Below are 46,305 nucleotides of genomic sequence, written 5' to 3'. Positions count from 1 at the left end.
CGATGACGGCAGATTTACAGTCTGCTCCCTTTGGCCGCTCGGGAACCCCACCAGGGGTAATTCAAATTTTGAGGTCAAGCTGAGAGATGGTGGTGGGGGAAGGATTATTCGTCGCTTCGCTCCTCACCCTTCGGGCCGTTGCCTGCGGCAACGTTGTCTCGCTTTCGCTCGACTCGAACCTTGGTCGAAGATTCTCACCCTTCCCGATAAGTGCAAACATCGTTTACGTTCATCGGTATTACCACAACAACGTGGTAAAGAATGGTGGTGGGGGAAGGATTCGAACCTTCGAAGTCGATGACGGCAGATTTACAGTCTGCTCCCTTTGGCCGCTCGGGAACCCCACCAGGGGTAATTCAAATTTTGAGGTCAAGCTGAGAGATGGTGGTGGGGGAAGGATTATTCGTCGCTTCGCTCCTCACCCTTCGGGCCGTTGCCTGCGGCAACGTTGTCTCGCTTTCGCTCGACTCGAACCTTGGTCGAAGATTCTCACCCTTCCCGATAAGTGCAAACATCGTTTACGTTCATCGGTATTACCACAACAACGTGGTAAAGAATGGTGGTGGGGGAAGGATTCGAACCTTCGAAGTCGATGACGGCAGATTTACAGTCTGCTCCCTTTGGCCGCTCGGGAACCCCACCACGGGGTAATGCTATTTACTGGCCTGCTTCCTGCTGGAAGCGGGGCGCATCATATCAAATGAGACGCCCCTGTAAAGCATTCCTTTAGGGAAATGAAGCTGTTTGCCTGCTTTTTATCCGTAAAGGTGCAAAGCTAATCAATTCATTTCCCTGAGATTAAAGAATAATCGTCCGGTTACCGTAAACAAATACCCGCTGAGCAAGAACCTGATACAGCGCGCGGCTCAGAACGTTTTTTTCGACGTCGCGGCCAGCGCGCATCATATCTTCCGCGGTGTAGGTATGATCGACGTGAATGACGTCCTGCATAATGATTGGGCCTTCATCCAGATTATCGTTCACGTAGTGTGCGGTGGCGCCAATAATCTTCACCCCGCGGTCATAGGCCTGGTGATACGGACGCGCGCCGATAAAAGCCGGCAGGAATGAGTGATGAATATTAATAATTTTATTCGGGAAACGAGAGACAAACTCTGGGGTCAACACCCGCATGTATTTCGCCAGCACAACGTAATCCGGCTCAAGGGCGGCGATCGCGTCGCCCATCTGTTTATCATGCTCTTCGCGAGTTAAACCCTCATGGCTCACCAGCTGGAAGGGGATATCAAACCGTTCAACCAGCGAGCGCAGCGTTTCGTGATTGCCGATGACGGCGGCGATTTCTACGTCCAGGCCGCCGTAGTTAGCTTTCATCAGCAGATCGCCGAGGCAGTGCGCCTCTTTGGTGACCAGAATGACGACCCTGCGGCGCCCTGCTGGATTGAGTTCACGAATTGAACCTTCCGGCAGCGCGCTGTCGAGGTCCGCCAGCAGGATTGAATCATTGAAAATACCCTCGAGCTCGGTGCGCATAAAGAAGCGGCCGGTTCGGTGGTCAACAAACTCATTGTTCTGCACGATATTCAGTTCGTGCTTGTAGCAGATATTAGTGATACGCGCGATGAGGCCTTTCTGATCAGGGCAAATAGTGCGCAGTACTTTACGTTGTTGTGAATGCATCGCGGGGAAAATCCTGTAGTGTTTGCTATTTCTGCTGCTGGCTTACTGACCGCAGCATTTTTTAAATTTTTTACCTGAACCGCAAGGGCAGGGATCGTTACGACCGATTAGCGGTCGCGTGCCGTCAATATAATACCACTGTCCGTTTTCTTTTAAGAATCGGGATCGTTCAATAATGGCTCCGGAGCGGTTATCGTCAGCGTAACGAGCGATAAAGCTGACAAAGCCTTCATCCGGGTTCTTGCCCGTCTCGGCGGCAAAGACGGTGAGACCCTGCCACTGTGTGCGGGTAAAACCGTTTTCCAGGTCTGCGCGAAACTGCTGCGCTTGACAGGAGGGGTGCCAGGTTTTAATCAGATAGTCGGCGTCTTTCATAACAAACGCGCTATAGCGGGAGCGCATCAGCTGTGACGGATCTGGCGCCAGCTGCGCGCCAGCCAGATAAGGCTGACAACATGAGCTATACTCCAGAGCGCTGCCACAGGGGCATAATGGCGACAAAACGGCCTCCACAGGAAAAAGAAAGACGGCGCTACGCCGCCAAAGCGCATTATGTTAACTGAGGTATGGCGATGATGCCATGCCCGGAGTGGAAGGATATGTTTCGGTACTCATGAGAAAGCTTAAAATTGGCCTGGCGTTAGGGGCTGGCGCCGCTCGCGGGTGGTCGCATATCGGCGTGATTAATGCCTTACGGCGGACGGGTATCGACGTCGATGTTATCGCAGGGTGCTCCATTGGCTCGCTGGTCGGAGCGGCGTACGCCTGCAATCGGCTTCCGGCCCTGGAGAAATGGGTATGCTCCTTTAGTAACTGGGACGTACTGAAGTTAATGGATCTCTCCTGGCAACGGGGTGGCCTGCTGCGGGGCGAGCGCGTGTTTAGTCAATACCGCAAACTCATGCCCGTCAGCGAGATCGAGCGCTGCGAACGTCCTTTCGCGGCGGTCACAACGAATTTAAGCACCGGTCGTGAACTGTGGTTTACGGAAGGGGATCTGCATCTGGCGATCCGTGCGTCCTGCAGTATGCCGGGTTTGATGGCGCCGGTGATGCATAATGGCTACTGGCTGGTGGATGGCGCGGTGGTTAACCCCGTGCCGGTGTCTCTGGCTCGCGCCATGGGCGCGGATATCGTCATTGCCGTTGATTTGCAGCACGATGCGCATCTGATGCAGCAGGATTTGCTGTCAATGGAGGTGCCTCGTCCGGAGAGCGAGGAAGATTTTTCGTGGCATTCACGGCTGCGCACGCGCCTGGCGCGTATGACGTCACGTCGGGCGACGAGGGCGCCAACGGCGATGGAAATCATGTCGACGTCAATTCAGGTTCTGGAAAATCGCCTCAAGCGAAATCGTATGGCGGGCGACCCGCCTGATATCCTGATTCAGCCCTTTTGCCCACAAATCTCCACGCTTGATTTCCACCGGGCCGGCGAAGCTATCGCCGCCGGACATCTGGCAGTGGAAAAGAAAATGGATGAACTATTACCTTTAGTGCGTACCCCCGTGGAGCGCATTTGATGCATACTTAAGTAAATTCTGACAGGCGGTAGCGTGAATATCATGCCACTATTAAATTATCGTCAGTCAGGGGAGAGATCATGACGCAGCCATTGGCGGGAAAACAGATTCTGATAGTTGAAGACGAACCCGTTTTCCGCTCTCTTATGCACACCTGGTTAGCTTCACTTGGTGCGACCATCGTACAGGCGGAAGATGGTATAGATGCACTGCAAAAAATGGCGGAGTCAAAACCCGATTTGATGATTTGCGATATCTCCATGCCGCGAATGAACGGCCTGCAGCTGGTAGAACATGTGCGTAACCAGGGCGAGCAGTTGCCGATTCTGATGATTTCAGCGACGGAAAACATGGCGGACATCGCCAAAGCGTTGCGCCTGGGCGTTCAGGATATCCTGCTCAAACCGGTTAAGGATTTCGATCGCCTGCGAGAAACCGTGTATGCCTGCCTCTATCCCAATATGTTTAATTCGCGTGTCGAAGAAGAAGAGCGCCTGTTTGAGGACTGGGATGCGCTGGTAAGCGATCCTAGCGCGGCGTCGAGGCTGCTTCAGGAGCTCCAGCCGCCGGTGCAGCAGGAGATGTCGCGTTGCCGTATTCACTATCGCCAGCTTGTCTCTGTCGATAAGCCAGGGCTCGTGCTCGATATTGCGCCGCTATCAGAAAACGATCTGGCGTTTTATTGTCTGGATGTCACACGAGCAGGTGATAATGGCGTTCTGGCGGCCCTATTGCTGCGTGCGCTGTTTAATGGGCTACTGCAAGAGCAGCTCGCTCATCAGGGGCAGCGTTTGCCGGAGATGGGTAGTCTGCTAAAACAGGTTAACCAATTGCTGCGGCAGGCAAACTTACCCGGGCAATTCCCATTATTGGTAGGGTATTACCACAGCGGCTTGAAGAATTTAATTTTAGTCTCCGCGGGTTTGAATGGCACCTTGAATACGGGAGAACATCAAATTCAGATTAGTAATGGCGTTCCGTTAGGCACTTTAGGTAATGCATACCTCAACCAAATTAGTCAACGCTGCGCATCATGGCAGTGCCAAATTTGGGGGGCTGGCGGACGTTTACGCCTGATGTTGACCACGGAGTGAACAATTGTGCTTATTTTTAGGCTCGTGGGATTACCACGCGATCTTTTGTGGTGGTACTATCGCCGGGTTTAATGCGTAAAATTCCTAATTCGAAGATATCTAATCCTTTTCGGAACAGCTTTGACTGAGCAGGCTGATATACTCGATACCATATTATTAACGAGAAGTTTAAAAAACGAACAGTCCAGGAGATTTCAATGGCTGCGCTTAATTCAAAAGTAAGAAAAGCTGTCATCCCGGTTGCGGGATTAGGCACCAGGATGTTGCCCGCTACTAAGGCTATTCCGAAAGAAATGCTGCCGCTGGTAGATAAGCCATTAATTCAATATGTTGTTAACGAATGTATTGCCGCCGGGATTACCGAAATTGTTCTGGTTACGCACTCTTCGAAAAACTCGATTGAAAACCATTTCGATACCAGTTTTGAACTGGAAGCGATGCTGGAAAAACGCGTAAAACGCCAGCTGCTGGAAGAAGTCCAATCTATTTGTCCGCCGCACGTGACTATTATGCAAGTCCGTCAGGGGCTGGCTAAAGGTCTGGGCCACGCTGTGCTTTGCGCGCACCCGGTAGTGGGTGATGAGCCGGTCGCGGTTATTTTACCGGACGTTATCCTTGATGAATATGAATCCGATCTGTCTCGCGACAACCTGGCCGAAATGATCGCTCGTTTCGATGAGACCGGCGCAAGCCAGATCATGGTTGAACCGGTTGCTGACGTTACCGCATACGGCGTTGTCGATTGCAAGGGCCTGGCCCTGCAGCCGGGTGAGAGCGTACCGATGGTTGGTGTCGTCGAGAAACCGAAAGCGGACGTAGCGCCTTCTAATCTGGCGGTTGTCGGTCGTTACGTGCTGAGCGCGGATATTTGGCCACTGCTGGCGAAAACCCCTCCGGGAGCCGGTGATGAGATTCAGCTGACCGACGCCATCGATATGCTGATCGAAAAAGAAACGGTAGAAGCCTATCATATGAAAGGCAAGAGCCACGACTGCGGTAATAAGCTGGGTTATATGCAGGCTTTTGTTGAATATGGCGTACGCCACAAGTCCCTGGGCGCTGAATTTAAAGCCTGGCTGGATAAAGCCGTAGCGAAGTAATCGTTCGCGGCAGAATGCGAAACCGGGAGCGAGATTCGTTTCCCGGTTTTTTTATGCCCGCCCGGAACCGGTCCCGAATAACGGATAAAAAAAATCCCGCCGCAGCGGGATTTTTAAACGAACAGGATGGCTTATTACAGCAGGAAATCGTCCAGGGATTTACCTTGCTCATCCATCGCTTTCTTGATCACTGCCGGAGTACGACCCTGACCAGTCCAGGTTTTAGTTTCGCCATTTTCGTCAACGTAGCTGTATTTAGCCGGACGTGCAGCGCGCTTGGTTTTAGTTCCCGCTTTAACTGCCGCCATGGTGCTCAGCAGTTCATTAGGATCAATACCGTCAGCGATCAGCATTTCACGGTATTGCTGCAGTTTACGAGTGCGTTCTTCAATTTCCGCAGCCGCAGCGCTTTCTTCTTCACGACGTTCGTTAACGACAACTTCTAATTTTTCCAGCATTTCTTCGAGCGTTTCAAGGGTGCATTCTCTTGCCTGCGCACGAAGAGTACGGATGTTGTTCAAAATTTTAAGTGCTTCGCTCATTGTAGTAATCTCAAACTTATATTGTGGGGTGGTTTGTTGGACTAATAATAGAGCGATAAATTCAGATGTGCAATAGGGGAGAATGTAAGGAAGTCAAAATAACTTGTTATTTGTCTCGGGAATTAATTCATTTAACTTAAATTTTATGTGCGGGTTCACATCTTTTTCGCTTATAGGATGATGGAGAGGATAAGCTAAAACCCTGAGATAGTATGCTTTTTCCGATGCGCAGTGGGAAAAATTATACTTTGCATGGATAAATATCATTGTGGGTATTAGCGCAGCAGCGACGATGATGTTTAATATAAAACACTTGTCCAGCGCGGTTATAGCTATCCGAAAATGGCTGATAAGCACAAAAGGGCAATAGTGACGTCTGCGTGGCCGCCTGGGTCGTACGAATAGCAGGCATTACCATTCAATTAACAGGCTTAATCTTTCAGGTCTCCGCCGAGTGAACGTTCCCGGCAATACCCACACGGCGAGGGCTGATAGCGTGTGAATATATGATACAATTTTACTGCTAAAAAACACATTGATTGGGGTTACGCGGCCGATGGCACAACTTTATTTCTACTATTCAGCAATGAACGCAGGCAAGTCCACCGCTCTGTTGCAGTCATCATACAATTACCAGGAGCGAGGGATGCGCACGGTGGTTTATACGGCAGAGATTGATGACCGCTTTGGTTCAGGGAAAGTGAGTTCGAGGATCGGTCTCTCATCGCCGGCGCGGTTGTATAATACCCAAACTGCGTTATTTACCGACATTGCAGACGAACATAAGCGTCAACCCATCCACTGCGTATTAGTTGATGAGAGCCAGTTCTTAACCCGGGAGCAGGTGCGCGAGCTGTCCGAGGTGGTGGACCAGCTCGATATTCCCGTATTGTGCTATGGATTGCGGACAGATTTTCGCGGCGAACTTTTTACGGGCAGTCAATATTTGCTCGCGTGGTCCGATAAGCTGGTTGAATTAAAAACTATCTGTTTCTGCGGCCGTAAGGCGAGTATGGTTTTGCGCCTCGATCAGGAAGGTAGGCCGTACAATGAGGGGGAACAGGTGGTGATTGGCGGCAATGAGCGCTATGTATCCGTATGCCGTAAACATTATAAAGAGGCGCTGAGCGAAGGCTCTCTGACCGCGGTGCAGAACAAACAGCGCAGCTGCTAATACCCACCCTTTAAATCGTCTCAGGCGCTTTTACAGCGCCTTTTTTCATTTACTAAGCCTTTGGCACATGATTATACGTTTCGGCTGTCTGAGGCGTTTTGCCGGCTGCTGAACGACAGAGACAAAAAAGCCCCATCAAAAGATGGGGCTCAGCGTTACTGACTTTACGGCTGTGGAATTAAGCGGATTTTTTCGCTTTCTTCTCAGCTTTAGCCGGCGCGGCTTCTTTTTTCTCTTCCACGCCGCCTTCAACGTAATTACGTCCGTAGAAGGTATCCAGCAGAATCTGCTTCAGCTCGGCGATCAGCGGGTAGCGCGGGTTAGCGCCGGTGCACTGGTCGTCAAATGCGTCTTCAGACAGCTTGTCAACATGGGCCAGGAAGTCGGCTTCCTGCACGCCAGCTTCGCGGATAGACTTAGGAATACCCAGCTCAGCTTTGATTTCGTCCAACCAGCCAAGCAGTTTTTCGATTTTCGCTGCGGTGCGGTCACCCGGTGCAGTCAGACCCAGATGGTCCGCGATTTCAGCGTAGCGACGACGTGCCTGCGGGCGGTCGTACTGGCTGAATGCTGTCTGTTTAGTCGGGTTGTCGTTCGCGTTATAGCGAATAACGTTGCTGATCAGCAGGGCGTTCGCCAGACCGTGAGGAATGTGGAACTGAGAGCCCAGCTTGTGCGCCATTGAGTGACATACCCCGAGGAAGGCGTTCGCAAACGCGATACCGGCGATGGTCGCAGCACTGTGCACACGCTCACGCGCTACCGGGTTCTTAGAACCTTCGTGGTAGGACGCTGGCAGGTTTTCTTTCAGCAGTTTCAGAGCCTGCAGCGCCTGGCCGTCAGAGAACTCGGAAGCCAGTACGGAAACGTAAGCTTCCAGGGCATGAGTCACCGCATCCAGACCACCGAAAGCACACAGTGACTTCGGCATTTCCATGACCAGGTTGGCATCAACAATCGCCATATCCGGAGTCAGGGCATAGTCTGCCAGCGGGTATTTCTGACCGGTTGCGTCATCAGTAACAACGGCGAACGGCGTAACTTCAGAACCGGTACCGGAAGTCGTGGTGATGGCGACCATCTTGGCTTTCACGCCCATTTTCGGGAACTTGTAGATACGTTTACGGATATCCATAAAGCGCAGCGCCAGTTCTTCGAAGTGGGTTTCCGGGTGCTCGTACATAACCCACATGATTTTCGCCGCATCCATCGGGGAACCGCCGCCCAGCGCGATAATCACGTCTGGTTTGAAGGAGTTCGCCAGCTCAGCGCCTTTACGGACGATGGTCAGCGTCGGGTCAGCTTCTACTTCAAAGAAAACTTCAGTTTCAACGCCAGCCGCTTTCAGCACAGAGGTGATCTGGTCAGCATAGCCGTTGTTGAACAGGAAGCGGTCGGTCACGATCAGCGCGCGTTTGTGACCATCAGTAATCACTTCATCCAGCGCGATTGGCAGTGAGCCACGACGGAAGTAGATAGATTTCGGAAGTTTGTGCCACAACATGTTTTCAGCTCGCTTAGCAACGGTTTTCTTGTTGATCAGGTGCTTAGGACCAACGTTTTCAGAGATGGAGTTACCACCCCATGAACCACAACCCAGAGTCAGGGAAGGTGCGAGTTTGAAGTTATACAGGTCACCGATACCACCCTGAGAAGCAGGGGTGTTGATCAGGATACGTGCGGTTTTCATCAGCTGACCGAAGTAAGCAACGCGTTCTGGCTGGTTGTCCTGGTCGGTATACAGGCAAGAGGTATGACCGATACCGCCCATTGCCACCAGTTTTTCAGCTTTATCAACCGCGTCTTCGAAGTTCTTCGCACGGTACATTGCCAGCGTCGGAGACAGTTTTTCGTGGGCAAATGGTTCGCTTTCATCAACGTCGGTGACTTCACCAATCAGAATTTTGGTGGAAACAGGGACGGTGAAGCCAGCCAGTTCAGCGATTTTATACGCCGGTTGACCTACGATCGCGGCGTTCAGGGCGCCGTTTTTCAGGATGATATTCTGAACAGCCTTCAGCTCCTGACCCTGCAGCAGATAGCCGCCGTGGCTGGAGAAACGTTCGCGAACGGCATCGTATACGGAATCCACAACCACAACGGATTGCTCAGAAGCACAGATAACGCCGTTATCGAAGGTTTTAGACATCAGGACGGAAGCAACGGCACGCTTGATATCAGCCGTTTCGTCGATAACAACAGGCGTGTTACCTGCGCCTACGCCGATGGCAGGTTTACCGGAGCTGTACGCCGCTTTAACCATGCCCGGACCGCCGGTCGCAAGGATCAGGTTGATATCCGGATGGTGCATCAGCGCATTTGACAGTTCAACGGAAGGCTGGTCAATCCAACCAATCAGATCTTTCGGCGCACCGGCTGCGATAGCTGCCTGCAGTACGATATCAGCCGCTTTGTTGGTCGCATCTTTAGCACGCGGATGCGGAGAGAAGATGATGGCGTTACGGGTCTTCAGGCTAATCAGAGATTTAAAGATAGCGGTTGAAGTTGGGTTAGTGGTCGGGACGATACCGCAGATAATACCAATCGGCTCAGCGATGGTGATGGTACCGAAGGTGTCATCTTCAGACAGGACACCGCAGGTCTTTTCATCTTTATAGGCGTTATAAATGTATTCGGAAGCAAAGTGGTTTTTGATCACTTTATCTTCGACGATGCCCATGCCGGATTCGGCAACGGCCATCTTGGCGAGAGGGATTCGAGCATCTGCAGCGGCCAGAGCGGCGGCGCGGAAGATTTTGTCTACTTGTTCTTGAGTGAAACTGGCATATTCACGCTGGGCTTTTTTTACGCGCTCGACGAGTGCGTTAAGTTCAGCGACATTAGTAACAGCCATAATGCTCTCCTGATAATGTTAAACTTTTTTAGTGAATCAGTAGCTCGATTCGACAGTATAGACAGTGTGTTAACGGCTTGCATTTAAATGTTAACGTAAAGAATTTTGTGCTTCTGACTTCACCGATTGACTAAAAAAGCTTTTGTTTTTTCTTTCAGGTACCGCTGCTTTGCCTCCTCTTCTGGGTGTAAACAAGGTTACTCACTTCTGAGTACAATTTATGTGATCTAAATCAATAATCAGCCAAGCTGATACCTTTCAGCAGTTCATTTTTTGACCTGTTTGATCAAGTGTAATGATACGGTATGCTAATTAAAGACTTAAATAGCATTGCAGAAACAAATAACTAACATCCGAGCTTAAATTATGCACTTATGCGTCAACAGGGATGAATTATGCTTTCAAACAGCGTATCTTCTCGCGGATATTTTATGCTGGTAACTGTCAACAGCCATTTTTAATGATGCTGCGGAGCACCCTGTGATTCAATCATTGTTTGATTTTTCAGCCTACTTTAAATTTTTCATTGGGCTATTTGCGCTGGTAAACCCGGTTGGCATTATCCCGGTTTTTATCAGTATGACCAGCTACCAGACGGCGGCGGTGCGTAATAAAACCAATCTGACAGCCAACCTGTCGGTCGCCATCATCTTGCTCACGTCGCTGTTTTTAGGCGATGCGATCCTCCAGATCTTCGGTATTTCCATTGACTCCTTCCGTATTGCGGGTGGGATTCTGGTGGTCACCATCGCCATGTCGATGATCAGCGGCAAGCTCGGCGAGGATAAACAGAACAAGCAAGAAAAATCAGAAACGGCCATTCGTGAAAGTATCGGCGTCGTGCCGCTGGCGCTGCCCCTGATGGCGGGACCCGGGGCCATCAGTTCAACCATTGTCTGGGGCACGCGTTACCATAGCATCGCCCATTTTGTGGGATTTTCAGTTGCGATTGCGCTTTTCGCGCTGTGCTGCTGGGGCATTTTCCGTATGGCCCCCTGGCTGGTTCGCCTGCTTGGACAAACCGGCATTAACGTGATTACCCGTATTATGGGGCTGTTGCTGATGGCTCTCGGCATCGAGTTCATCGTTACCGGAATAAAGGCGCTCTTTCCTGGCCTTGTGAATTAACCTGTGTTGCCGCGCGGAACAACGTGTTCCGCGTTTGCGCATTATCAGCAAAACATATCAAAAAAAGTGATTTATCGACCTGCAATACTATTTTCTAATGTTTTGATATTGTTATTTATTATCAATAAGTTATCCATTTCATTTGCCACGAGTGCGGCCTTTTACCCACATTAATCACTGTTATTTTCCTCACACCATTCTCTGGTGCTTGCCGTCTGATAATCGAAATGATATTAGTAATTTCACTCATGAAGCAGATGAATGTGCTAAATAATAAGCGATTGTTAATTTTTCGTACAAAAAAGCATCTATTCGGCGATGCAGGGCACATAGTGCGAGACATTTATACTAATTGATTGATAAATAGAATATTAATCATTTCTGGCATGCGCGAGGGGTGATAAATCTTCGCCGCCAGAAGGCCACAAAAGAGAATCCGGTAACATATTTGCAAATTGCATTGGCGGACAATAAAGCGTTTTGGTACTTTCCGGCGTGATCTTTAGCGGAATATGTACGCAAATGAGAATTTTTATTATATAGCCCATCGGGACTACATCGCCCCCGGACAGGGGGGCAAGAATCGACGTCAAGACTGCCGTTTGAGCGGTCGTAATAAATAAGTCGGTGATAGCAAGCAGTACTCTCTGACAGCAGCATAAACTCCTGCACTGTTCAGAATCCAGAAAAGAGAAAACAGGCTGGTTAAATAGCCAGTAATTATAATGATTGGAGTAACAAACACATGACCATCATCACGAAAAAAAGCCTGGTTGCCGCAGGAGTCCTCTCTGCGTTAATGACCATCAACGCCGCCGTTGCGGCAGATGTACCGGCAGGGGTACAGCTGGCGGACAAACAAACGCTGGTACGTAACAATGGCTCCGAAGTGCAGTCTCTCGATCCGCACAAAATTGAAGGCGTGCCGGAGTCCAATATTAACCGCGATTTGTTTGAAGGGCTGCTGGTGAGCGACCTGGACGGCCATCCGGTCGCGGGCGTTGCGGAAAAATGGGACAACAAAGATTTTAAAGTCTGGACCTTCCATCTGCGTAAAGATGCAAAGTGGTCCGACGGCACGCCGGTCACGGCACAAGATTTCGTTTATAGCTGGCAGCGTCTGGCGGATCCGAAAACCGCGTCTCCTTATGCAAGCTATCTGCAGTATGGCCATTTAGCCAACGTTGATGACATTATCGCCGGGAAAAAACCCGCGACCGATCTGGGCGTAAAAGCGCTGGACGATCATACCTTTGAAGTGACCCTCAGCGAGCCGGTGCCGTATTTCTACAAACTGCTCGTTCACCCATCCGTTTCACCCGTACCTAAATCCGCTATTGAGAAATTTGGTGACAAATGGACCCAGCCGGCCAATATCGTCAGCAATGGTGCGTATAAATTAAAAGATTGGGTTGTTAACGAACGCATTGTTCTGGAGCGTAATACCAACTACTGGGATAACGCCAAAACCGTGATTAATCAGGTCACCTTCCTGCCGATTTCTTCTGAAGTCACCGACGTCAACCGCTACCGCAGCGGCGAAATCGATATGACCTATAACAACATGCCGATCGAACTGTTCCAGAAACTGAAAAAAGAGATCCCGAAAGAAGTTCACGTCGATCCGTATCTGTGCACTTATTATTACGAAATCAATAACCAGAAAGCGCCATTTACCGACGTTCGCGTGCGTACTGCGCTGAAGATGGCGCTGGATCGCGACATTATTGTCAATAAAGTGAAGAATCAGGGCGACCTGCCAGCCTACAGCTATACGCCGCCGTACACCGATGGCATGAAGCTGATTGAGCCTGAATGGTTCAAGTGGTCGCAGGAAAAACGTAATGAAGAAGCGAAAAAATTGCTGACCGAAGCTGGCTATAGCGCTGATAAGCCGCTGACTTTCAATCTGCTCTATAACACGTCCGATCTGCACAAAAAACTGGCTATCGCGGTGGCGTCTATCTGGAAGAAAAACCTCGGCGTAAACGTGAAGCTGGAAAATCAGGAATGGAAAACCTTCCTCGATAATCGCCATCAGGGCACCTTTGATGTTGCGCGCGCCGGCTGGTGTGCGGACTACAACGAACCGACCTCCTTCCTTAATACGATGCTGAGCGACAGCTCAAACAATACCTCGCATTATAAGAGCCCGGCTTTCGACAAGATTATCGCTGAAACGCTGAAAACCAGCGATGACGCGAAACGCGCGGACCTTTACGCGCAATCTGAGCAGCAGCTGGATAAAGACTCCGTCATCGTACCGGTCTTCTATTATGTCAACGCCCGTTTGGTTAAACCGTGGGTCGGTGGCTATACCGGCAAAGATCCGCTGGATAATACGTATACAAGAAATATGTACATTGTGAAGCACTAATGGCAATACGTGGGGCAGGCGTTACCGCTTGCCTCACGGTGTCTTATTTCATCGCACTATTGAAGGCACACGCCAGAAGGTACGGGCAATGTTAAAATTTATCTTACGTCGCTGTCTGGAAGCGATTCCGACGCTATTTATTCTTATTACTATCTCTTTCTTCATGATGCGTCTTGCGCCGGGAAGCCCCTTTACCGGTGAACGCACGCTGCCGCCAGAAGTCATGGCGAATATTGAAGCAAAATACCATTTAAATGACCCCATCATGACCCAGTACTTCAATTATCTGAAGCAGCTGGCGCACGGTGATTTCGGTCCTTCCTTTAAATATAAAGATTACTCGGTCAACGATCTGGTGGCGTCCAGCTTCCCGGTGTCCGCCAAATTAGGCTTCGCCGCGTTTTTTCTCGCGGTGGTGCTTGGCGTGAGTGCCGGGGTGATTGCGGCATTGAAGCAAAATACGAAATGGGACTTTGCCGTAATGGGGGTGGCAATGACCGGGGTTGTGATACCGAGTTTCGTGGTCGCGCCCTTACTGGTCATGATATTTGCCATTACGCTGCACTGGCTGCCGGGCGGCGGATGGAACGGCGGGGCGCTGCAATATATGATTTTGCCTATGGTGGCTCTGTCCCTGGCCTATATCGCCAGTATCGCGCGTATTACCCGCGGCTCGATGATCGAAGTGCTGCACTCTAACTTCATTCGCACCGCCCGGGCAAAAGGCTTACCGATGCGCCGCATTATTCTGCGTCACGCGTTAAAGCCCGCGCTGCTGCCGGTGCTCTCCTATATGGGACCCGCGTTTGTCGGCATTATTACCGGCTCGATGGTCATTGAAACCATTTATGGCCTGCCGGGAATTGGTCAACTGTTCGTCAACGGCGCGCTGAACCGCGACTACTCGCTGGTACTTAGTCTGACCATTCTGGTTGGCGCATTGACCATCCTGTTTAATGCGATTGTTGACGTGCTGTATGCCGTTATCGATCCGAAGATCCGTTACTAACGCTGGGGTTCGCCATGATGTTAAGTAAGAAAAACAACGAGGCGCTGGAAAACTTCAGTGAAAAGCTGGAAGTCGAGGGGCGCAGCCTCTGGCAGGACGCCCGCCGCCGCTTTATGCATAACCGTGCCGCGGTTGCCAGCCTGATTGTGCTGGTGATCATTGCGCTCTTTGTCACCATCGCGCCGATGGTATCGCAGTTTTCCTATTACGATACCGACTGGGGCATGATGTCCAGCGCCCCGTATATGGAGTCCGGACACTACTTTGGGACCGACTCCTCGGGCCGCGACCTGCTGGTGCGGGTGGCGATCGGCGGACGTATCTCGCTGATGGTCGGCGTGGCTGCAGCGCTGGTGGCGGTGATTCTGGGGACGCTTTACGGGTCGCTTTCCGGCTATCTGGGCGGCAAGGTGGATTCAGTGATGATGCGCCTGCTGGAAATCCTCAACTCCTTTCCGTTTATGTTCTTCGTCATCCTGCTGGTGACCTTCTTTGGCCAGAATATCCTGCTGATTTTCGTTGCCATTGGGATGGTCTCCTGGCTGGATATGGCGCGTATCGTTCGCGGTCAGACCCTAAGCCTGAAGCGAAAAGAGTTTATTGAAGCCGCGCAGGTCGGCGGCGTTTCAACCGGCAATATCGTTATCCGCCATATCGTGCCTAACGTGCTTGGCGTGGTCGTGGTGTACGCCTCCCTGCTGGTCCCGAGCATGATTCTGTTTGAATCCTTCTTAAGCTTCCTCGGCCTGGGTACCCAGGAGCCGTTAAGTAGCTGGGGCGCGCTGCTCAGCGATGGCGCGAACTCAATGGAAGTGTCGCCGTGGCTGCTGCTGTTTCCTGCCGGTTTTCTGGTGGTAACGCTGTTTTGTTTTAACTTTATCGGCGATGGCCTGCGTGATGCCCTCGACCCGAAAGACCGCTAAGGAGCGCCGACATGAGTACGATGGAAACGGCGAAAGCGCCGCAGGCAGCACAACAATCCGGATTGCTTCTGGATGTGAAAGATCTCCGCGTCACCTTTGCGACTCCCGATGGTGATGTGACTGCGGTCAACGATCTCAATTTTAATCTACGGGCCGGGGAAACCTTAGGCATCGTAGGCGAGTCCGGTTCCGGTAAGTCGCAAACCGCTTTTGCGCTGATGGGCCTGCTGGCCGCCAACGGCCGTATTGGGGGGTCAGCGACCTTTAACGGGAAGCAGATCCTTAACCTCCCGGAGCGCGAGCTGAATAAGCTGCGCGCCGAGCAGATCTCAATGATTTTTCAGGACCCGATGACGTCGCTTAATCCGTATATGCGGGTAGGCGAACAGCTGATGGAAGTCCTGATGCTGCATAAAGCGCTGAGCAAAGCCGAAGCCTTTGAAGAGTCGGTGAAAATGCTGGATGCGGTCAAAATGCCCGAGGCGCGCAAACGGATGAAAATGTATCCGCACGAGTTTTCCGGCGGGATGCGCCAGCGCGTCATGATTGCGATGGCGCTGCTGTGCCGGCCTAAGCTGCTGATTGCCGATGAGCCGACAACGGCGCTGGACGTAACCGTGCAGGCGCAAATAATGACATTGCTTAATGAGCTCAAGCGCGAGTTCAATACGGCGATCATTATGATTACCCACGATCTCGGCGTCGTCGCCGGGATCTGCGATAAGGTGCTGGTGATGTACGCCGGACGCACGATGGAATATGGTCAGGCGCGCGACGTCTTCTACCATCCCTCTCATCCTTATTCTATTGGCCTGCTCAATGCGGTCCCGCGCCTGGATGCGGAAGGCGACGCCCTGTTAACGATTCCGGGCAACCCGCCGAATCTGCTGCGTCTGCCGAAAGGCTGTCCATTCCAGCCGCGTTGCCCGCACGCGATGGAGATTTGCAACAGCGCTCCGCCTCTGGAGGAGTTTGCGCCGGGCCGCCTGCGCGCCTGCTTTCAACCGGTGGGGGATTTGCTATGAACGCCGTAACGGAACAAAGAAAAGTCCTGCTCGAAATCGCCGATCTGAAAGTACACTTTGATATTAAAGACGGCAAACAGTGGTTCTGGCAGCCGTCGAAAACGCTGAAAGCGGTAGATGGCGTAACGCTGCGTCTGTATGAAGGGGAAACGCTGGGCGTGGTCGGGGAGTCCGGATGCGGAAAATCGACCTTCGCGCGCGCCATCATCGGTCTGGTGAAGGCCACCGACGGTAAAGTCGCCTGGTTAGGCAGAGATTTGCTGGGGATGAAGGCCGACGAGTGGCGCGACGTGCGCAGCGATATTCAGATGATCTTTCAGGATCCGCTGGCGTCGCTAAATCCGCGCATGACTATCGGGGAAATCATCGCCGAGCCGCTGCGCACCTATCATCCCAAAATGCCGCGTCAGGAAGTTCGCGATCGCGTTAAGGCGATGATGATGAAAGTGGGGCTGCTGCCGAACCTGATTAACCGCTATCCGCATGAATTCTCCGGCGGCCAGTGCCAGCGTATCGGTATTGCCCGTGCGCTAATTCTTGAACCGAAGCTCATTATCTGCGATGAGCCGGTGTCAGCGCTGGACGTGTCGATTCAGGCGCAGGTAGTGAATCTGCTGCAGCAGCTGCAGCGGGAAATGGGACTGTCGCTGATTTTTATCGCCCACGATCTGGCGGTCGTGAAGCATATCTCCGATCGCGTGCTGGTAATGTATCTTGGCCATGCCGTGGAGCTCGGCACCTATGATGAGGTGTATCATAATCCGCTGCATCCCTATACCAAAGCGCTGATGTCGGCGGTGCCGGTTCCGGACCCTGATAAGGAAAAGAATAAAACGATCCAGCTTCTGGAGGGGGAATTGCCATCGCCGATTAACCCGCCGTCGGGATGCGTATTCCGCACCAGATGCCCGATTGCCGGGCCGGAGTGCGCTAAGACGCGACCGGTGCTGGAGGGCAGTTTCCGCCATGCGGTTTCCTGCCTGAAGGTGGACCCGTTATAATCTCAGGGGCTGACGTTAGTCAGCCCTTTTTTTAGCGAGGTTAACGTGGCTTTTCATATTCATGCCGCTCGTCTGCGGCTGTATCATTTACTCTTCGATCAAAACCGACGATCCGGTCGGCATTTCGAGGGACTTTGCGGCGTATTTGCCCTGCTTAGCGTGCTGGTGATATTTATCGAGTCCGGGCTCGGAACGCAATATCATCTGACCTTAGACGAATGGCATATTTTCGTCTGGCTCGAACTTGTCGTGACGGCGGTTTTTACCTTTGAGTATTTTCTGCGCATTATCAGCTGGCCGAATCCGCTAAAGTATATTTTCAGCTTCTGGGGCATTATTGACCTGGCTACCATTTTACCGCTTTACGTTATGTGGCTGTGGCCCGAGATCAGTATTGAGTACGTGTTTGCCTGGCGGGCCATGCGCGCTATCCGCGCGTTGCGTATCCTTAAGCTGCTGCGCTTTATGCCGTCGTTGAATATTTTCTGGGCCGCTATCGTCAGCGCTCGCCACCAGCTGATCCTGTTCTATTCTTTTATTGCCATCGTCATGGTGATCTTTGGCTCCCTGATGTATCTGGTTGAGGGGCCGCGATACGGTTTTACTACGCTAAACGCGTCGGTTTACTGGGCGATAGTGACGATAACCACGGTAGGGTATGGCGATATTACGCCGCATACGCCGCTGGGGCGAATTTTGGCCTCCATTCTTATCTTGATTGGCTACTCGATTATTGCGATCCCCACCGGCTTAATTACCAGCCATATGACCACCGCATTTCAGAATCGCCGGACTCAGCGCCAGTGTCCGCATTGTCAGCATAACGTTCATGAAAAAGACGCTCGCTACTGCAACGCTTGCGGCAGCGAACTGCCTGAATAACTAAAAAAGCCTGCCCTGGTTAACTCAGGCAGGCTTCTTCTTTTATATATAAGCTATTTGCTTAAGAAAGAGCTTATTCGCGCCACAGGATATGACAGAGCTTGTGGTCTTTTTCACGGCACAGCAGCACGCGCGCAAAAATATCGTTAATTTCGCCGCCATCTTCATCGGCCAGACCAATGACCACTTCAGCAAAGAAGTCAGGGTTGAGGTCAAAATCGACGTGCTCTTCCCAGTCAGGCGCCGGATCGAAGAGCTCGGCGCCGCCGCGTTCTTCAAACTGCAGGTTGAACAGAATGACATCCGCCGGATCGAGGTTGTCGACGGCCAGTTCGAGGAAAATGTCGTAAGCCTGTTCAAGCGTTTCGTCTTCGGTCAGGCGATTGTTTAAATCCATATCCATGATTGCTACCCATTAAACATCTGATTGGCACGTTTTACAGCAACGGACTGAAGAAGTAAAACAGTCGCTCGGCGATCCGCTGCCACAGCGGACGTTTTAACCACAGCCTGGCGTCCAGCAGGCGCGAGCGGGAGATGTAATCATCCTGCACCGCGGCCAGATCGCTGCCAAATCCGGCATCGTCAATCACCAGCGTAATCTCGAAGTTGAGCCACAGGCTGCGCATATCGAGGTTAACTGTGCCCACGAGGCTAAGTTCACCGTCAACCAGCACGCTCTTAGTATGCAGCAGACCGCCTTCAAACTGGTAAATCTTTACCCCGGCAGCCAGCAGCTCGGTAAAGAAGGCGCGACTGGCCCAGCCCACCAGCAGCGAATCGTTCTTGCGCGGCAGGATGATGCTGACATCGACGCCGCGCTGGGCGGCGGTACAGATGGCATGCAAAAGGTCGTCGCTGGGCACAAAGTAGGGGGTCGTCATGATCAAATGCTCTTTGGCCGCGTAGGCGGCCGTGAGCAGAGCCTGATGGATCAAATCTTCCGGAAAGCCCGGGCCCGAGGCGATAGTGTGAATCGTGTGCCCGCTGGCCTCTTCGAACGGCATAATGTTCGCGTCCGGCGGCGGAGGCAAAATACGTTTGCCGGTTTCAATCTCCCAGTCGCAGGAGTAGACAATGCCCATCGCTGTCGCTACCGGACCTTCCATTCGCGCCATCAGATCGATCCACTGGCCAACGCCGGAGTCCTGCTTAAAGAAACGCGGGTCGACCAGATTCATACTGCCGGTATAGGCAATATAGTTATCGATCATGACCATTTTACGATGCTGACGCAGGTCCATACGGCGCAGAAAAACGCGCATCAGGTTGACCTTCAGGGCTTCGACGACTTCAATGCCGGCATTACGCATCATGGCGGCCCAGGGACTACGGAAAAACGCCACGCTCCCGGCGGAGTCGAGCATCAGCCGGCAGTGTACGCCGCGCCTTGCCGCCGCCATCAATGACTCGGCGACCTGATCGGCCATGCCGCCGGGCTGCCAGATATAGAACACCATCTCAATATTGTGACGAGCGAGCTGGATATCGCGGATGAGCGCCTGCATGACGTCATCGGATTCGGTGAGCAGCTGGAGCTGATTGCCTTTGACGCCGCCAATGCCCTGCCGACGTTCGCAGAGCTTGAACAAGGATTCCGCGACCGGACTATTCTCCTCGGCAAAGATATGCTTGCAGGCTTTGAGGTCCTTTAACCACTTGGCCGTTGAGGGCCACATGGCCCGCGCGCGTTCGGCGCGGCGTTTACCCAGATGCAGTTCGCCAAAAGAGAGATAGGCGATAATGCCCACCAGGGGAAGAATATAAATGACAAGCAGCCATGCCATCGCTGACGGGACCGCGCGCCTTTTCATTAATATCCGTAATGTTACACCGGCGATAAGTAGCCAGTAACCGAGTATAACCAGCCAGTTCACCACCGTGTAAAAGGTTGTCATAGATGAAAAATCCTTTTGAATGACTTGATAACATGAGTTTACGCATCATCATCCATCTGGCAAATAAAAACGCAGCGAAAGCGTTGGTTAGCCAGATTCATCGGTCTATAATGCAGGCTGTTTTTACTTGTAGAGTAGTTGCAATGAAGCGTAGTAGAACGGAAGTAGGGCGCTGGCGCATGCTTCGGCAGGTGAGTCGCCGTAAAGCACGCTGGCTGGAAGGCCAGTCGCGTCGTAATATGCGCATCCTCTCCATCAGAAAGGAGCTGGTTAAACGGCAACGTCACTCGCTGCTGTTCACCTTCTCTGAATGTTGAGAGTCGAAACAAAAGGCACCGCTCGCGGTGCCTTTTGTTTTATCAGCGTTTCGTTCTTAGCATACATTCTTATACTGTCATCTCTCTTTCTTCTGCCGGCGAAACCCGGTTTCTCGCGGGCTCCTGCGTTATTGTTTGCATCAGCAGCGGCGGGCAGGAAGTCGCATCGCGCCATACCTCATAAGACTGGCCCAACGCGTATAAACGCAAAAAACGGGAAGTGCCATGCATCAACACATGCTACTTATAATGTCCGTAAGGCTTCTATTATTGAGAGGTATCTATGAGTCAACTTTTTAGTCCGGTGCGAATCGGTAAGCTGGAACTTGAGAACCGTATTGTCATTGCGCCAATGTGCCAGTACTCCGCCGACAATGGCAAGGCCACGGCATGGCATCGTATCCATCTTGGACAACTGGCTTTTTCCGGTGCGGGCTTACTGATTATCGAAGCCAGCGCTGTAGAGCCCGCCGGACGCATTACCCCGGCTGATCTGGGCTTATGGAATGACGAAACGGAAGCCGCATTACGCACCGTGCTGAACGATATCCGCCAGTACGCTTCAATCCCCATCGGTATCCAGCTGGGCCATGCCGGACGAAAAGCCTCTTCCGCAGCCCCCTGGCTGGGGGGATACCAGCTGGCGCATGATTCTGGCGGATGGGACACGGTTGCGCCATCAGCGCTGGCCTATGGTGAAGGTGAACGTCCTCCGGTTGAGCTTACTCAGGACCACATGAAACGCATCAAGCAGTCATTCGTAGACAGCGCCAGACGCGCTGAGCGGATGGGTATTGAATTGATTGAACTGCATGCCGCGCATGGTTACCTGTTGCACCAGTTCCTTTCACCGCTCAGTAACCAGCGTACCGACGAATACGGCGGCTCGCTGGAGAACCGTTTGCGTTTTCCGCTCGAGATATTCCGGGCCATCCGTGAGGCCGTCAGTCAGGACATCGCGGTGGGCGTCCGACTTTCAGCAACAGACTGGGTGGATGGCGGCTGGGATAACGCACAATCGATTATCTTCAGCCAGCAGCTTGAGGCGCTTGGCTGCGACTATATTCATGTTTCCAGCGGCGGGCTGTCGCCTCATCAGGCGATTCAGGTGGGGCCCGGCTATCAGCTGCCGTTCGCGCGTGAAATCCGCGAGAAGGTGAATATCCCGGTGATCGGTGTGGGTCTGGTGACGGAAGCGCAGCAGGCGGAAGAGGCGCTACAAAATGGCGACGCCGACCTCATCGCCATTGCCCGCGCCGTGCTCTACAATCCGCACTGGCCATGGCATGCCGCGGCAGCGCTGGGCGCTCAGGTGAGCGTTCCGCCGCAGTATCTTCGCTCAGAACCGCATGGTCTTAAGGGAACGCTGAAGTCCAACAGGTAATTAACCATAGAAAGTCGGCGGTGCTGATGCACTGCCGGCAAATGGCTATCATCAGGGCGCGACCTAAAGAGATCGGAATGCAGAACCGGGGAAGTGGAGAGACATAAGGATGGCGACCATTCCGTACACGCGTACTTAGAAACGTCCTCTAATGAACGATCGCCATAGATTAAATTTTAACCGCGTTCTTATTGCTTAAGCATTTTATATGCTAAAACACCTTTTTATACGGTTTCACCGAGACTTTCTGATAAACCCCTGCGGCGATATAGGGATCGTCATTAGCCCATGATTGCGCCGCTTCCAGCGATTCAAATTCCGCAATGACCGTTGAGCCGGTGAAGCCCGCCGCGCCGGGTTCATTACTGTCTACGGCAGGCATTGGGCCGGCGGTCAGTAAACGACCTTCATCATGTAATAATTGCAAACGCGCCAGATGGGCGGGACGTACCGATGTCCGTTTTTCCAGAGAGTCGGCGATATCTTCAGCGTAGATAACGTAAAGCACGGCATGGCTCCTTATCAATAAATTGGCGAATCACGTTAAGTGAAACCGTCGTTGACTGCAATGCAAAGATGATCACGATCCCCAGAATGCCACGTCCCGGGGGCTTTTTGTCAGAAAACAGGGCAAATTTTGATACAAGCCAACAACCCTAGTTGAATATGATTGCTATTTGCATTTAAAATCGGGGCATCATTTTTCAACAGAAACGACTATGAGCGCAATGACCTTTGATTTACCTCGCCGCTTTCCGTGGCCTACGCTACTGTCTGTGGTTATCCACGGCAGTGTTATCGCGGGGTTGCTCTATACTTCGGTACATCAGGTTATTGAACGGCCGGCACCCTCACAGCCCATTGAAATCACTATGGTGGCCCCGGCAGATCTGGAACCGCCTCAGGCGGCTCAGCCGGTCGTTGAGCCCGTTGTTGAACCGGAGCCAGAACCGGAACCGGAAGTGATGCCTGAACCGCCAAAAGAGGCGCCGGTTGTTATCCATAAACCAAAGCCAAAACCGAAGCCAAAGCCTAAACCGAAGCCGGAAAAAAAGGTCGAACAACCGAAGCGTGATGTAAAACCGGCGGAAACGCGCCCGGCCTCGCCGTTTGAAAATACCAATACGGCGCCGGCGCGCACCGCGCCGAGCTCCTCAACCGCGACCGCTAAACCCACCGTGACGGCGCCTTCCGGGCCTCGGGCGCTAAGCCGCGGAGAGCCGAGCTATCCGGCTCGTGCCCAGGCGCTGCGTATTGAAGGAAGCGTACGGGTTAAGTTTGACGTCACGCCGGACGGGCGCGTGGACAACGTGCAGATCCTCTCCGCCCAGCCTGCCAATATGTTTGAGCGTGAAGTGAAAAACGCTTTACGTAAGTGGCGCTATGAACCGGGTAAACCGGGAACCGGCATTACCATGACCATTCAGTTCCGTCTGAAAGGCGTACAAATTAGCTAACCCTTAAAAACAAGGCCCCTTACGGGGCCTTATCCATGAACACCTCATCAAGCGCTTTCTGCGCCGTCACCAGATGCTGTCCGCCAAACAGAATCGCCCGATTCAGCAGCGTATAGAGCTGGTAGATGGGCTGCCGCTCGAGAAAGCCGGACGGCAGCGGCGATACGGACTGATAGCCGTCATAGATTTGCGGCGGCTGTTCCGGATGCAGCGGGAGCATCGCCAAATCGCATTCGCGATCGCCCCAGTAGCAGGCAGGGTCGAAAATATAGGGCCCGTTTGGCCCGAGCGCGCAGTTACCGGACCATAAGTCACCGTGAAGCAGCGACGGCTGCGGCTGATGACTGCTTAGCCGTTGCTGAACAATATCAACAAGATGATCGATATCACCAAAATGCAGGCCTTTCTCGGCGGCGAGTTCCAGCTGCCAGCCGATGCGCTGTTCGGCAAAGAACGTGGACCAGCGACGCTGCCAGGCGTTCGGCTGGGGAGTGGTGGAGAGGTCGTTGTCAAAATCCAGACCAAACTGCGGTTGGTCGCTCCACTGATGTAAATGGGCGATTTGCTGGCCTAACAGGAAAGCGTTGTGCGCATCCAGCGGGCGAGGAGGGAGGTATTCCATCACCAGAAAGCTGTAATCTCGATCGCTGCCGACGGCAAAAACCTGCGGTACGTTCACCGTTTTACTGCGCGACAGCAGCTCAAGCTGGTCAGCCTCGGCCGTGAAGATGGGTAACAGCTCGCGTTCGTCGCATTTTACGAAGTAATCTCGCCCGCCATAGCGTAAATGCCAGGCAGCGTGTATCTCTCCACCGGGTAGTTCGTTTCGCAGTTCGATTTCAGCTGCTTCGGTATGCAAATCGCGTAACAAATTGCTGATAGCTTGCCACATGCCGTCTCTCCCCATGTTTTCCAACATTTCATAAGGTTAGCGCATAAACCCGGCGTAAAACTCGAACTGACGCACAACTGGACGTTTTCCGTTGCGTCAATCGCACTTATTGAGCTTTTAACCACTCGCTGAATGTGACCACGGTGACGTCGACGGGTCTTCCCAGCGCGGTTTCGGCTAAACCTGCGCTTAAGGCGTTGACTTCCTCGGCATTCTGCATAGAAAGCAGGCCGAAGGTGTTGGTGCCGAGCTCGTGGACGTTCCCTTCATCATCGTTTAAGACGAGGGTAAATCCGGCGCGGGTGAGGTGATTACTGAGTTCGTTAATTTCGGTTAACGTCTCTTCGTGAAAACGAACCGTGACGACCCAGGCAATAATTTCGCTACTCATTTTTCACCCCGTTGTTATCCATGGCATTTTTAGCATAGACCATCATGCTGATTTGGCGACTCCCTCTGTCTTCCCAGAGGGAGCGAAGGCGTTATCAACCGCGCAGATAGGTGTAGATTTTTTGCGTATTATCCAGCGAGCAAAGGCGGGTGCCCTGATTGATGGTTGCCGCACTACCCGCCGCAACGCCAAAGCGAACCATATCTTCAAGCGAGGCGTTTTCCGCCAGCCTTAAGGTCATTGCGCCGACCATACTGTCACCGGCGCCGACGGTGCTCTGGCTTTTCATCGGCGGCGGTACTACCTGAACGCTACCCTGGGCATCAACGCCGAGCGCACCCTGGGCGCCGAGGGAGACGACGACGCGCTGGACTTTGCCCGACCGAATGAGCTCCTGCGCCGCAAGACGCACATCATCCGGCTGGCTCAGATCCCGCTGTACCAGCGCGCTAAGCTCTTTCTGGTTCGGCTTAACCAGCTCGATATTGCCGACATCAAGCGCTGCGGCGAGCGCGTCACCGGAACTATCAACAATACAGCGCAATCCATGCTGCTGAGCGTTTTTGACCAGCTGCGTCAGGTTATCGACGCTGATGCCGGGCGGGAGACTTCCGCTAATCACCAGCAGGGAACCCGGGGCGATGGCGAGGACCTTTTCCTCAAGGAGCTGGAGCTCCTCCTTAGTTAACGCTGCGCCCGGCATCACGAAACGATATTGCTCGCCGCTGGCGTTCACATGCACGTGAAGATTCTGCCGCGTCCAGTCATGGGTCTCTACCGTATCGACGGGAACATGTTCATCCGTCAGCAGCGCCGTCAGGTGTTCGCCTGTCGCCCCGCCGACGGGAAAGATGGCTGTGGCGCTGCCGCCAAGAAAAGTGATGGCTCGCGCAACGTTAATTCCGCCGCCGCCGGGTTCAAACACGGGAGCGCTACAGCGCAGTTTGCCTTCCGGGTAAATTTGCGGGGTCTGGGTTGCGCTATCGAGCGAGGGGGCTAACGTGAGCGTATAGATTTTGGTCATCCAGTTTCCTCCATAATACGAATTTAGCTGCTCTGGTTTTAAGCATGGCACTTAAAGGAGGGAAGGGGAAGCGACGCGCCACTTATACAACGCAACCTCTTTTTATCTTTATGAAATAAAAATTGTTTTGAGAAGCGTCTTATACAAAAAATGAAAGAGTAATTGATTGCTAAGTTAATCGTGCTTTTTTATAATTTACTCCCTTTCTTAGGACCGGCTATCCGCGATCCTCGCGAAAGCTCCCGGGACCCTCCAGGTCTCCTTATAGGTTGTACGGACTTAAAATTAAATGAAGCTTTTGAAGACAGTACCCGCAGCGGCGTTGCTCGCGGGAGGGCTTTTTGCGTCTGCGTGCGCAATGGCCGATGATTCCGTTTTTACTGTCATGGATGACCCATCTTCTGCTAAAAAACCTTTCGAAGGTACTGTTAACGCCGGTTATCTGGCGCAGTCCGGCAATACGAAAAGTTCCTCAATGACCGCCGACTCCACATTGACCTGGTATGGCAATACCACCGCATGGTCGCTGTGGGGGAATGCCAGCAATACGTCGTCAAACGATCAGCGCTCTTCGGAAAGGTACGCGGTGGGGGGACGTAGTCGTTACAACCTGACTGACCAGAACTATATATTTGGCCAGGCCAGCTGGCTGACGGATCGTTACAATGGTTATCAGCAGCGGGATGTGTTTACCGCAGGTTATGGTCGACAGATTATGAACGGACCGGTACACAGCCTGCGTTTTGAATTTGGTCCTGGCGTACGCTACGACGAATATACCGACGGCGATACTGATACTCAGCCGTTGGGCTATGCTTCCGGCACTTACGCCTGGCAGATGACCGATAACGCCAAATTTACGCAAGGTGTTTCGGTATTCGGCGCTGAAGATACGACGCTGAACTCCGAAAGCGCGCTGAACGTTGCCATCAATGCTCACTTTGCCCTCAAGGTCGCCTATAACCTGACGTGGAACTCTGAGCCGCCGTCATCGGCGCCGGAACACACCGATCGCCGTACCACGCTATCGCTGGGTTATAAAATGTAATATTTCAGGCCAGATATTCTGGCCTGATTGTTTTAAATTTGGCAATAAGTGACATTATTATTTTTGGTCTCTCGTTTTGTTTTTTATAAAAAGAAATCGTCTTCATAATTTCCCCACAATTGCTATTTTGCTGACAAATATGCAGTTAATTTGACACGAAAAGATAAATATTGGGTCGGACAAAAATGTGATCTGGATCTATACTGTTGCACACAGGCGGCGATAACGACGCCGTTCTATTTATCTGAAACAAATAAGAGAATGACTATCATGAGAAATAGCAAAATCGCACTCGCGGCCGTGATGCTGTGCACGCTGTCTTTTGGCGCATTTGCCGCCGCTCCCGCACCGCAGCCGGGTAATAACGAGCATAACCAAGTTGGCATCGCCAAAGCTACCGATGTCGAAGCAGGCTCCAACATAGCGCCGGGCTCACAGTCTACCGGGCAGTCTATGAATGATGCTTTTGATGTTCATAAACTTGTCGCCGGCGAATGGTCCTGATATTTCATTGTTCTTGAACATCATCCTTTAATTATTTCGTGAAGCAGCAAACCGGGTAATGCCGTACCGGTTTTGCTTTCCGCACTTTGTGTTAAACATGCATAATTGATGTGAAAGCATAAATATTCTTTATGCGTCATATCGTCCTGCCGCGCTCTTTTGCCGTACGGTTCCGCAGCAATTACGCTGGGTTTGTTGCGCCGCGACTTTTTTTTCCATCAGCAATAACCATTTAGTCTCATGTGACTTTTATCACGCACTAATGATGTGTAAACTAACCGTCGGTGTTATCAACAGGCGGCTGCAGGTGGGTACGCGTCGGTGAACGAGCGTGCACATATTTTCGCAGAGTGAAGCGGGAACTGGGCCTGAACGTGTTGATAATTATGATTATATTGTTTTGTATGTGCTCTTTCGTGCGGGGCACCACTGCAAATAAGGACATGAAATGCCTGTAATTACGCTTCCTGATGGCAGCCAACGCCATTTTGATCACGCTGTGAGCCCGATGGACGTCGCTCTGGATATTGGCCCCGGTCTGGCGAAAGCCACCATCGCCGGCCGCGTCAACGGCGAGCTGGTTGACGCCTGCGACTTAATTGAAAACGACGCGACGCTCTCTATCATCACCGCGAAAGATGAAGATGGACTTGAGATTATTCGTCACTCCTGTGCGCACCTTTTGGGGCACGCGATTAAACAGCTGTGGCCAAATACCAAGATGGCGATCGGCCCGGTTGTCGACAACGGTTTCTACTATGATGTCGATCTGGACCATACCCTGACCCAGGAAGATATCGACGCGCTCGAAAAACGTATGCACGAGCTCGCCGAGAAAAACTACGACGTCATTAAGAAGAAAGTCAGCTGGCACGAAGCGCGTGAAACCTTCGTGAAGCGCGGCGAGAGCTATAAAGTCTCCATTCTTGATGAAAACATTGCGCATGATGACAAACCCGGTTTGTATCATCATGAAGAGTATGTCGACATGTGCCGTGGGCCGCACGTGCCGAATATGCGTTTCTGTCATCATTTCAAACTGATGAAGACCGCTGGCGCCTACTGGCGCGGCGATAGCAACAATAAAATGCTGCAGCGCATCTACGGAACCGCATGGGCAGATAAAAAAGCCTTAAATGCCTATCTGCAGCGTCTGGAAGAAGCCGCTAAGCGCGATCACCGTAAAATCGGTAAGCAGCTCGACCTGTATCATATGCAGGAAGAGGCGCCGGGCATGGTGTTCTGGCATAACGACGGCTGGACTATCTTCCGCGAACTGGAAACTTTTGTGCGTTCTAAGCTGAAAGAGTACCAGTATCAGGAAGTTAAAGGCCCGTTTATGATGGACCGTGTGCTGTGGGAAAAAACCGGCCACTGGGACAACTATAAAGATGCGATGTTCACCACCTCTTCCGAGAACCGTGAATACTGCATCAAGCCGATGAACTGCCCGGGCCACGTGCAGATCTTCAACCAGGGGCTGAAATCCTACCGCGATCTGCCGCTGCGTATGGCTGAATTCGGTAGCTGCCATCGTAATGAGCCGTCAGGCGCGCTGCATGGCCTGATGCGCGTACGTGGCTTTACTCAGGACGACGCCCATATCTTCTGTACTGAAGATCAGGTTCGCGATGAAGTGAACGCCTGTATTCGCATGGTCTACGATATGTACAGCACCTTTGGCTTCGAGAAAATCGTCGTCAAGCTGTCGACTCGCCCGGAAAAACGCATCGGTAGCGATGAGACATGGGATCGTGCTGAAGCGGATCTGGCCGTGGCGCTGGAAGAGAACAACATCCCGTTTGAGTATCAGCTGGGTGAAGGCGCGTTCTACGGTCCGAAAATTGAATTTACCCTGTATGACTGCCTCGATCGTGCATGGCAGTGCGGTACTGTACAGCTGGACTTCTCCCTGCCGCAGCGTTTAAGCGCCTCTTATGTGGGTGAAAATAACGAACGACAGGTACCGGTAATGATTCACCGCGCGATTCTTGGTTCGCTGGAGCGCTTTATTGGCATCCTGACCGAAGAGTTTGCGGGCTTCTTCCCGAGCTGGCTGGCGCCGGTGCAGGTTGTGGTCATGAATATTACTGATTCTCAGGCTGAATACGTTAACGAATTGACGCGTAAACTACAAAATGCGGGCATTCGCGTAAAAGCAGACTTGAGAAATGAGAAGATAGGCTTTAAAATCCGCGAGCACACTTTACGTCGTGTCCCTTACATGTTGGTCTGTGGCGACAAAGAGGTAGAAGCCGGCAAAGTTGCCGTGCGTACCCGTCGTGGCAAAGACTTGGGCAGCCTGGACGTAAATGAAGTTATCGAGAAGCTGCAACAAGAGATTCGCAGCCGCAGTCTAAAACAACTGGAGGAATAAGGTATTAAAGGCGGAAAACGAGTTCAAACGGCACGTCCGAATCGTATTAATGGCGAGATTCGCGCCCTGGAAGTTCGCTTAACTGGTCTGGAAGGCGAAGCTTTGGGTATTGTGAGTCTGAGAGAAGCGATCGAAAAAGCTGAAGAAGCTGGAGTAGATTTAGTTGAAATCAGCCCTAACGCCGAACCGCCAGTTTGTCGTATCATGGACTACGGCAAGTTCCTTTATGAAAAGAGCAAGTCTTCTAAGGAACAGAAGAAAAAGCAAAAAGTTATCCAGGTTAAGGAAATTAAGTTCCGTCCTGGCACCGACGATGGCGATTATCAGGTAAAACTCCGCAGCCTGATTCGCTTTCTGGAAGATGGCGATAAGGCCAAGATCACGCTGCGTTTTCGCGGCCGTGAGATGGCCCACCAACAGATCGGTATGGAAGTGCTTACCCGCGTCCGTGACGATCTGAGTGAACTGGCAGTAGTCGAATCCTTCCCAACGAAGATCGAAGGCCGCCAGATGATCATGGTGCTCGCTCCTAAGAAGAAACAGTAAGGCCTTCAAGTAGCAATGTCTGTGGAGCCTGCGGGTTCCGCAGCCGTTGTTCGCCTATGTTTCGTTTATTAACAATGCGAAGTGGAAGTTATTAAAATGCCAAAAATTAAGACCGTACGCGGTGCTGCTAAGCGCTTCAAAAAAACCGGTAAAGGTGGTTTTAAGCACAAGCACGCTAACCTGCGTCACATTCTGACCAAAAAAGCTACCAAGCGTAAACGTCACCTGCGTCCGAAAGCCATGGTTTCTAAAGGCGATCTGGGCCTGGTCATCGCGTGCCTGCCGTACGCATAAGTCGTTAACCCTTTTAACTTTTTAATTAGAATAGATACAGGAGAGCACATATGGCTCGCGTAAAACGTGGTGTAGTTGCCCGTGCACGTCACAAGAAAATTTTGAAACAAGCTAAAGGCTACTACGGTGCGCGTTCTCGCGTATACCGCGTTGCCTTCCAGGCTGTTATCAAAGCTGGTCAGTACGCTTATCGTGACCGTCGTCAGAAAAAGCGTCAGTTCCGTCAACTGTGGATTGCGCGTATCAACGCAGCAGCACGTCAGAACGGTATTTCTTACAGCAAATTCATCAACGGCCTGAAAAAAGCCTCTGTTGAAATCGACCGTAAGATCCTGGCTGACATCGCCGTATTCGACAAATTAGCGTTCACCGCGCTGGTCGAAAAAGCGAAAGCAGCTCTGGCATAAGCCAGTTGAAAGAGGGAGCTTGTCTCCCTCTTTTCGTTTCAAGACTATCAATACATTGACTTTTATCCGCGTAAGCTTTTCAATATCGATCTTACGTTTTTTACCAGACAAGGTAATGCAAGCATGAATGCTGCTATTTTCCGCTTCTTTTTTTACTTTAGCACCTGAACTCAGGAGGCTAGCGCGTGAAAGAAGAAACGGAAAACAGCGCCAAAAAGCCTCCCACTGTGGAGGCTTTTTTTGTATCTGAACTGGCTTGTTCTATTTCAAGCTCCAGACGTGTGGATTGACCGGGTCATTCGGTCAAATGGCGAATGACCCGCCGTCTGCGGCTCGAAATAGTGAAAGCAAAATAATAACCATAACCGGTGTCTGCACCGACATAATGAGGAAAACCATGTCACATCTCGCAGAGCTGGTTGCCAGTGCGAAGGCAGCCATTAACGAGGCATCAGATGTTGCTGCGCTGGACAACGTCCGCGTGGAATACCTGGGTAAAAAAGGGCTCCTGACCCTTCAGATGACGACCCTGCGTGAGCTGCCTGCTGAAGAGCGCCCGGCAGCCGGCGCGGTTATCAACGAAGCGAAAGAGCAGGTCCAGCAGGCGCTTAACGCGCGTAAGTCAGATCTTGAAAGCGCCGCTCTTAACGCGCGCCTGGCCTCGGAGACCATCGATGTCTCTCTGCCGGGGCGTCGTATTGAGAACGGTGGCCTGCATCCGGTGACCCGTACCATCGATCGTATTGAAAGTTTCTTCGGTGAGCTCGGCTTTACCGTCGCGACTGGCCCGGAAATCGAAGATGACTACCACAACTTCGATGCGCTGAATATTCCTGGCCACCATCCGGCACGCGCTGACCACGACACTTTCTGGTTTGATGCCACGCGCCTGCTGCGTACGCAAACCTCAGGCGTGCAGATCCGCACCATGGCTAACCAGCAGCCGCCGATCCGCATTATTGCGCCAGGCCGCGTCTATCGTAACGACTACGATCAGACCCACACCCCAATGTTCCATCAGATGGAAGGCCTGATCGTTGATACCAACATCAGCTTTACCAACCTGAAGGGAACGCTGCACGATTTCCTGCGTAACTTCTTTGAAGAAGATCTGCAGATTCGTTTTCGTCCGTCCTATTTCCCGTTCACCGAGCCGTCGGCCGAAGTCGACGTTATGGGGAAAAACGGGAAATGGCTGGAAGTGCTCGGCTGTGGGATGGTGCATCCAAACGTACTGCGCAACGTGGGTATCGATCCGGAAATCTATTCCGGCTTTGCCTTCGGCATGGGTATGGAGCGTCTGACCATGCTGCGCTACGGCGTGACCGACTTACGCGCGTTCTTCGAAAACGATCTGCGTTTCCTCAAACAGTTTAAATAAGGGCAGGACAGAACAATGAAATTCAGTGAACTGTGGTTACGCGAGTGGGTTAACCCAGCTATCGATAGCGAAGCGCTGTCGGACCAGATAACGATGGCCGGCCTTGAGGTTGACGGCGTTGAACCGGTTGCGGGCAGCTTCAACGGCGTTGTCGTTGGGGAAGTGGTTGAGTGCGCTCAGCACCCTAATGCTGACAAACTGCGCGTCACAAAAATTAACGTCGGCGGCGAACGCCTGCTGGACATCGTCTGCGGTGCGCCAAACTGCCGTCAGGGCCTGAAGGTTGCCGTTGCAACCATCGGTGCCGTACTGCCGGGCGATTTTAAAATTAAAGCGGCAAAGCTGCGCGGCGAGCCGTCGGAAGGCATGCTGTGCTCCTTCTCCGAGCTGGGGATCTCCGACGATCACAGCGGTATTATTGAACTGCCCGCCGACGCGCCGCTGGGTACCGATATCCGCGAATACCTGAAGCTCGACGATAACACTATCGAAATCAGCGTCACGCCGAACCGTGCCGACTGCCTGGGTATTATCGGCATTGCCCGCGATGTCGCCGTGCTCAACAAGGCGCCATTGAATGTCCCGGAAATGACCCCGGTGGCCGCGACCATCGACGACGTTCTGCCAATTCAGGTCGATGCGCCGGAAGCATGCCCGCGCTACCTGGGCCGTGTGGTAAAAGGCATTAATGTCAAAGCGCCGACGCCGTTATGGATGAAAGAGAAGCTGCGCCGCTGCGGCATTCGCTCCATCGATGCCGTGGTTGACGTGACCAACTACGTTCTGCTCGAGCTCGGTCAGCCGATGCACGCCTTCGATAAAGACCGCATTGAAGGCGGAATTATCGTGCGTATGGCTCATGAAGGCGAAACCCTGGTCCTGCTCGACGGCTCCGAGGCTAAGCTGGATACCGATACTCTGGTTATTGCTGACCACCAGAAAGCCCTGGCTATGGGCGGAATTTTCGGCGGCGAGCACTCCGGCGTAAACGATGAAACGCAAAACGTTCTGCTGGAATGCGCGTTCTTCAGCCCGCTGTCCATTACCGGCCGCGCCCGCCGTCATGGTCTGCATACCGATGCTTCCCACCGCTACGAGCGCGGCGTGGACTCCGCGCTGCAGTATCAGGCAATGGAGCGCGCAACCCGCCTGCTGATGGATATTTGCGGCGGTGAAGCGGGTCCGATTATTGACGTGACCAATGAAGCGACTCTGCCGAAGCCTGCGACCATCCGTTTGCGCCGCAGCAAACTGGATCGTCTGATTGGCCATCACATTGAAGATGCGCAGGTTAGCGACATTCTGCGTCGTCTGGGCTGTGAAGTTACCGAAGGCCAGGATGAGTGGCATGCCGTGGCGCCGAGCTGGCGTTTCGACATGGAGATCGAAGAAGACCTGGTCGAAGAGGTTGCCCGCGTCTATGGCTATAACAATATTCCTGACGAACCGGTGCAAGCGGGCCTGATCATGGGCAGCCACCGCGAAGCGGATCTGTCGCTTAAGCGCGTGAAAACGCTGCTCAACGACAAAGGCTATCAGGAAGTGATTACCTACAGCTTTGTTGACCCGAAAGTACAGCAGTGGATCCACGCCGGTGAAGAAGCGCTGATTCTGCCGAGCCCGATCTCCAGCGAAATGTCGGCGATGCGTCTGTCATTGTGGACTGGTCTGCTCGGGACTGTGGTCTACAACCAAAATCGCCAGCAGAGTCGCGTCCGCATCTTTGAGAGCGGCTTACGCTTTGTTCCCGATACGCAGGCCCCTCTGGGTATTCGCCAGGACGTGATGCTGGCTGGCGTCATCTGCGGTAACCGCTATGAAGAACACTGGAACCTGGCAAAAGAAACCGTCGATTTCTATGATTTAAAAGGCGATCTGGAGTCCGTTCTCGACCTCACGGGTAAACTGTCCGACATCGAATTCCGCATCGAAGCCAATAATGCGCTTCATCCGGGCCAGTCGGCGGCGATTTATCTGAAAGGTGAACGTATTGGTTTTATTGGGGTTGTTCATCCCGAGCTGGAACGTAAACTGGATCTGAACGGCCGCACGTTGGTGTTCGAGCTGGAGTGGAACAAGCTTGCAGACCGCGTGGTGCCTCAGGCGCGTGAAGTTTCTCGCTTCCCGGCGAACCGTCGCGACATCGCCGTCGTTGTGGCAGAAAACGTTCCCGCAGCCGATGTTTTAGCCGAGTGTAAGAAAGTTGGCGTAAATCAGGTAGTTGGCGTAAACTTATTTGACGTGTACCGCGGCAAGGGCGTAGCGGAAGGTTTCAAAAGCCTCGCTATCAGCCTTATCCTCCAGGATACCAGCCGTACACTCGAAGAAGAGGAGATTGCCGCTACCGTCGCCAAATGTGTAGAGGCATTGAAAGAGCGATTCCAGGCATCATTGAGGGATTGAACCTATGGCGCTTACAAAAGCTGAAATGTCAGAATATCTGTTTGATAAGCTTGGGCTTAGCAAGCGGGATGCCAAAGAGCTGGTAGAGTTGTTTTTCGAAGAAGTCCGTCGCGCTCTGGAAAACGGAGAGCAGGTAAAACTCTCCGGGTTCGGCAACTTCGATTTGCGAGATAAGAACCAACGCCCGGGCCGTAACCCGAAAACGGGAGAGGATATTCCTATTACAGCCCGGCGTGTGGTGACCTTCAGACCCGGACAGAAGTTAAAAAGCCGTGTCGAAAACGCTTCACCCAGAGAGAAATGATCTGGACTGACTAATCAAAAAGGCCGCTATGCGGCCTTTTTTCTTTTCCTGGCCGAATACCGTAAAATCAATCACATCCTTTTTCTCAACTCAGAAATCTATGCTGACCTTTGCTCAAACTCAACGGCGCCGCAACCGGCGCTGGCTTGCGGTATTAACGTTGCTGCTGCTGGTTACGTCGACCATCAGCCTGTGCGCGGGCGACCAGTGGATTGGCCCCGGTGAATGGTTTAGCGCCAAAGGCGAGCTGTTTATCTGGCAGATTCGTTTGCCGCGCACCCTGGCCGTCCTGCTGGTGGGCGCGGCGCTGGCCCTGTCCGGCGCGATTATGCAGGCGCTGTTTGAAAACCCGCTGGCGGAGCCCGGGCTGCTGGGGGTATCAAACGGCGCTGGGGTTGGTTTGATAGCCGCCGTGTTGCTGGGAAAAGGGCTGCTTCCGGGCTGGGCGCTGGGGCTGTGCGCCATCGCTGGCGCGCTGGTCATTACCTTTATTTTACTGCGTTTTGCCAGGCGGCATCTCTCGACCAGCCGCCTGCTGCTGGCGGGCGTGGCGCTCGGTATCATATGCAGCGCGCTGATGACCTGGGCGGTCTACTTCTCAACCTCTTTCGATCTCCGCCAGCTGATGTACTGGATGATGGGCGGCTTTGGCGGCGTGGACTGGCAGCAGCTGTGGCTGATGCTGGCCCTGCTGCCGGTGCTGGCCTGGGTGTGCCTGCAATCGCAGCCTCTTAATCTGTTAGCGCTGGGGGAGGTTTCCGCACGCCAGCTGGGGCTACCGCTGTGGCTATGGCGTAAAGTGCTGGTGGTGGCCACCGGCTGGCTGGTGGGCGTCAGCGTGGCGCTGGCCGGCGCGATCGGCTTTATTGGTCTGGTTATCCCGCATATTCTGCGCTTATGTGGTTTAAGCGATCACCGTGCGCTGCTTCCGGCCTGTTTGTTAGCGGGGGCCAGCGCACTGCTGGGCGCGGATATTATCGCGCGTCTGGCGCTTTCGGCGGCGGAATTGCCGATTGGCGTGGTCACCGCCACTCTGGGCGCGCCGGTGTTTATCTGGTTATTGCTGAAATCAGGCCGCCCGCAGTGAGGGGCGGCCGTAAGCGGTTGATACTATTACCAGCCCTTAATCGCATCGCCTTTGTAGACTTCCGCTGCCTTGTCGGCAACCTGCTGAGTCTGGAAGGCCTCTTTCAGCTCCTGGACTTTTTTGCTGTCTTTATTATCTTCGCGCGCAACAATGGCGTTGACGTACGGCGAGTCCGGGCCTTCCATAAATAGCCCATCGCGGGCAGCCGAGAGACCGGCCTGAGCGGAGAAGTTGGTGTTGATGATCGACAGGGCGACGTTCGGGTCATCAAGTGTACGGGTCAGCTGCGGCGTGTCGACTTCCACGATTTTCAGCTGCTTAGGATTATCGATAATGTCCAGCGTCGTCGGCAGGTAGCCTGTACCCTCTTTCAGCTTGATTAAACCTTGCGCCTGCAGCAGCAGCAGGCTGCGGCCCAGGGTTGTGGTTTCGTTAGAGATGGAAATCGTCGCGCCGTCAGGCAGTTCGCTGATATTTTTGATTTTCTTCGAGTAGGCGGCGATCGGGAAGACGAAGGTTTTACCGACAATGGCAAACTTATAGCCGCGCTCTTTTGATTGTGCCTCAAGGTAAGGCAGCGTCTGGAAGGCGTTAGCATCGACGTCTTTATTGTTCAGGGCTTCGTTCGGCAGAACGTAATCATTAAATGAGATTACCTCGACGTCGAGGTTGTATTTCTCTTTGGCCACCTGTTCTACGACTTTCCAGATAGCCTCATCCGGCCCGGTATTAATGGCGACTTTAATCTTATTATCTTCATCCGGCGAGCAGGCCGAAAGCAGCGTAACGGAGGCCGCGATTAACACCGCGCTAAACATCTTCTTCATCAATAAAACTCTCTTAAATTAACAATTAACGAAATGCTATTACATCCATCCACCACTGTACACTGAATTGCGCGCTCCCGGTGTTGAGATGAATTCATGTTGTGCTGCCTGTTACATCAAGAGACACTCCCGGGGGATTCAAAGTAGAATGACCCAGTCTGAATCCGCTACAGTAGATAGGGATCACCTGAAGCAGTAACCGGTATATTCACTGAGGGAAGGCTATGCAACACGATATTCTCAATACTGAAGTCACCACCATTGATGGTGAGAAAACAACGCTCACCCCGTGGGCAGGCAACGTCCTGTTGATTGTCAACGTCGCGTCAAAGTGCGGCCTGACGCCGCAGTATGAGCAGCTGGAGGCGCTGCAAAAAGATTTAGAAAGCGAAGGTTTTAGCGTACTGGGCTTTCCGTGCAACCAGTTTCTGGGTCAGGAGCCGGGTAGCGAAGAAGAGATTAAAACGTTCTGTAGCACGACTTACGGCGTGACATTCCCGATGTTCAGCAAAATTGACGTCAACGGCGAACATCGCGCGCCTCTGTACCAGAAGCTGGTTGAGGCCGCCCCGCAGGCTATCGCCCCGGAAGGCAGCGGTTTTTATGAGCGCATGGCCAGCAAAGGCAGAGCGCCGCTGTACGTGGATGATATTCTGTGGAACTTTGAAAAATTCCTCATCGGCCGCGATGGTCAGGTCATCGGCCGTTTCTCACCGGATATGACGCCGGATGATCCGCAGCTGGTGGCCGCTATTAAAGGAGCTTTAGCCAAATAATGCCGTTTTTGATGCAGCTACAGGATGTAGAAGAGGCGGGGCGGCTGGCGCCGTTTTCAGCCGATATCCGGCCGGGAGAGATCGTTCATCTGGTGGGGCCAAACGGGGCGGGGAAAAGCACGCTGCTGGCGCGTATGGCGGGGCTCTCTGCTGGCCCGGGTCAGGTAAAACTGAATGGACGCCCGCTGAATGACTGGCTGGCGCCGGAGCTGGCGCGTCATCGGGCCTATTTAAGCCAGCACCAGATGCCGCCTTTCGCCATGCCGGTCTGGCATTATCTGTCGCTGCATCTCCAGGACGACGCGCACAACGGGCTACTGACGACCATCGCGGAGAAGCTGGGCTTAGGCGACAAGCTTGGGCGCCAGGTGAATCACATCTCCGGCGGGGAGTGGCAGCGCGTGCGCCTGGCGGCGGTAATACTGCAGATTCATCGTCAGGCTAACGCGTCCGGACAGTTGCTATTGCTGGATGAACCGATGAACAGCCTGGACGTGGCGCAGCAGGCCGCGCTCGACCGACTGTTAAGCGAACTCTGCGCCTCGGGGATTGCCGTCGTGATGAGCAGCCATGACCTGAATCATACCCTCCGACACGCCCATCGCTCCTGGCTTATCTGCCGGGGGGAGACGATCGCCTGCGGCAGCACCGCCGAGGTATTAAGCGAAGAGAATTTAACCGCCGCCTATGCCATGGACTTCCAGCGGGTCGAGGTGGCGGGTCATCTTATGCTCGTTGCGTCACAGTAGCACGCAGTCAGCTTGCCAGCGAATTGATAAACAAGGTAAATTATCCTGCTATCAGGATAGGGAACAGAGGATTCGTCTGAGATGCGTTTTTGGCTCGTTATGTGTGTTGCGTTATTTCTGGCGGGTTGTAGCAGCCACCGGGCGCCGCCGCCCAATCCACGGCTTGCTGATTCGATTACCGTTGTTGCTAACCTGAATGAGCAGCTAAGGAACTGGCGGGGAGCGCCGTATCGCTACGGCGGCATGTCGCCGCGCGGCGTTGATTGCTCCGGGTTTGTGCTGATGACCTTCCGCGATAAGTTCGCGTTGCAGCTGCCGCGTGAAACGCGTGAACAGGCGGAGATCGGCACGAAAATCGATAAGAGCGAACTGCTGCCCGGCGATCTGGTCTTCTTCAAGACCGGTTCCGGAGAGAGCGGTCTGCACGTCGGTATTTACGATACGGATAACCAGTTTATCCACGCCTCCACCAGCCAGGGCGTGACGCGATCGTCGCTGGATAATGTCTACTGGCATAAAAAATTCTGGCAGGCGCGAAGGATCTAGCCTCGATACGTCAAAGCGTAGCGTGGCGTTTTCTTGCCCGGCGGCGGTAACGCCTTACCGGGCAGCGCCACAACGCCCGTCTAGTCTTTTATCGCAATAACCCATCCAATCCTCCGTGTTAATAATTTGTTGAAAGCACTACACTGAAGGCAGGAGGAACCATGACCCTGTCTTTTACTACCCACTGGCGTGATGAACTGCCGGATTTTTACACCGCTTTAGCCCCTACGCCGCTGGAGAATGCGCGGCTTGTCTGGCACAACGCTCCGCTGGCGCGAACGCTGGGCGTTGACGCGTCGTTATTCAGCCCGCAGAAGGGCGCTGGCGTATGGGGCGGCGAAACGCTACTGCCGGGAATGTCGCCGCTGGCGCAGGTTTACAGCGGCCACCAGTTCGGCGCCTGGGCCGGGCAGCTCGGCGACGGGCGCGGTATTCTGCTCGGCGAACAGCAGCTCGCTGATGGTCGTCGCTTTGACTGGCACCTTAAAGGCGCCGGGCTCACTCCCTATTCGCGAATGGGCGACGGGCGGGCGGTGCTGCGCTCGACGATCCGCGAGGCGCTGGCCTCGGAAGCGATGCATGCGTTGGGCATTCCAACCACCCGCGCGCTGGCGATAGTGGCCAGCGATACGCCGGTATACCGCGAAACCGTCGAGCGCGGGGCAATGCTGATGCGGCTGGCGGAAAGCCACGTTCGTTTCGGCCATTTTGAGCATTTTTACTACCGTCGCGAGCCTCTGAAAGTGCAGCAGCTGGCGGATTACGTGATTCGTCACCACTGGCTGCATCTGCAAAATGAAGCGGATAAGTACCTTCTGTGGCTCAGTGACGTTGTCACTCGAACCGCGGAGATGATTGCCTGCTGGCAAACGGTGGGCTTTGCCCACGGGGTGATGAATACCGACAATATGTCAATTCTCGGCCTGACGATGGACTACGGTCCGTACGGTTTCCTTGATGATTTCCAGCCTGGCTTTATCTGTAACCACTCCGATTATCAAGGGCGCTACAGCTTTGATAATCAGCCGGCGGTAGGGCTATGGAACCTGCAACGTCTGGCGCAGACGCTCTCGCCGTTTATCAGCGCTGAGGCGCTGAACGGCGCGCTGGATAGTTACCAGCAAGCCCTGCTGACGGCGTATGGCCGCCGCATGCGCGACAAGCTCGGATTGTTTACCCAGCAAAAAGGGGATAACGAACTGCTGGACGGCCTGTTTACGCTGATGGAACGCGAGGGCAGCGACTATACGCGGACCTTCCGGATGCTCAGCGTCAGCGAGCAGGAGAGCGCCGCCTCGCCGCTACGCGATGAGTTTATCGACCGCGAGACGTTCGATAGCTGGTTTACCGCTTATCGCGCGCGCCTGCGCGATGAACAGGTTGACGATGCGCAAAGGCAGATGCGGATGCGCAGCGTGAACCCGGCGATCGTGCTGCGTAACTGGCTGGCCCAGCGGGCCATTGAACAGGCGGAGCAGGGGGATATGAGCGAGCTGGAGCGCCTGCATAGCGCACTCTCTCACCCCTTTGCCGATCGGACGGATGAGTATATTCAGCGTCCACCGGACTGGGGAAGGCGTCTTGAAGTAAGCTGTTCCAGCTAGCGATCGTTATCCCTGCCTTTATCGGCGGGGATAATTATTTGGTCAGGATCAGCTTACCCGAATGGGTCTGACGCAGCAGGTAGCGCTGACCGCGATGTTCAATCACCACCCGTCCCTCGCTGCCTAATAATGTCCGGCTGCTTATCTCTTTGTCCGTCGGCACCGGATACGGGGCATTGTCTGTTGTTTTTTCTGCTGTGGCAGTGTTATCCATACGCGTCATAGCACTAAAAATAAAAATCAAGGTAACAATGATAATCATTATCAATAATGTTGTTTTTCACGCAAGCTTTATTTAGCGGAATACCAGATTTAGCAGGTGTCGGGCCGGTCGATGGCGGAAAATCGCTCCCCACCGCGCGTACGGTGGGGAGGGGAACTACAGGCGGGTGGCGGTGGCGGCGGCTAATTCATCCAGCAGCCGTTCGCTATCGTCCCAGCTCAGGCAGGGATCGGTAATCGATTGTCCCCAGGTCAGCGGCTGGCCCGCGACGACCTTCTGCGTGCCTTCCTGAAGGAAACTCTCGGCCATGATCCCGGCGATGGCGGTCGAGCCGGCGCGGATCTGCTGGCAGATGTCGGCGCAAACGTCCAGCTGACGGCGGTGCTGTTTCTGGCAATTGCCGTGGCTAAAATCCACCACCAGCTGTTCCGGCAGGTCGAACTCCGCCAGCGCTTCCCCGGCGGCGGCGATATCGGCGGCGTGGTAATTCGGCTTTTTACCGCCGCGCATAATGATATGGCCGTACGGATTGCCGCTGGTCTGGTAGATGGTCATCTGTCCCTGCTTATCCGGCGACAGGAACATATGGCTGGCGCGGGAAGCGCGGATCGCATCAACGGCGATACGGGTATTGCCATCGGTACCGTTCTTAAAGCCTACCGGGCACGAGAGCGCCGAGGCCATTTCGCGGTGGATCTGGCTCTCGGTCGTACGCGCGCCGATAGCGCCCCAGCTGATCAGGTCGGCAATAAACTGCCCGGTCACCATATCGAGAAACTCGGTGGCGGTCGGCACGCCCAGTTCATTGACCTGCAGCAGCAGGCTACGCGCCAGCTCAAGGCCGTGATTCACCCGATAGCTGCCGTTCAGGTCGGGGTCGGAGATCAGCCCCTTCCAGCCAACCACCGTACGCGGCTTCTCAAAATAGGTACGCATCACGATTTCCAGCTGCGGCTGGTAACGTTCGCGCATACCCTGCAGGCGGCGCGCATACTCCATCGCCGCATCAATATCGTGAATGGAACAGGGACCGATCACCACCAGCAGGCGGCGATCTTCACCGTTGAGGATTTTCTCGATTCGGCGGCGTGAGGCGGAAACGTGTGCGGCAACGTCGGCAGACACTGGATGCCGCTGAGCCAGTTCCGCAGGCGTTACCAGGCTTTCAATGCGCGCGGTACGCAATTCGTCTGTTTTATTCATTGGGGTCTCAAAATCTGTTTCTTCCGCGGCGAAAATGCCGGGAAGTGATGCGCATCACGATAAACCAATCCCCGCTTATTGCAAGAGCAGGGCATGATCCTGTATAGGGCTCAGGTGATAGCATAAACAAATTTTTAATAATGTACTAGTGTGTTAGTACATTCTGCGGCTTAACCCCATAATATCCATGATTTTGGTAGCGATCTCTTCCACGGAATAGTTGGTACTGTTCAGGCAAGGTATCTTGTTTTTGCGGTAAAGCGCCTCGACTTCGGTCACTTCCATCCGGCACTGGCGCATGGAAGCATAGCGGCTGTTTTCCCGCCGCTCTTCGCGGATGGCCGCCAGGCGCTCCGGATTGATCGTTAAGCCGAAGAGTTTGTGCTGTAGCGGCTTAAGCGAAGCCGGAAGAATCAGGTTGTCCATATCATCGGCGATAAACGGGTAGTTAGCGGCGCGGATACCGTACTGCATCGCCAGATACAGGCTGGTGGGGGTTTTCCCGCAGCGCGAAACGCCGAGGAGGATCACCTGGGCCTGATCGAGATTACGCAGAGAAATTCCGTCATCGTGGGCAAGGGTGTAGTCGATAGCGGCGATACGCGCGTCGTATTTGTTCAGGTTACCGGGCGTCAGGCCGTGGGTGCGGTGAGCGATTGGCGTCGGATCGAGGCGCAGCTCCTGCTGCAGGGGGGCCACCAGCGCCTGGACGATATCCTGACAAAAGCCTTCGCTTTGTAGGATGATGTCGCGGATTTCCGGCAGCACGATGGAGTAGAACACCAGCGGTCTAATGCCGGTCTGCTGGAAAATCGCGTCGATTTGCTCCTTCACGGCGCGCGCGCGGCTAATATTTTCGACAAACGGCAGGGTTACGCTGCTGGTGGCGACCGGGAATTGCGACATGACCGCATGACCCAGAACTTCCGCCGTAATAGCGGTACCGTCGGAAATATAAAATACGTGGCGATCTACAGCACTTTCCATTTTGACCATCCGGTATAATGAGTTTAATTGTCTGAAAGCTGATATTAAATTTAAGCATAACGCTCCAGGCTTTGTCTCATATTTAAAAAATGAAACGCTATTTTTATTTTTAATGAAAAGGTGAGTTCATTTTTCGCAACTGCGTATCTTTTGTATCAAATTTCATCAGATTTCTGAAGAATCATTAGCTTAGCTATATCTGGCAAAGAATCCTAAAAACGAAAAAATAATTTGCTTGAACGATTCACCGTTTCTTTCAGCTGGATAAATATGTCAGGATAAATCTCGTAGTCGATCGTGAATTATTTATCACTGGTATTAAATCACAAAAGGATTGTCTCGATGTCCAACAATGGCTCGTCACCGCTGGTGCTTTGGTATAACCAACTCGGCATGAATGATGTAGACAGGGTTGGGGGCAAAAATGCCTCCCTTGGTGAAATGATTACAAATCTGTCGGGTATGGGCGTGTCCGTACCGAACGGGTTTGCCACCACCGCTGATGCCTTTAATCAGTTTTTGGACCAAAGCGGTGTTAACCAGCGCATTTATGAACTGCTGGATGAAACCGACATTGACGACGTTTCCGCATTAGCGAAAGCGGGCGCACAGATCCGTCAGTGGATCATTGATACGCCGTTCCAGAGCGAACTGGAAAATGCGATTCGCGATGCCTATACCCAGCTGTCCGCCGATGACGCTGAGGCCTCCTTTGCCGTGCGCTCCTCCGCGACGGCGGAAGATATGCCGGACGCCTCCTTCGCCGGTCAGCAGGAGACATTCCTTAACGTGCAGGGCTTTGACGCCGTGCTCGTCGCGGTGAAGCACGTGTTTGCTTCGCTGTTTAACGATCGCGCCATTTCCTACCGCGTGCATCAGGGATACGATCACCGCGGGGTGGCGCTCTCCGCCGGGGTGCAGAGGATGGTGCGCTCCGATCTGGCCTCGTCCGGCGTGATGTTCTCCATCGATACCGAATCCGGTTTTGATCAGGTGGTGTTTATCACCTCCGCCTGGGGGCTCGGCGAGATGGTGGTGCAGGGGGCGGTGAACCCCGATGAGTTCTACGTCCATAAACCCACGCTGGAAGCGGGCCGGCCGGCAATCGTACGCCGCACCATGGGGTCGAAAAAGATCCGCATGGTTTACGCCCCTACCCAGGAGCACGGCAAGCAGGTGCGTATCGAAGACGTGCCGCAGGCGCAGCGCGACGTCTTCTCGTTAACCGATGCGGAAGTGCAGGAGCTGGCGCAGCAAGCGGTTCAAATCGAGAAGCACTACAACCGTCCGATGGATATCGAATGGGCGAAAGACGGGCATACCGGTAAGCTGTTTATCGTGCAGGCGCGTCCGGAGACCGTCCGTTCCCGCGGCCAGGTGATGGAGCGCTATACCCTCCATGCGCAAGGACAGATTATTTCGGAAGGGCGCGCGATCGGCCATCGTATCGGCGCGGGTCCGGTGAAGGTCATTCACGATATCAGCGAAATGAACCGCATCGAGCCCGGCGACGTGCTGGTGACCGACATGACCGACCCGGACTGGGAGCCGATCATGAAAAAGGCGGCGGCGATCGTCACCAACCGCGGCGGGCGTACCTGTCATGCGGCGATTATCGCGCGTGAGCTGGGGATCCCGGCGGTAGTGGGCTGCGGTAACGCCACCGATCGCATCCAGGAAAACCAGAATGTGACCGTCTCCTGCGCCGAGGGCGATACCGGCTACGTGTATGCCGAAATCCTCGACTTCAGCGTCAAGAGCTCCACCGTTGGCGATATGCCGGATCTGCCGCTGAAGATCATGATGAACGTCGGTAACCCGGACCGCGCCTTCGACTTTGCCTGCCTGCCGAACGAAGGCGTGGGCCTGGCGCGTCTGGAGTTCATTATCAACCGTATGATTGGCGTCCACCCGCGCGCGCTGCTGGAGTTCGACGATCAGGAGCCGGGGCTGCAGAATGAAATCCGCGAGCTGATGAAAGGCTACGACTCGCCGAAAGAGTTCTACGTCGGTCGCCTGACCGAAGGGATCTCCACCCTTGGCGCGGCATTTTTCCCGAAACGGGTGATTGTGCGTCTTTCCGACTTTAAGTCTAACGAATACGCCAACCTGGTCGGCGGCGAACGTTACGAGCCGGAAGAAGAGAACCCGATGCTGGGCTTCCGCGGGGCCGGCCGCTATGTGTCAGAAAGCTTCCGCGACTGCTTCGCGCTGGAGTGTGAAGCGGTTAAGCGGGTGCGTAACGACATGGGCCTGACCAACGTCGAAATCATGGTGCCGTTTGTCCGGACCGTCGCGCAGGCAAAAGCGGTGGTTGAAGAGCTGGAACGCCAGGGCCTCAAGCGCGGCGAAAACGGCCTGAAGCTGATTATGATGTGTGAAATCCCATCGAATGCGCTGCTGGCTGAACAGTTCCTCGAATACTTCGACGGCTTCTCTATTGGTTCTAACGACATGACGCAGCTGGCGCTGGGGCTGGATCGCGACTCCGGCGTGGTCTCCGAGCTGTTCGATGAGCGTAACGACGCGGTGAAAGCGCTGCTGTCGATGGCCATCCGCGCGGCGAAGAAGCAGGGCAAGTACGTCGGTATCTGCGGACAGGGTCCGTCTGACCATGAAGATTTTGCCGCCTGGCTGATGGAAGAGGGGATCGATAGCCTTTCCCTGAACCCGGACACGGTCGTGCAAACCTGGCTCGGCCTGGCGGAGCTGAATAAGTAAGTTCTCGCTAAAACAGGCAACTGGATACTCCCCGTCAGCTCAGCAGTGGCGGGGATTTTTTGTTTTTGGGGAACTGAAAACGGACAAAAAAAAGCCCATCGTGGGAGATGGGCAAAGACTACACACAGCAATTCGTTGTTTCACTCAGGGGATTTCCATGCTTATAAATCAATGCGTTGATTTATAACCGTGAGCTAATACTAGGCACTGAGGCTTTTTGCGTCGATCGGATTCCTCTCAATAGTTAAATTAAGGTAAAGAATCTGCGAAGCAAATGCGGTTAGCAGGCAGCGGGTGGTGGAATGACGTGAAAGATAGATTAGGATTTCTTAAGCTTTAAGGCTGTCGTGCCCGACATTGATAGGGACAGAGGGGCAAAAGGCGGGTTTCCCCGCCTTTTCACTTACTTATCCTGAGCGGCTCGGGTATTGAGCTCGCTCAGCTCCTCAAGCACCAGGTCGGGGTCCTTCGGCGGCGGCGGCGCTTCGTTAACCCACGCATCGTACAGTCGCCAGGAGACCGCCAGCAGCACCGGACCGATAAACAGCCCAATCATGCCGAACGCCACCAGGCCGCCGATAACGCCGGAAAGGATCAGAATCATCGGCAGGTCGGCGCCCATACGAATCAACAGCGGACGGATAAAGTTATCCATGGTGCCGACAACGCAGCTCCAGACCAGC

Annotated in this window: 45 protein-coding genes, 2 tRNA genes, 3 other RNA genes and 1 other annotated feature (1 of these 51 only partly in view); of the genes, 30 read left to right on the top strand and 20 right to left on the bottom strand. The window is 53.4% G+C overall.

Annotation, left to right across the window (positions count from 1 at the left end; all coding sequences use genetic code 11):
• Positions 1-87: 87 nt before the first annotated feature.
• The 6 genes from ABLV30_RS18940 to ABLV30_RS18915 all read right to left on the bottom strand — a co-directional run bounded on the left by ABLV30_RS18940 (position 88) and on the right by ABLV30_RS18915 (position 2,142).
• Positions 88-219: non-coding RNA, RtT sRNA (locus ABLV30_RS18940), on the bottom strand.
• 43 nt (positions 220-262) lie between these two features.
• A tRNA-Tyr gene (locus ABLV30_RS18935) sits at positions 263-347 on the bottom strand.
• Between the two features lie 35 nt (positions 348-382).
• A non-coding RNA gene (locus ABLV30_RS18930) (RtT sRNA) lies at positions 383-514 on the bottom strand.
• Positions 515-557: 43 nt separating this feature from the next.
• Positions 558-642: transfer RNA gene (locus tag ABLV30_RS18925), tRNA-Tyr, on the bottom strand.
• Between the two features lie 156 nt (positions 643-798).
• Positions 799-1,641: a formyltetrahydrofolate deformylase gene (gene purU, locus ABLV30_RS18920; RefSeq protein WP_004121732.1), complete on the bottom strand. Its 843-nt coding sequence runs from the start codon at positions 1,639-1,641 to the stop codon at positions 799-801.
• 42 nt (positions 1,642-1,683) lie between these two features.
• Entirely contained in the window at positions 1,684-2,142 is a 459-nt protein-coding gene (locus ABLV30_RS18915) for a YchJ family protein (RefSeq protein ID WP_014229741.1), read from the bottom strand.
• 112 nt (positions 2,143-2,254) lie between these two features.
• Between ABLV30_RS18915 and rssA the strand changes: the two genes are divergently transcribed.
• From rssA to galU, 3 genes are all read left to right on the top strand, one after another.
• Positions 2,255-3,163, top strand: a complete 909-nt coding sequence (rssA, locus tag ABLV30_RS18910; protein ID WP_025108236.1) for a patatin-like phospholipase RssA — start codon at positions 2,255-2,257, stop codon at positions 3,161-3,163.
• An 80-nt stretch (positions 3,164-3,243) separates the two neighbouring features.
• Complete coding sequence (gene rssB, locus ABLV30_RS18905; protein ID WP_025108235.1) at positions 3,244-4,257, top strand: two-component system response regulator RssB; 1,014 nt, start codon at positions 3,244-3,246, stop codon at positions 4,255-4,257.
• Positions 4,258-4,454: 197 nt separating this feature from the next.
• Complete coding sequence (gene galU / locus ABLV30_RS18900) at positions 4,455-5,357, top strand: UTP--glucose-1-phosphate uridylyltransferase GalU (protein WP_004851836.1); 903 nt, start codon at positions 4,455-4,457, stop codon at positions 5,355-5,357.
• A 134-nt stretch (positions 5,358-5,491) separates the two neighbouring features.
• Here galU and hns read toward each other — a convergent pair whose 3' ends face one another.
• Entirely contained in the window at positions 5,492-5,899 is a 408-nt protein-coding gene (gene hns / locus ABLV30_RS18895) for a histone-like nucleoid-structuring protein H-NS (protein WP_004121719.1), read from the bottom strand.
• Between the two features lie 556 nt (positions 5,900-6,455).
• Here hns and tdk point away from each other — a divergent pair.
• Complete coding sequence (gene tdk, locus ABLV30_RS18890; RefSeq protein ID WP_025108233.1) at positions 6,456-7,073, top strand: thymidine kinase; 618 nt, start codon at positions 6,456-6,458, stop codon at positions 7,071-7,073.
• Between the two features lie 178 nt (positions 7,074-7,251).
• Here the strand turns inward: tdk and adhE are convergent, their stop codons facing one another.
• Entirely contained in the window at positions 7,252-9,927 is a 2,676-nt protein-coding gene (gene adhE, locus ABLV30_RS18885; RefSeq protein WP_004132197.1) for a bifunctional acetaldehyde-CoA/alcohol dehydrogenase, read from the bottom strand.
• Between the two features lie 480 nt (positions 9,928-10,407).
• On the opposite strand from adhE, the gene ABLV30_RS18880 reads away from it, so the two are divergent.
• The 7 genes from ABLV30_RS18880 (at position 10,408) to ABLV30_RS18850 (ending at position 18,272) form a co-directional block, all read left to right on the top strand.
• Positions 10,408-11,055 carry a YchE family NAAT transporter gene (locus ABLV30_RS18880; protein WP_004851832.1) on the top strand — a complete coding sequence of 216 codons (648 nt, stop codon included), beginning with the start codon at positions 10,408-10,410 and terminating at the stop codon, positions 11,053-11,055.
• A 745-nt stretch (positions 11,056-11,800) separates the two neighbouring features.
• Positions 11,801-13,432, top strand: coding sequence for an oligopeptide ABC transporter substrate-binding protein OppA (gene oppA, locus ABLV30_RS18875; protein ID WP_025108232.1), 1,632 nt, complete (start codon positions 11,801-11,803; stop codon positions 13,430-13,432).
• An 88-nt stretch (positions 13,433-13,520) separates the two neighbouring features.
• Positions 13,521-14,441, top strand: a complete 921-nt coding sequence (oppB, locus tag ABLV30_RS18870) for an oligopeptide ABC transporter permease OppB (RefSeq protein ID WP_004851825.1) — start codon at positions 13,521-13,523, stop codon at positions 14,439-14,441.
• Between the two features lie 14 nt (positions 14,442-14,455).
• Positions 14,456-15,364, top strand: a complete 909-nt coding sequence (gene oppC / locus ABLV30_RS18865; protein WP_187228055.1) for an oligopeptide ABC transporter permease OppC — start codon at positions 14,456-14,458, stop codon at positions 15,362-15,364.
• 11 nt (positions 15,365-15,375) lie between these two features.
• Complete coding sequence (locus ABLV30_RS18860; protein ID WP_004851823.1) at positions 15,376-16,389, top strand: ABC transporter ATP-binding protein; 1,014 nt, start codon at positions 15,376-15,378, stop codon at positions 16,387-16,389.
• Positions 16,386-17,390, top strand: coding sequence for a murein tripeptide/oligopeptide ABC transporter ATP-binding protein OppF (gene oppF / locus ABLV30_RS18855; RefSeq protein WP_004851821.1), 1,005 nt, complete (start codon positions 16,386-16,388; stop codon positions 17,388-17,390). Before ABLV30_RS18860 ends, oppF begins: the two co-directional genes overlap by 4 nt.
• 45 nt (positions 17,391-17,435) lie before the next feature.
• Positions 17,436-18,272 (top strand): ion transporter, encoded by an 837-nt coding sequence (locus ABLV30_RS18850; RefSeq protein WP_029946974.1) that lies wholly within the window; start codon positions 17,436-17,438, stop codon positions 18,270-18,272.
• Positions 18,273-18,345: 73 nt separating this feature from the next.
• Here the strand turns inward: ABLV30_RS18850 and ABLV30_RS18845 are convergent, their stop codons facing one another.
• Both ABLV30_RS18845 and cls read right to left on the bottom strand, forming a co-directional pair.
• Positions 18,346-18,675: an HI1450 family dsDNA-mimic protein gene (locus ABLV30_RS18845; protein ID WP_004103097.1), complete on the bottom strand. Its 330-nt coding sequence runs from the start codon at positions 18,673-18,675 to the stop codon at positions 18,346-18,348.
• A gap of 34 nt (positions 18,676-18,709) precedes the next feature.
• A complete protein-coding gene (gene cls, locus ABLV30_RS18840) occupies positions 18,710-20,170 on the bottom strand; it encodes a cardiolipin synthase (protein ID WP_009653730.1) in 1,461 nt (486 codons plus the stop codon).
• Between the two features lie 143 nt (positions 20,171-20,313).
• Between cls and ABLV30_RS18835 the strand changes: the two genes are divergently transcribed.
• Positions 20,314-20,487 carry a YciY family protein gene (locus tag ABLV30_RS18835; protein ID WP_004851815.1) on the top strand — a complete coding sequence of 58 codons (174 nt, stop codon included), beginning with the start codon at positions 20,314-20,316 and terminating at the stop codon, positions 20,485-20,487.
• Positions 20,488-20,770: 283 nt separating this feature from the next.
• The gene (locus ABLV30_RS18830; protein ID WP_048262493.1) at positions 20,771-21,871 is read left to right on the top strand and encodes an NADH:flavin oxidoreductase/NADH oxidase; all 1,101 of its coding nucleotides are present in this window, start codon (positions 20,771-20,773) and stop codon (positions 21,869-21,871) included.
• A 211-nt stretch (positions 21,872-22,082) separates the two neighbouring features.
• Here the strand turns inward: ABLV30_RS18830 and ABLV30_RS18825 are convergent, their stop codons facing one another.
• Positions 22,083-22,379 (bottom strand): YciI family protein, encoded by a 297-nt coding sequence (locus ABLV30_RS18825; RefSeq protein WP_004103089.1) that lies wholly within the window; start codon positions 22,377-22,379, stop codon positions 22,083-22,085.
• Between the two features lie 211 nt (positions 22,380-22,590).
• Here ABLV30_RS18825 and tonB point away from each other — a divergent pair, with 211 nt between their 5' ends.
• Positions 22,591-23,328 (top strand): TonB system transport protein TonB, encoded by a 738-nt coding sequence (gene tonB, locus ABLV30_RS18820; protein ID WP_048262491.1) that lies wholly within the window; start codon positions 22,591-22,593, stop codon positions 23,326-23,328.
• A 19-nt stretch (positions 23,329-23,347) separates the two neighbouring features.
• On the opposite strand, the gene ABLV30_RS18815 is transcribed toward tonB, so the two are convergent.
• The 3 genes from ABLV30_RS18815 to pfkB form a co-directional block, all read right to left on the bottom strand.
• Complete coding sequence (locus ABLV30_RS18815) at positions 23,348-24,220, bottom strand: fructosamine kinase family protein (protein ID WP_004851808.1); 873 nt, start codon at positions 24,218-24,220, stop codon at positions 23,348-23,350.
• Positions 24,221-24,326: 106 nt separating this feature from the next.
• Positions 24,327-24,611: a type V toxin-antitoxin system endoribonuclease antitoxin GhoS gene (ghoS, locus tag ABLV30_RS18810; protein ID WP_009653733.1), complete on the bottom strand. Its 285-nt coding sequence runs from the start codon at positions 24,609-24,611 to the stop codon at positions 24,327-24,329.
• A 94-nt stretch (positions 24,612-24,705) separates the two neighbouring features.
• On the bottom strand, positions 24,706-25,635 hold the full coding sequence (gene pfkB, locus ABLV30_RS18805) for a 6-phosphofructokinase II (protein ID WP_025108227.1): 930 nt from the start codon (positions 25,633-25,635) through the stop codon (positions 24,706-24,708).
• Positions 25,636-25,924: 289 nt separating this feature from the next.
• On the opposite strand from pfkB, the gene ABLV30_RS18800 reads away from it, so the two are divergent.
• The 11 genes from ABLV30_RS18800 to btuC all read left to right on the top strand — a co-directional run bounded on the left by ABLV30_RS18800 (position 25,925) and on the right by btuC (position 35,986).
• A complete protein-coding gene (locus tag ABLV30_RS18800) occupies positions 25,925-26,683 on the top strand; it encodes a YdiY family protein (protein WP_004851801.1) in 759 nt (252 codons plus the stop codon).
• A gap of 270 nt (positions 26,684-26,953) precedes the next feature.
• Positions 26,954-27,187 (top strand): hypothetical protein, encoded by a 234-nt coding sequence (locus ABLV30_RS18795; protein ID WP_049082818.1) that lies wholly within the window; start codon positions 26,954-26,956, stop codon positions 27,185-27,187.
• A gap of 448 nt (positions 27,188-27,635) precedes the next feature.
• Entirely contained in the window at positions 27,636-29,564 is a 1,929-nt protein-coding gene (gene thrS, locus ABLV30_RS18790) for a threonine--tRNA ligase (protein WP_004102966.1), read from the top strand.
• A gap of 3 nt (positions 29,565-29,567) precedes the next feature.
• Positions 29,568-30,110, top strand: coding sequence for a translation initiation factor IF-3 (infC, locus tag ABLV30_RS18785; protein WP_052746887.1), 543 nt, complete (start codon positions 29,568-29,570; stop codon positions 30,108-30,110).
• Between the two features lie 96 nt (positions 30,111-30,206).
• Positions 30,207-30,404, top strand: coding sequence for a 50S ribosomal protein L35 (gene rpmI / locus ABLV30_RS18780; protein ID WP_001124225.1), 198 nt, complete (start codon positions 30,207-30,209; stop codon positions 30,402-30,404).
• Positions 30,405-30,454: 50 nt separating this feature from the next.
• Positions 30,455-30,811 carry a 50S ribosomal protein L20 gene (rplT, locus tag ABLV30_RS18775; protein ID WP_004102963.1) on the top strand — a complete coding sequence of 119 codons (357 nt, stop codon included), beginning with the start codon at positions 30,455-30,457 and terminating at the stop codon, positions 30,809-30,811.
• A 118-nt stretch (positions 30,812-30,929) separates the two neighbouring features.
• Positions 30,930-31,055, top strand: a sequence feature (Phe leader region).
• Positions 30,935-30,979, top strand: coding sequence for a pheST operon leader peptide PheM (gene pheM / locus ABLV30_RS18770; protein WP_001386830.1), 45 nt, complete (start codon positions 30,935-30,937; stop codon positions 30,977-30,979). (Overlaps the previous feature by 45 nt.)
• 153 nt (positions 31,056-31,208) lie before the next feature.
• A complete protein-coding gene (gene pheS, locus ABLV30_RS18765) occupies positions 31,209-32,192 on the top strand; it encodes a phenylalanine--tRNA ligase subunit alpha (protein ID WP_004851795.1) in 984 nt (327 codons plus the stop codon).
• 15 nt (positions 32,193-32,207) lie between these two features.
• Complete coding sequence (gene pheT / locus ABLV30_RS18760; protein WP_154950515.1) at positions 32,208-34,595, top strand: phenylalanine--tRNA ligase subunit beta; 2,388 nt, start codon at positions 32,208-32,210, stop codon at positions 34,593-34,595.
• 4 nt (positions 34,596-34,599) lie between these two features.
• Positions 34,600-34,899, top strand: coding sequence for an integration host factor subunit alpha (gene ihfA, locus ABLV30_RS18755; protein WP_004851790.1), 300 nt, complete (start codon positions 34,600-34,602; stop codon positions 34,897-34,899).
• Positions 34,900-34,999: 100 nt separating this feature from the next.
• Complete coding sequence (gene btuC, locus ABLV30_RS18750; RefSeq protein ID WP_009653750.1) at positions 35,000-35,986, top strand: vitamin B12 ABC transporter permease BtuC; 987 nt, start codon at positions 35,000-35,002, stop codon at positions 35,984-35,986.
• A gap of 26 nt (positions 35,987-36,012) precedes the next feature.
• On the opposite strand, the gene ABLV30_RS18745 is transcribed toward btuC, so the two are convergent.
• Positions 36,013-36,813: a MetQ/NlpA family lipoprotein gene (locus tag ABLV30_RS18745; protein WP_014229729.1), complete on the bottom strand. Its 801-nt coding sequence runs from the start codon at positions 36,811-36,813 to the stop codon at positions 36,013-36,015.
• Between the two features lie 224 nt (positions 36,814-37,037).
• Here ABLV30_RS18745 and ABLV30_RS18740 point away from each other — a divergent pair, with 224 nt between their 5' ends.
• From ABLV30_RS18740 to selO, 4 genes are all read left to right on the top strand, one after another.
• Positions 37,038-37,589, top strand: a complete 552-nt coding sequence (locus ABLV30_RS18740) for a glutathione peroxidase (RefSeq protein WP_014229728.1) — start codon at positions 37,038-37,040, stop codon at positions 37,587-37,589.
• The gene (gene btuD, locus ABLV30_RS18735) at positions 37,589-38,338 is read left to right on the top strand and encodes a vitamin B12 ABC transporter ATP-binding protein BtuD (protein WP_154950517.1); all 750 of its coding nucleotides are present in this window, start codon (positions 37,589-37,591) and stop codon (positions 38,336-38,338) included. The genes ABLV30_RS18740 and btuD overlap by 1 nt, the downstream gene beginning before the upstream one ends.
• Before the next feature lie 81 nt (positions 38,339-38,419).
• Complete coding sequence (locus ABLV30_RS18730) at positions 38,420-38,884, top strand: NlpC/P60 family protein (protein WP_038424642.1); 465 nt, start codon at positions 38,420-38,422, stop codon at positions 38,882-38,884.
• A gap of 161 nt (positions 38,885-39,045) precedes the next feature.
• Complete coding sequence (gene selO, locus ABLV30_RS18725; RefSeq protein ID WP_348865642.1) at positions 39,046-40,488, top strand: protein adenylyltransferase SelO; 1,443 nt, start codon at positions 39,046-39,048, stop codon at positions 40,486-40,488.
• Positions 40,489-40,522: 34 nt separating this feature from the next.
• Here selO and hemP read toward each other — a convergent pair whose 3' ends face one another.
• The 3 genes from hemP to ABLV30_RS18710 form a co-directional block, all read right to left on the bottom strand.
• A complete protein-coding gene (gene hemP, locus ABLV30_RS18720; protein WP_160741222.1) occupies positions 40,523-40,702 on the bottom strand; it encodes a hemin uptake protein HemP in 180 nt (59 codons plus the stop codon).
• Between the two features lie 165 nt (positions 40,703-40,867).
• On the bottom strand, positions 40,868-41,914 hold the full coding sequence (gene aroH, locus ABLV30_RS18715; protein ID WP_025108222.1) for a 3-deoxy-7-phosphoheptulonate synthase AroH: 1,047 nt from the start codon (positions 41,912-41,914) through the stop codon (positions 40,868-40,870).
• A 153-nt stretch (positions 41,915-42,067) separates the two neighbouring features.
• Positions 42,068-42,901 (bottom strand): pyruvate, water dikinase regulatory protein, encoded by an 834-nt coding sequence (locus ABLV30_RS18710; RefSeq protein ID WP_004851771.1) that lies wholly within the window; start codon positions 42,899-42,901, stop codon positions 42,068-42,070.
• Positions 42,902-43,243: 342 nt separating this feature from the next.
• On the opposite strand from ABLV30_RS18710, the gene ppsA reads away from it, so the two are divergent.
• A complete protein-coding gene (ppsA, locus tag ABLV30_RS18705) occupies positions 43,244-45,622 on the top strand; it encodes a phosphoenolpyruvate synthase (RefSeq protein WP_014229722.1) in 2,379 nt (792 codons plus the stop codon).
• Positions 45,623-45,705: 83 nt separating this feature from the next.
• Here the strand turns inward: ppsA and rprA are convergent.
• Positions 45,706-45,813: antisense sRNA RprA (rprA, locus tag ABLV30_RS18700), an RNA gene on the bottom strand.
• 212 nt (positions 45,814-46,025) lie between these two features.
• A protein-coding gene (gene ydiK / locus ABLV30_RS18695) for an AI-2E family transporter YdiK (RefSeq protein ID WP_025108221.1) crosses the window boundary here: on the bottom strand, positions 46,026-46,305 show its end. The gene runs 842 nt beyond the window's last position; 280 of the gene's 1,122 nt are visible here — the last part of the coding sequence; the start codon falls outside the window, past its right edge; it ends in the stop codon at positions 46,026-46,028.

The organism is Klebsiella sp. CN_Kp113, from assembly GCF_040064585.1.
Taxonomy (GTDB): domain Bacteria; phylum Pseudomonadota; class Gammaproteobacteria; order Enterobacterales; family Enterobacteriaceae; genus Klebsiella; species Klebsiella michiganensis.
Note: the sequence above shows the minus strand (reverse complement) of the source record. Positions and strands in the feature narration are given on the sequence as shown.

What these genes read in the sequence shown, in the direction of transcription:
- purU (WP_004121732.1), bottom strand. Translation starts at nt 1,641, where the DNA reads ATGCATTCACAACAACGTAAAGTACTGCGCACTATTTGCCCTGATCAG.
- rssA (WP_025108236.1), top strand. Translation starts at nt 2,255, where the DNA reads ATGAGAAAGCTTAAAATTGGCCTGGCGTTAGGGGCTGGCGCCGCTCGC.
- rssB (WP_025108235.1), top strand. Translation starts at nt 3,244, where the DNA reads ATGACGCAGCCATTGGCGGGAAAACAGATTCTGATAGTTGAAGACGAA.
- galU (WP_004851836.1), top strand. Translation starts at nt 4,455, where the DNA reads ATGGCTGCGCTTAATTCAAAAGTAAGAAAAGCTGTCATCCCGGTTGCG.
- hns (WP_004121719.1), bottom strand. Translation starts at nt 5,899, where the DNA reads ATGAGCGAAGCACTTAAAATTTTGAACAACATCCGTACTCTTCGTGCG.
- tdk (WP_025108233.1), top strand. Translation starts at nt 6,456, where the DNA reads ATGGCACAACTTTATTTCTACTATTCAGCAATGAACGCAGGCAAGTCC.
- adhE (WP_004132197.1), bottom strand. Translation starts at nt 9,927, where the DNA reads ATGGCTGTTACTAATGTCGCTGAACTTAACGCACTCGTCGAGCGCGTA.
- oppA (WP_025108232.1), top strand. Translation starts at nt 11,801, where the DNA reads ATGACCATCATCACGAAAAAAAGCCTGGTTGCCGCAGGAGTCCTCTCT.
- oppB (WP_004851825.1), top strand. Translation starts at nt 13,521, where the DNA reads ATGTTAAAATTTATCTTACGTCGCTGTCTGGAAGCGATTCCGACGCTA.
- oppC (WP_187228055.1), top strand. Translation starts at nt 14,456, where the DNA reads ATGATGTTAAGTAAGAAAAACAACGAGGCGCTGGAAAACTTCAGTGAA.
- ABLV30_RS18860 (WP_004851823.1), top strand. Translation starts at nt 15,376, where the DNA reads ATGAGTACGATGGAAACGGCGAAAGCGCCGCAGGCAGCACAACAATCC.
- oppF (WP_004851821.1), top strand. Translation starts at nt 16,386, where the DNA reads ATGAACGCCGTAACGGAACAAAGAAAAGTCCTGCTCGAAATCGCCGAT.
- ABLV30_RS18845 (WP_004103097.1), bottom strand. Translation starts at nt 18,675, where the DNA reads ATGGATATGGATTTAAACAATCGCCTGACCGAAGACGAAACGCTTGAA.
- cls (WP_009653730.1), bottom strand. Translation starts at nt 20,170, where the DNA reads ATGACAACCTTTTACACGGTGGTGAACTGGCTGGTTATACTCGGTTAC.
- ABLV30_RS18835 (WP_004851815.1), top strand. Translation starts at nt 20,314, where the DNA reads ATGAAGCGTAGTAGAACGGAAGTAGGGCGCTGGCGCATGCTTCGGCAG.
- ABLV30_RS18830 (WP_048262493.1), top strand. Translation starts at nt 20,771, where the DNA reads ATGAGTCAACTTTTTAGTCCGGTGCGAATCGGTAAGCTGGAACTTGAG.
- tonB (WP_048262491.1), top strand. Translation starts at nt 22,591, where the DNA reads ATGAGCGCAATGACCTTTGATTTACCTCGCCGCTTTCCGTGGCCTACG.
- ABLV30_RS18815 (WP_004851808.1), bottom strand. Translation starts at nt 24,220, where the DNA reads ATGTGGCAAGCTATCAGCAATTTGTTACGCGATTTGCATACCGAAGCA.
- ghoS (WP_009653733.1), bottom strand. Translation starts at nt 24,611, where the DNA reads ATGAGTAGCGAAATTATTGCCTGGGTCGTCACGGTTCGTTTTCACGAA.
- pfkB (WP_025108227.1), bottom strand. Translation starts at nt 25,635, where the DNA reads ATGACCAAAATCTATACGCTCACGTTAGCCCCCTCGCTCGATAGCGCA.
- ABLV30_RS18800 (WP_004851801.1), top strand. Translation starts at nt 25,925, where the DNA reads ATGAAGCTTTTGAAGACAGTACCCGCAGCGGCGTTGCTCGCGGGAGGG.
- ABLV30_RS18795 (WP_049082818.1), top strand. Translation starts at nt 26,954, where the DNA reads ATGAGAAATAGCAAAATCGCACTCGCGGCCGTGATGCTGTGCACGCTG.
- thrS (WP_004102966.1), top strand. Translation starts at nt 27,636, where the DNA reads ATGCCTGTAATTACGCTTCCTGATGGCAGCCAACGCCATTTTGATCAC.
- rpmI (WP_001124225.1), top strand. Translation starts at nt 30,207, where the DNA reads ATGCCAAAAATTAAGACCGTACGCGGTGCTGCTAAGCGCTTCAAAAAA.
- rplT (WP_004102963.1), top strand. Translation starts at nt 30,455, where the DNA reads ATGGCTCGCGTAAAACGTGGTGTAGTTGCCCGTGCACGTCACAAGAAA.
- pheS (WP_004851795.1), top strand. Translation starts at nt 31,209, where the DNA reads ATGTCACATCTCGCAGAGCTGGTTGCCAGTGCGAAGGCAGCCATTAAC.
- pheT (WP_154950515.1), top strand. Translation starts at nt 32,208, where the DNA reads ATGAAATTCAGTGAACTGTGGTTACGCGAGTGGGTTAACCCAGCTATC.
- ihfA (WP_004851790.1), top strand. Translation starts at nt 34,600, where the DNA reads ATGGCGCTTACAAAAGCTGAAATGTCAGAATATCTGTTTGATAAGCTT.
- btuC (WP_009653750.1), top strand. Translation starts at nt 35,000, where the DNA reads ATGCTGACCTTTGCTCAAACTCAACGGCGCCGCAACCGGCGCTGGCTT.
- ABLV30_RS18745 (WP_014229729.1), bottom strand. Translation starts at nt 36,813, where the DNA reads ATGAAGAAGATGTTTAGCGCGGTGTTAATCGCGGCCTCCGTTACGCTG.
- ABLV30_RS18740 (WP_014229728.1), top strand. Translation starts at nt 37,038, where the DNA reads ATGCAACACGATATTCTCAATACTGAAGTCACCACCATTGATGGTGAG.
- btuD (WP_154950517.1), top strand. Translation starts at nt 37,589, where the DNA reads ATGCCGTTTTTGATGCAGCTACAGGATGTAGAAGAGGCGGGGCGGCTG.
- ABLV30_RS18730 (WP_038424642.1), top strand. Translation starts at nt 38,420, where the DNA reads ATGCGTTTTTGGCTCGTTATGTGTGTTGCGTTATTTCTGGCGGGTTGT.
- selO (WP_348865642.1), top strand. Translation starts at nt 39,046, where the DNA reads ATGACCCTGTCTTTTACTACCCACTGGCGTGATGAACTGCCGGATTTT.
- hemP (WP_160741222.1), bottom strand. Translation starts at nt 40,702, where the DNA reads ATGGATAACACTGCCACAGCAGAAAAAACAACAGACAATGCCCCGTAT.
- aroH (WP_025108222.1), bottom strand. Translation starts at nt 41,914, where the DNA reads ATGAATAAAACAGACGAATTGCGTACCGCGCGCATTGAAAGCCTGGTA.
- ABLV30_RS18710 (WP_004851771.1), bottom strand. Translation starts at nt 42,901, where the DNA reads ATGGAAAGTGCTGTAGATCGCCACGTATTTTATATTTCCGACGGTACC.
- ppsA (WP_014229722.1), top strand. Translation starts at nt 43,244, where the DNA reads ATGTCCAACAATGGCTCGTCACCGCTGGTGCTTTGGTATAACCAACTC.